Source organism: Allobosea sp. 05T439 (assembly GCF_056396005.1).
Genome location: NZ_JBFTKP010000033.1, coordinates 1 through 57,281 on the forward strand (window position 1 = coordinate 1; position 57,281 = coordinate 57,281).

Annotated in this window: 58 protein-coding genes (1 of these 58 running past the window's edge); 32 read left to right on the forward strand and 26 right to left on the reverse strand. The window is 63.8% G+C overall.

From position 1 onward, the window contains the following. Together AC1DIO_RS26935 and gfa are read right to left on the reverse strand one after the other, a co-directional pair. Positions 1 to 620: alcohol dehydrogenase catalytic domain-containing protein (locus AC1DIO_RS26935; protein WP_476854356.1), on the reverse strand; the 620-nt coding region annotated here is incomplete at its 3' end. 27 nt (positions 621 to 647) lie between these two features. Further along, positions 648 to 1,226 (reverse strand): S-(hydroxymethyl)glutathione synthase, encoded by a 579-nt coding sequence (gfa, locus tag AC1DIO_RS26940; protein WP_441493153.1) that lies wholly within the window; start codon positions 1,224 to 1,226, stop codon positions 648 to 650. Positions 1,227 to 1,488: 262 nt separating this feature from the next. On the opposite strand from gfa, the gene AC1DIO_RS26945 reads away from it, so the two are divergent. Further along, complete coding sequence (locus tag AC1DIO_RS26945; RefSeq protein WP_476770938.1) at positions 1,489 to 2,499, forward strand: AraC-like ligand-binding domain-containing protein; 1,011 nt, start codon at positions 1,489 to 1,491, stop codon at positions 2,497 to 2,499. Positions 2,500 to 2,687: 188 nt separating this feature from the next. Continuing rightward, positions 2,688 to 2,888, forward strand: coding sequence for a hypothetical protein (locus tag AC1DIO_RS26950; RefSeq protein WP_441493151.1), 201 nt, complete (start codon positions 2,688 to 2,690; stop codon positions 2,886 to 2,888). Positions 2,889 to 2,915: 27 nt separating this feature from the next. Here AC1DIO_RS26950 and pqqE read toward each other — a convergent pair whose 3' ends face one another. The 7 genes from pqqE to AC1DIO_RS26985 form a co-directional block, all read right to left on the reverse strand. Further along, positions 2,916 to 3,986, reverse strand: coding sequence for a pyrroloquinoline quinone biosynthesis protein PqqE (gene pqqE, locus AC1DIO_RS26955; protein ID WP_476854372.1), 1,071 nt, complete (start codon positions 3,984 to 3,986; stop codon positions 2,916 to 2,918). Positions 3,987 to 4,042: 56 nt separating this feature from the next. Then, on the reverse strand, positions 4,043 to 4,336 hold the full coding sequence (pqqD, locus tag AC1DIO_RS26960) for a pyrroloquinoline quinone biosynthesis peptide chaperone PqqD (RefSeq protein WP_441493150.1): 294 nt from the start codon (positions 4,334 to 4,336) through the stop codon (positions 4,043 to 4,045). Between the two features lie 370 nt (positions 4,337 to 4,706). Continuing rightward, positions 4,707 to 4,922 (reverse strand): pyrroloquinoline quinone precursor peptide PqqA, encoded by a 216-nt coding sequence (pqqA, locus tag AC1DIO_RS26965; protein ID WP_441508410.1) that lies wholly within the window; start codon positions 4,920 to 4,922, stop codon positions 4,707 to 4,709. After that, positions 4,909 to 5,643: a DUF1194 domain-containing protein gene (locus AC1DIO_RS26970; protein WP_441508411.1), complete on the reverse strand. Its 735-nt coding sequence runs from the start codon at positions 5,641 to 5,643 to the stop codon at positions 4,909 to 4,911. The genes pqqA and AC1DIO_RS26970 overlap by 14 nt, the downstream gene beginning before the upstream one ends. 61 nt (positions 5,644 to 5,704) lie before the next feature. Continuing rightward, a complete protein-coding gene (locus tag AC1DIO_RS26975; protein WP_441508412.1) occupies positions 5,705 to 6,448 on the reverse strand; it encodes a pentapeptide repeat-containing protein in 744 nt (247 codons plus the stop codon). A 77-nt stretch (positions 6,449 to 6,525) separates the two neighbouring features. After that, positions 6,526 to 7,344, reverse strand: coding sequence for a quinoprotein dehydrogenase-associated SoxYZ-like carrier (locus AC1DIO_RS26980; protein WP_441493147.1), 819 nt, complete (start codon positions 7,342 to 7,344; stop codon positions 6,526 to 6,528). 33 nt (positions 7,345 to 7,377) lie between these two features. Beyond that, positions 7,378 to 8,316, reverse strand: coding sequence for a quinoprotein relay system zinc metallohydrolase 2 (locus tag AC1DIO_RS26985; RefSeq protein WP_441508413.1), 939 nt, complete (start codon positions 8,314 to 8,316; stop codon positions 7,378 to 7,380). Between the two features lie 510 nt (positions 8,317 to 8,826). Between AC1DIO_RS26985 and AC1DIO_RS26990 the strand changes: the two genes are divergently transcribed. The 4 genes from AC1DIO_RS26990 (at position 8,827) to AC1DIO_RS27005 (ending at position 12,760) form a co-directional block, all read left to right on the forward strand. Next, on the forward strand, positions 8,827 to 10,647 hold the full coding sequence (locus AC1DIO_RS26990) for a methanol/ethanol family PQQ-dependent dehydrogenase (protein ID WP_441508414.1): 1,821 nt from the start codon (positions 8,827 to 8,829) through the stop codon (positions 10,645 to 10,647). A gap of 115 nt (positions 10,648 to 10,762) precedes the next feature. Further along, on the forward strand, positions 10,763 to 11,287 hold the full coding sequence (locus AC1DIO_RS26995) for a c-type cytochrome, methanol metabolism-related (protein WP_441493144.1): 525 nt from the start codon (positions 10,763 to 10,765) through the stop codon (positions 11,285 to 11,287). Beyond that, positions 11,262 to 12,209, forward strand: coding sequence for a substrate-binding domain-containing protein (locus AC1DIO_RS27000; RefSeq protein ID WP_476854357.1), 948 nt, complete (start codon positions 11,262 to 11,264; stop codon positions 12,207 to 12,209). The genes AC1DIO_RS26995 and AC1DIO_RS27000 overlap by 26 nt, the downstream gene beginning before the upstream one ends. 2 nt (positions 12,210 to 12,211) lie before the next feature. After that, the gene (locus AC1DIO_RS27005; protein WP_441508415.1) at positions 12,212 to 12,760 is read left to right on the forward strand and encodes a PQQ-dependent catabolism-associated CXXCW motif protein; all 549 of its coding nucleotides are present in this window, start codon (positions 12,212 to 12,214) and stop codon (positions 12,758 to 12,760) included. Between the two features lie 58 nt (positions 12,761 to 12,818). On the opposite strand, the gene AC1DIO_RS27010 is transcribed toward AC1DIO_RS27005, so the two are convergent. The 5 genes from AC1DIO_RS27010 to AC1DIO_RS27030 form a co-directional block, all read right to left on the reverse strand. Beyond that, the gene (locus AC1DIO_RS27010) at positions 12,819 to 13,484 is read right to left on the reverse strand and encodes a hypothetical protein (RefSeq protein WP_441508416.1); all 666 of its coding nucleotides are present in this window, start codon (positions 13,482 to 13,484) and stop codon (positions 12,819 to 12,821) included. Then, a complete protein-coding gene (locus tag AC1DIO_RS27015) occupies positions 13,481 to 14,353 on the reverse strand; it encodes an ABC transporter permease (RefSeq protein WP_441508417.1) in 873 nt (290 codons plus the stop codon). Before AC1DIO_RS27015 ends, AC1DIO_RS27010 begins: the two co-directional genes overlap by 4 nt. Then, positions 14,350 to 15,102, reverse strand: a complete 753-nt coding sequence (locus tag AC1DIO_RS27020; protein ID WP_476854373.1) for an ABC transporter ATP-binding protein — start codon at positions 15,100 to 15,102, stop codon at positions 14,350 to 14,352. The genes AC1DIO_RS27015 and AC1DIO_RS27020 overlap by 4 nt, the downstream gene beginning before the upstream one ends. 139 nt (positions 15,103 to 15,241) lie before the next feature. Next, positions 15,242 to 16,210, reverse strand: coding sequence for a YVTN family beta-propeller repeat protein (locus AC1DIO_RS27025; RefSeq protein WP_476854358.1), 969 nt, complete (start codon positions 16,208 to 16,210; stop codon positions 15,242 to 15,244). A gap of 69 nt (positions 16,211 to 16,279) precedes the next feature. Next, complete coding sequence (locus AC1DIO_RS27030; protein WP_441508418.1) at positions 16,280 to 17,542, reverse strand: ABC transporter substrate-binding protein; 1,263 nt, start codon at positions 17,540 to 17,542, stop codon at positions 16,280 to 16,282. Positions 17,543 to 18,167: 625 nt separating this feature from the next. Between AC1DIO_RS27030 and AC1DIO_RS27035 the strand changes: the two genes are divergently transcribed. Both AC1DIO_RS27035 and AC1DIO_RS27040 read left to right on the forward strand, forming a co-directional pair. Continuing rightward, positions 18,168 to 19,061 (forward strand): hypothetical protein, encoded by an 894-nt coding sequence (locus tag AC1DIO_RS27035; protein ID WP_441493137.1) that lies wholly within the window; start codon positions 18,168 to 18,170, stop codon positions 19,059 to 19,061. A 135-nt stretch (positions 19,062 to 19,196) separates the two neighbouring features. Beyond that, positions 19,197 to 19,853 carry a MarC family protein gene (locus AC1DIO_RS27040; protein WP_441493136.1) on the forward strand — a complete coding sequence of 219 codons (657 nt, stop codon included), beginning with the start codon at positions 19,197 to 19,199 and terminating at the stop codon, positions 19,851 to 19,853. Positions 19,854 to 20,100: 247 nt separating this feature from the next. Here AC1DIO_RS27040 and AC1DIO_RS27045 read toward each other — a convergent pair whose 3' ends face one another. The 3 genes from AC1DIO_RS27045 to AC1DIO_RS27055 all read right to left on the reverse strand — a co-directional run bounded on the left by AC1DIO_RS27045 (position 20,101) and on the right by AC1DIO_RS27055 (position 23,741). Continuing rightward, a complete protein-coding gene (locus tag AC1DIO_RS27045; RefSeq protein WP_476854359.1) occupies positions 20,101 to 20,976 on the reverse strand; it encodes an ABC transporter permease in 876 nt (291 codons plus the stop codon). 37 nt (positions 20,977 to 21,013) lie between these two features. Then, on the reverse strand, positions 21,014 to 21,967 hold the full coding sequence (locus AC1DIO_RS27050; RefSeq protein WP_441493134.1) for an ABC transporter permease: 954 nt from the start codon (positions 21,965 to 21,967) through the stop codon (positions 21,014 to 21,016). An 88-nt stretch (positions 21,968 to 22,055) separates the two neighbouring features. Continuing rightward, complete coding sequence (locus AC1DIO_RS27055; RefSeq protein WP_441508421.1) at positions 22,056 to 23,741, reverse strand: peptide ABC transporter substrate-binding protein; 1,686 nt, start codon at positions 23,739 to 23,741, stop codon at positions 22,056 to 22,058. 303 nt (positions 23,742 to 24,044) lie between these two features. Between AC1DIO_RS27055 and AC1DIO_RS27060 the strand changes: the two genes are divergently transcribed. The 3 genes from AC1DIO_RS27060 (at position 24,045) to AC1DIO_RS27070 (ending at position 26,599) form a co-directional block, all read left to right on the forward strand. Next, positions 24,045 to 24,665, forward strand: coding sequence for a helix-turn-helix domain-containing protein (locus AC1DIO_RS27060; RefSeq protein ID WP_441508422.1), 621 nt, complete (start codon positions 24,045 to 24,047; stop codon positions 24,663 to 24,665). Between the two features lie 67 nt (positions 24,666 to 24,732). Next, a complete protein-coding gene (locus AC1DIO_RS27065) occupies positions 24,733 to 25,077 on the forward strand; it encodes a RidA family protein (protein WP_069881941.1) in 345 nt (114 codons plus the stop codon). Between the two features lie 85 nt (positions 25,078 to 25,162). Then, complete coding sequence (locus AC1DIO_RS27070; protein WP_441508423.1) at positions 25,163 to 26,599, forward strand: NAD(P)/FAD-dependent oxidoreductase; 1,437 nt, start codon at positions 25,163 to 25,165, stop codon at positions 26,597 to 26,599. A gap of 120 nt (positions 26,600 to 26,719) precedes the next feature. On the opposite strand, the gene AC1DIO_RS27075 is transcribed toward AC1DIO_RS27070, so the two are convergent. From AC1DIO_RS27075 to AC1DIO_RS27085, 3 genes are all read right to left on the reverse strand, one after another. After that, on the reverse strand, positions 26,720 to 27,205 hold the full coding sequence (locus tag AC1DIO_RS27075) for a pyridoxamine 5'-phosphate oxidase family protein (protein WP_441508424.1): 486 nt from the start codon (positions 27,203 to 27,205) through the stop codon (positions 26,720 to 26,722). 123 nt (positions 27,206 to 27,328) lie between these two features. Next, complete coding sequence (locus AC1DIO_RS27080) at positions 27,329 to 27,865, reverse strand: hypothetical protein (RefSeq protein ID WP_441493129.1); 537 nt, start codon at positions 27,863 to 27,865, stop codon at positions 27,329 to 27,331. An 89-nt stretch (positions 27,866 to 27,954) separates the two neighbouring features. Further along, on the reverse strand, positions 27,955 to 28,254 hold the full coding sequence (locus AC1DIO_RS27085; RefSeq protein ID WP_441493128.1) for a PepSY domain-containing protein: 300 nt from the start codon (positions 28,252 to 28,254) through the stop codon (positions 27,955 to 27,957). 156 nt (positions 28,255 to 28,410) lie between these two features. Here AC1DIO_RS27085 and AC1DIO_RS27090 point away from each other — a divergent pair, with 156 nt between their 5' ends. From AC1DIO_RS27090 to AC1DIO_RS27155, 14 genes are all read left to right on the forward strand, one after another. Continuing rightward, positions 28,411 to 28,914 carry a YciE/YciF ferroxidase family protein gene (locus AC1DIO_RS27090; protein WP_441493127.1) on the forward strand — a complete coding sequence of 168 codons (504 nt, stop codon included), beginning with the start codon at positions 28,411 to 28,413 and terminating at the stop codon, positions 28,912 to 28,914. Between the two features lie 143 nt (positions 28,915 to 29,057). Then, positions 29,058 to 29,450 (forward strand): CopG family transcriptional regulator, encoded by a 393-nt coding sequence (locus AC1DIO_RS27095; RefSeq protein ID WP_476768654.1) that lies wholly within the window; start codon positions 29,058 to 29,060, stop codon positions 29,448 to 29,450. Between the two features lie 50 nt (positions 29,451 to 29,500). After that, positions 29,501 to 30,565: an extracellular catalytic domain type 1 short-chain-length polyhydroxyalkanoate depolymerase gene (locus AC1DIO_RS27100; RefSeq protein WP_441508426.1), complete on the forward strand. Its 1,065-nt coding sequence runs from the start codon at positions 29,501 to 29,503 to the stop codon at positions 30,563 to 30,565. Positions 30,566 to 30,790: 225 nt separating this feature from the next. Continuing rightward, positions 30,791 to 31,342, forward strand: a complete 552-nt coding sequence (locus AC1DIO_RS27105; protein WP_441508436.1) for a HupE/UreJ family protein — start codon at positions 30,791 to 30,793, stop codon at positions 31,340 to 31,342. A 62-nt stretch (positions 31,343 to 31,404) separates the two neighbouring features. Next, positions 31,405 to 33,165, forward strand: coding sequence for a di-heme-cytochrome C peroxidase (locus tag AC1DIO_RS27110; protein WP_476854360.1), 1,761 nt, complete (start codon positions 31,405 to 31,407; stop codon positions 33,163 to 33,165). A 79-nt stretch (positions 33,166 to 33,244) separates the two neighbouring features. Continuing rightward, positions 33,245 to 34,744, forward strand: a complete 1,500-nt coding sequence (locus AC1DIO_RS27115) for a DUF4331 family protein (RefSeq protein ID WP_476776630.1) — start codon at positions 33,245 to 33,247, stop codon at positions 34,742 to 34,744. A gap of 10 nt (positions 34,745 to 34,754) precedes the next feature. Next, positions 34,755 to 35,912 (forward strand): hypothetical protein, encoded by a 1,158-nt coding sequence (locus AC1DIO_RS27120; protein WP_476854361.1) that lies wholly within the window; start codon positions 34,755 to 34,757, stop codon positions 35,910 to 35,912. Next, positions 35,909 to 36,121, forward strand: a complete 213-nt coding sequence (locus tag AC1DIO_RS27125; protein ID WP_476768651.1) for a twin-arginine translocation signal domain-containing protein — start codon at positions 35,909 to 35,911, stop codon at positions 36,119 to 36,121. The genes AC1DIO_RS27120 and AC1DIO_RS27125 overlap by 4 nt, the downstream gene beginning before the upstream one ends. Positions 36,122 to 36,172: 51 nt before the next feature. Then, positions 36,173 to 36,643 carry a (2Fe-2S)-binding protein gene (locus AC1DIO_RS27130; protein WP_441493121.1) on the forward strand — a complete coding sequence of 157 codons (471 nt, stop codon included), beginning with the start codon at positions 36,173 to 36,175 and terminating at the stop codon, positions 36,641 to 36,643. After that, the gene (locus AC1DIO_RS27135) at positions 36,640 to 38,871 is read left to right on the forward strand and encodes a xanthine dehydrogenase family protein molybdopterin-binding subunit (RefSeq protein ID WP_476854362.1); all 2,232 of its coding nucleotides are present in this window, start codon (positions 36,640 to 36,642) and stop codon (positions 38,869 to 38,871) included. The genes AC1DIO_RS27130 and AC1DIO_RS27135 overlap by 4 nt, the downstream gene beginning before the upstream one ends. A gap of 13 nt (positions 38,872 to 38,884) precedes the next feature. Further along, positions 38,885 to 39,100, forward strand: coding sequence for a hypothetical protein (locus tag AC1DIO_RS27140; protein ID WP_476834406.1), 216 nt, complete (start codon positions 38,885 to 38,887; stop codon positions 39,098 to 39,100). Continuing rightward, entirely contained in the window at positions 39,093 to 39,629 is a 537-nt protein-coding gene (locus AC1DIO_RS27145; protein WP_476854363.1) for a cupredoxin domain-containing protein, read from the forward strand. The genes AC1DIO_RS27140 and AC1DIO_RS27145 overlap by 8 nt, the downstream gene beginning before the upstream one ends. Beyond that, complete coding sequence (locus tag AC1DIO_RS27150; protein ID WP_476768648.1) at positions 39,619 to 41,238, forward strand: cbb3-type cytochrome c oxidase subunit I; 1,620 nt, start codon at positions 39,619 to 39,621, stop codon at positions 41,236 to 41,238. The genes AC1DIO_RS27145 and AC1DIO_RS27150 overlap by 11 nt, the downstream gene beginning before the upstream one ends. Further along, positions 41,235 to 42,047 carry a c-type cytochrome gene (locus tag AC1DIO_RS27155; RefSeq protein WP_476825492.1) on the forward strand — a complete coding sequence of 271 codons (813 nt, stop codon included), beginning with the start codon at positions 41,235 to 41,237 and terminating at the stop codon, positions 42,045 to 42,047. The genes AC1DIO_RS27150 and AC1DIO_RS27155 overlap by 4 nt, the downstream gene beginning before the upstream one ends. Before the next feature lie 202 nt (positions 42,048 to 42,249). On the opposite strand, the gene AC1DIO_RS27160 is transcribed toward AC1DIO_RS27155, so the two are convergent. The 6 genes from AC1DIO_RS27160 to AC1DIO_RS27185 all read right to left on the reverse strand — a co-directional run bounded on the left by AC1DIO_RS27160 (position 42,250) and on the right by AC1DIO_RS27185 (position 49,713). Continuing rightward, on the reverse strand, positions 42,250 to 43,089 hold the full coding sequence (locus AC1DIO_RS27160) for a hypothetical protein (protein ID WP_476854364.1): 840 nt from the start codon (positions 43,087 to 43,089) through the stop codon (positions 42,250 to 42,252). A 428-nt stretch (positions 43,090 to 43,517) separates the two neighbouring features. Beyond that, on the reverse strand, positions 43,518 to 44,510 hold the full coding sequence (locus AC1DIO_RS27165) for a phospholipase D-like domain-containing protein (protein ID WP_476770403.1): 993 nt from the start codon (positions 44,508 to 44,510) through the stop codon (positions 43,518 to 43,520). A gap of 42 nt (positions 44,511 to 44,552) precedes the next feature. Further along, positions 44,553 to 46,331 carry an ABC transporter ATP-binding protein gene (locus AC1DIO_RS27170; RefSeq protein ID WP_476854365.1) on the reverse strand — a complete coding sequence of 593 codons (1,779 nt, stop codon included), beginning with the start codon at positions 46,329 to 46,331 and terminating at the stop codon, positions 44,553 to 44,555. A gap of 20 nt (positions 46,332 to 46,351) precedes the next feature. Then, a complete protein-coding gene (locus AC1DIO_RS27175) occupies positions 46,352 to 46,729 on the reverse strand; it encodes a response regulator transcription factor (RefSeq protein WP_476854366.1) in 378 nt (125 codons plus the stop codon). A gap of 100 nt (positions 46,730 to 46,829) precedes the next feature. Next, entirely contained in the window at positions 46,830 to 47,534 is a 705-nt protein-coding gene (locus tag AC1DIO_RS27180; RefSeq protein WP_476854367.1) for a response regulator transcription factor, read from the reverse strand. Beyond that, positions 47,443 to 49,713 (reverse strand): sensor histidine kinase, encoded by a 2,271-nt coding sequence (locus AC1DIO_RS27185; RefSeq protein WP_476854368.1) that lies wholly within the window; start codon positions 49,711 to 49,713, stop codon positions 47,443 to 47,445. Before AC1DIO_RS27185 ends, AC1DIO_RS27180 begins: the two co-directional genes overlap by 92 nt. A 373-nt stretch (positions 49,714 to 50,086) precedes the next feature. Here AC1DIO_RS27185 and AC1DIO_RS27190 point away from each other — a divergent pair, with 373 nt between their 5' ends. From AC1DIO_RS27190 to AC1DIO_RS27220, 7 genes are all read left to right on the forward strand, one after another. Then, entirely contained in the window at positions 50,087 to 51,010 is a 924-nt protein-coding gene (locus AC1DIO_RS27190; RefSeq protein ID WP_476854369.1) for a formylglycine-generating enzyme family protein, read from the forward strand. A gap of 157 nt (positions 51,011 to 51,167) precedes the next feature. After that, a complete protein-coding gene (locus AC1DIO_RS27195) occupies positions 51,168 to 52,847 on the forward strand; it encodes an arylsulfatase (protein WP_476854374.1) in 1,680 nt (559 codons plus the stop codon). 98 nt (positions 52,848 to 52,945) lie between these two features. After that, the gene (locus AC1DIO_RS27200; RefSeq protein ID WP_441493108.1) at positions 52,946 to 53,167 is read left to right on the forward strand and encodes a hypothetical protein; all 222 of its coding nucleotides are present in this window, start codon (positions 52,946 to 52,948) and stop codon (positions 53,165 to 53,167) included. 155 nt (positions 53,168 to 53,322) lie between these two features. Then, positions 53,323 to 53,718, forward strand: a complete 396-nt coding sequence (locus AC1DIO_RS27205; RefSeq protein WP_441493107.1) for a hypothetical protein — start codon at positions 53,323 to 53,325, stop codon at positions 53,716 to 53,718. Positions 53,719 to 53,792: 74 nt separating this feature from the next. Further along, entirely contained in the window at positions 53,793 to 54,791 is a 999-nt protein-coding gene (locus tag AC1DIO_RS27210) for an HAD family hydrolase (protein WP_476854375.1), read from the forward strand. Positions 54,792 to 54,993: 202 nt separating this feature from the next. Beyond that, positions 54,994 to 55,830 (forward strand): hypothetical protein, encoded by an 837-nt coding sequence (locus AC1DIO_RS27215; RefSeq protein WP_441493106.1) that lies wholly within the window; start codon positions 54,994 to 54,996, stop codon positions 55,828 to 55,830. 266 nt (positions 55,831 to 56,096) lie between these two features. Then, positions 56,097 to 57,281: the 5' portion of an alkyl/aryl-sulfatase gene (locus AC1DIO_RS27220; protein ID WP_476834590.1), read on the forward strand. Its footprint extends 879 nt past the window's final position; the window shows 1,185 of its 2,064 coding nt (coding positions 1–1,185); it begins with the start codon at positions 56,097 to 56,099; its stop codon lies beyond the right edge, outside the window.

Below are 57,281 nucleotides of genomic sequence, written 5' to 3' on the forward strand. Positions count from 1 at the left end.
CGGGCGCCCTGGATGACGTTGAGGCCGATACCGCCGAGCCCGAAGACCACGACATTGGCGCCGGGCCAGACCTTGGCGGTGTAGATCACCGCGCCGATCCCCGTCGTCACGCCGCAGCCGATATAGCAGATCTTGTCGAAGGGCKCGTCGTCGCGGACCTTAGCCACGGCGATCTCCGGCAACACCGTGAAATTCGCGAAGGTCGAGCAGCCCATATAGTGGAAGACCTCGCCGCCGTTGCAGGAGAAGCGCGAGGTGCCGTCCGGCATCACGCCMTGGCCTTGCGTCGCGCGGATCGCGGTGCAGAGATTGGTGCGGCGTGACAGGCAGCTTTTGCAATTCCGACATTCCGGCGTGTAGAGCGGAATGACGTGGTCGCCGACCTTGAGCGTGGTCACGCCGGCGCCGACCTCGCGGACGATGCCGGCGCCCTCATGGCCGAGGATCGCCGGGAACTTGCCCTCCGAATCCATGCCCGACAGCGTGTAGGCGTCGGTGTGGCAGATGCCGGTCGCCATCACCTCGACCAGGACCTCGCCCGCCTTCGGTCCGCCGATCTCGACCGTTTCGATGGTCAGCGGCTTCCGCGCCTCCCAGGCGACGGCTGCGCGTGTCTTCATGACCCGGGCCCTCCCAAGCAATCCCGATCAGGATTTCAGAACCCCCGACGCCTTTGCGATATGGGTGGAGATGAAATCCATCAGGGGCGGGGAGAGGCAATCATAGGGCTCGAGGCGAATTTCGCGCAGGCGTGCGCGTACCGCGCCCTGATTGGCCGGATCGGCCCCCGACTCGATGATCGAGGAAACGAAGGCGGCAAATTCCGGGGGCGACCAGCCGGTTTCCGGCGACAATTCGGTATGAACGAAATCAAGCCCGTAGAACGGATGGGCAGCCTTCTCGATGCGCCCGTACATATGGACGCCGCAGCCCTTGCAGGCGTGGCGCTGGATCGTGGCGGACTCATCGACGATCGCGAGCTTGTCGCCATTCTCGATCACGGTCACCTTGTTGCGCGGCGCCACCGCGACCATCGCAAACAACGCGCCCTTGGGCTTCCAGCATTTCGTGCAGCCGCAGGCGTGATTATGGGCCGATTGCGAGTCGACGCGGACCTTTACCGGGCGGTCCGTGCATTTGCAGACGAGCGTTCCGCCCTTGAAATCGGCGGAAGCCGGCGGGAGGCCGCGATCGATCGAGGGATGGATGGCAACGGTCTGGGTCATGATTTCGTCCTCCCTGTCGCCGGTATGATCACGCGTCTGGAACCACCTCGATCCCGCGCATGGAAATCCGGTGCTCGTCTACATGCGTCTGATGGCGCATGTCCGGCGTGCAATGTGGTATTTTTCTCTTCGCGACGCTTGCCCTAAAGGGAAGCATCCCTTGTCTGCCCGCGAAGACACGCCCCGGCCGGACGCGCCGAAGGCCATTCCTTGTGAGGGGGCGGCGATGTAGAGTGGCACGGTCGAAGCGGAATGCGCGACAATGACCCACGCGATCATATCCTTGAGCACCGCCACGACAGCGGCTCCGCTGCGGTCCGAGTACTGGGCTCAGGCGCTGGGCACGCTATGCGGGCCGCTTCGCGTCGATGCCTTCGGGGCCGGCACGATCGACGGGCATATCGATTATGCGACGATCCGGCGGCTGCGGCTCTGCCAGATCGAGGTCAGCCAACACCGGATCGCGCACCCCGCTTCATGCACTGAGCTGGGCGGTCGCCCGATAAAGGTGCTGTTTCAGACCGATGGCACCTCGCTGTTCGAGCAGGATGGCCGCCATTGCGTCATCACGCCCGGCGACTGTCTGATCTACGACGTGTCCAGGCCCCATGTGATCACGAGCGCGGCCCTGACGAAGCATCATGTCGTCATCATACCCCGGCAATTGCTGGAGCAACGTGGCGTGTCGCTCGATCCGCTCCTGGCGCAACAGGTTTCGGCTCGCGAAGGCGCGGGCCGCCTGGCCCATGATTTCGTCCTGTCCGCCTTTAACGAGGCCCCGGCACTGGCGGCGGGCTGCGAAGTCCAGGTCGCCGACACCTTGCTCGATCTCGTGCTGATGCCCTTCCTTTCGCAAACGTCCTTCAGGACCTCGGGGCGCGCGGCTCTTTCATCCCGGATCAAGGCCTTCATTCGCGAGAACCTGAGCGATCCGGACCTGGGCATCGAGCAGCTCTCGTCGGCCTTGGATTGCACGAAGCGCTATCTCCACATGTCCTTTGCCGATGAAGGCACGACGATCACCAGCTACATCTGGCAAGAGCGTCTGGAGAAATGCCTGGAAGAGCTCGAGTTCGGTTCGCGAACGGGCAAGACCCTGACCGATATCGCCTTTTCCTGGGGCTTCAGCAGCTCCTCGCATTTCACCCATCTGTTCAAGAAGCGCTACGGCATGCCGCCTTCGGCCATCCAAAGGCAGGCCGGTGATCCTGCGGGCTTCGGCCACGCCCCGCCAGTCGAACGGGGCAGCCTTGCGAGCGGTCCCCGAGGCTGATCACAAGCATGATCCGCTCTTGGCGGTTCAGGCAGATGCTCCAGCGCGGCAGCCTCCCCTATGCGCTGCCCGTTGGTCTTCGCATTTCCCGTCAAAGACCTGTAGGATGAGCCTCTCCGATGGCGGCTGGCGCGCGGTCTGCCTCGTCGTCGGACGGGCTGGGCCACGCAAAAGTGGGGGAGCAGTCGATGCTTGCGATCGTCATTTCGGTTTGCCTCGTCACGGACCCCTCGATTTGCCGGAATGAGCGGATTCCGCTGGCGATCACTGTCTCGCCGAACCAGTGCGCGAAGAGCGCGGCGCCCTATGTCGCGCAATGGAATGGCGAACATCCCGACTGGCGCGTCGTCCGCTGGCGCTGCGCCGGCGCGGATGAGAAGGACATTTGACGCGAGGGGCGCCTGGAGACGGTTGCGTCAAACGCCCTGATAGGTCCGGTAGATGAAATCGCTGCGCTCGGAGGCGGCTTCGGCTTCCGCCAGCGCAACGACCTCGCGATGCAGCGGCGACAATGAGCAGGCAGGGTCGGTCGCGGCCGCGTCGCCGGCCAGCGCCATGGCCTGGCAACGGCAGCCACCGAAATCCAGCTCCTTGCGCGCACAGCTGCGGCAGGGCTCCTGCATCCAGTCCGTGCCGCGGAAGGCATTGAACGCCCTGCCGCGATACCAGATCTCCGACAGGCTGGCGTCGCGGACATTGTMGAAGACCAGCCCCGCTATCGTCTCGGCCGCATGACAGGGCAGGGCGCGCCCTGTCGGCGTGATGTTCATCAACCGCGTGCCCCAGCCGCCCATGCAGGCTTTCGGGTAGCGGGCATAGTAATCGGGCAGCACGCAATCGATGACGAGGCGCCCGGCCGTGCGGCTTCTTGCCTCCTCGACATCCACCATCGCAGCTTCGACCTGCTTGCGCGTCGGCATCAACCTGGCGCGGTTGACCAGGCCCCAGCCGTAATACTGCACATGCGCGATCTCGATGCGCGCAGCACCCCATTCTTCCGCAAGCTCTACGAAGGCCGGAATCTGCTGCACGTTGTCCCGATGCACGACGGCATTGACGGTGAGCCGCAATCCGAGCCGGGCGATGGCGGCAGCGACTTCATGCTTGCGCTGCCACGCGCCCGTGTAACCGGCAACGCGATCGCAGGTTTCGGCATCGATCGCCTGAATGGAAAGCTGGATATGGTCGAGGCCCGCCTCAGTGACCGCGTCCAGCACGGCCGGCTGAAAGCCGACGCCGGAGGTGATCATGTTGGTATAGAGCCCGGCTTGATGCGCATATGCGACCAGTTCGGCGATGTCGCGCCGCAGCATCGGCTCGCCGCCCGAGAAATAGATATGCAGCACGCCGAGCGCGGCAGCCTCATCGATCAGCCGCTTCCACTCGGAGGTCGCGAGTTCGCCCGAGCGCCTGTCGAGCTCGAGCGGGTTGGAGCAATAGGGGCAACGCAGGGAACAGCGATGCGTCAACTCCGCCAGCAAACCCATCGGCGGCTGCAATTCGGGCCGAGCAGGCTGGGTCTGTGGAAGCGTCTCGACATCGCTCACAGGTCGACCATCCTTTGATCGGCAAGGCCGCGCAGGAACGTCATGACGTCGGCGGCGATCTCGTCCCGGTCCGCGTCGAAGGTCGTCGCCAGATCCTGGACGATGGTTTCGACGCAACTCACCCCATCGATGCGCTGCAGGATCTCGAGCGCCATCTCATCGGGCTCGAACACGCGCTCGGGACCGAGAAGGAACCATTGCCGGCGGCTATCATCAAAGCGCAGGCGCACGCCACGGGGCAGTACCGGGACGATGCTCGCGACGTCAGCGGTCGTAATGCCAGCAGTCATGGGCCAGCGCCTCGTTCAGGTTCGTCAAGCGTATCGGTGCCAGGGGCTCGATGGCGGGATCGACGCCAGACCTGCCGCGACCACGCCGCCACGGCTGGGGGGCACCTCAACCCGTCGCCTCCACTGTCGAGCGCGCGCCGGACCGCCCATCGTGTGACAGCAAGCGCAGGGCACAGCACGCGCGGTTATGAGCCCGCCATCCGCGATGCTCACAAATAGACGCCGCTTGCGACCGCACCCGACGGCTTCCCGCCTGACACGTGAACGGACACCAACAATCCCATCGTGGCAGCCATCCCCGACGGCGGAACCGGGCGCCAGCGCCCGCAACCGCTCCCGGGTCGACGGCCTGTTACTCAGAACGGACGCTTCAGAACTGTGCCGGAGCGTAAGACGTCACTTCGCAGCCGACTGTCACTTCGATGATTGCGGGTTTTTTCCACTTGCGCATGATCGGTTTCTCCAGATCGTCGCCAGCCTTCTCAAGAGTAGGCGCCGGGAGCCTACACCCGCCGGCAGCCTGTTGCAAACAGAGCCCGCCGTCTGTCCGGAAACTCACTGGCGAGGGCCGATCAGGGCTGTTCATGCGCGGCAAGGCGCGAGGGCGGGCGGCCCGGAGCGGCGGGCCATGCGCTGATCTCGGTGATGAATTTTTGCCGGAAGGCCCGCCCGAAATCCTCAAATCCCTGCGCCGGGAGCACGAAGGCGCCGGGGCCGCCGACGACGTTCTCGCCATACCAGCGCGCGAGCGTCTCAGCCTCGCTCCCTTCCAGGATCGGCAGCCCGTTGATGGTCAGGCCGATCGCGACCAGTTCATCGCGAACCTGCATCGGGGCGGCCTCGGGGTTGCAGTTTTCTTGTCCGTCCCCCGACACATCCAGGAGGACGCGCGTCGCCCGCATCGGGATTTGCGGCGTGATCTTGTCGGCGACGAAGCGCATCATCTGCGCCACGCAGGTGAATTCGCCGCCTTGCCGGGCGAGCCGGCGCAGTTTGCCTGCCAGCGCCCGCGCATCGGCGGCGCTGGCGACCCTGACCCACGGAATCGAGAAGCTAGGCTTGTCGGCCCAGAGGATGACGCTGATCGCGATCGCCTGGCGCGGCCCGCCGAGAATGGCCGCCTGCACGGAGGGGGCATCGAGCGCGTCCGCGATGCCGTCGATCTGCAGCCGATAGCGCCGCGCATCGACGGAATTCGACACGTCGATTGCCAGGATGAGGGCGGTATCGACGCTTCCCCGCGATTCAGCGCTGCCGTCCCGGGCGCCGGGCTGCATCACCAGCGCGGCCGCGAGGGCGATAAGCAAAGGGCGAACAGATCGATCGAGCAACAGCACCGGCATGTGCTCCGCAACGCGTTCGACTGAGCTACCTTACCGCCTTGTCGAGATTATGCGCCAGGGCGAGGCCCCGGGCGCTCTCCAGGCCCTTCACCCCGGTCAGGATCGCACCGTCGAAATCGACGCCGGTCAGATCGGCTTCGCTCAGATCCGCGGCGGTGAGGTCGGCCTTGGACAGATCGACATTGACCAGCATCGCCCCGGTCAGATCGGCATGCCGCAATTTGGCAAAGCGCAGCACGATGCCTGTCAGGTCGGTATGGCGCAGGATCGCGCCTGTCAGGTCGCAGCCGAAGAGCTCGGTGCGTAGCGTGGTCATCAGCGTTCCCCGCATATCCGCATAGTTGAAGACGGCTGCGGTCAGGTCGGCTCCGCGCATATCGGCGCCGCTCAGGTGGGCGACAATGACGGCGCGTGCAAGATTGGCGTTCCGGAAGCGAGGCGCTTCGCTTGCATCATAGGACAGGCTCGAAACGGCGCTGGGCAGCAGCAGGGTCGCGTCGGAGAGGTCGGCGCCGCTGAAATCGGTGCCGATGATCACCGCCCGGTCGAGCCGGGCACCGTGCAGATCGGTTCCAGAAAGATCGGCACGAACCAGATCGGCGCCAAAGAGATCGCTGCCGGCGAGCCGCGCCCGCCGGAAATCGAGGCCGCTCAGATCGAGGCCGCGCAAATCCTGTCCGCCGAGATCGGCACGCGCGCCGGGCGCGAGCTGGAACAATCGCTGCGTAACCTCGCGAACGGTCAGCTTGGCTTCGGCGACCGCCGGCATGGGCGTGCAGAACAGGCAGAGCGCGACAAGCGCGGCTGTCCTGCGGGCGCGTCTGGCTGGGTTATAGGGCTGCGTGATCAGCTTTCCTTTCCGCTCTTGACCGGCCAGCTGCCGTGCAGCACGCGGCCGTCCGTATCCTTCGCGACCGCGGTGAGCACATCATCAGGACCTGTCGACCGGAAGGTGAAGCGGATATTGGGGTCCGCGCTTAGCGAGATGCCGCCCTCCATGCGGAAGACGAGCGCATCGCCGCGCTTTACCTCGACATCCGTGATGAATTTCGCCGGGATGTAGTAGCCGGTCAGCTGGTTCATCTGCATCCCGGAATAATTCGGGTGCCGGATCATCAATTGCGCCTCGCGGGAGGTCGAGGCCGGGAGGCTTGCCTCGAATTGCCGCAGCTGCATCTTGCCGAGTTCGGCCTCGGCGAGCTCGGCATCCTTCGGTGCCGGCGCCGAGCAGCCGCCGGATGCCTTCACATATTTGGTGGTCATGTGCAGCGCCCCGGTGCTGGTTTCGACCACGGCGCGCACATTCGAATAGGCGTCGATCCGTACGCGCGTCGACAGCATGATCTCGCCCGAGCCCTCGCCAAAGAAGAAGGTGGCGGCAACCGGCGCCGGGTTCTTGTCGATCAGCAAGGTCAGTGTGAGCGGGGCCGATGCCTTGTCGCGGTCGATTTTCACGGTCAGCGGAACCAGGGCCGCGTCTTCGGCGCGCACGGGCGCTTCCAGCGTCACCAGCCCGTCCTCCTCGCTGATCGGCCGGTTCTGGAACACGTCCTGGTGGAGGCCGGGCCAGGGATCGTCCTCGGCCCGCGCCAGCGTAACCGGCAGGCCCGTGACCATGGCGCCGACAAGATAAAGGACGCTGCGGCGTGCGATGAGCTCAGTCATGGCATCCTCCGGTTCAGGCTGGCGGCGCTGCGATCACTCCCATTCAAGCTCGGCAAACGCGGCCGTKACATTGCGGGCGTTGAACTCGTCGAACAGGAGCCAGCTCTCCTTCTCGGAGAGCCCGGCGGTCGCGGCGGCCTCGGCAATCGATCGTCCCTCTTTTATCATGCGCCGCACATCCGCGGAAATTCTTTGCAGGTACTGCTTCTGCGGTTGCACGGCCTCGGGCCAGGCCGCCGCCGGTGGCCCATGGCCGGGCACGACACGCTTTGCCGCGACCTGTTCGAGGCGGCTGATCAGCGCCAGCCAGCCGCGGATCGATCCGTCGAGGGCCGGGACATGCCGCATGAAGAGCAGGTCGCCGAGAAAGAGTGTTCCCGAGGCCGTATCCCGAACGGTCAGGTCGTTGTCGGTATGCGCCGTCGGTTGCGCTTCGAGGATGAGCTCGCGTTCGCCGAGATCGATGACCGACTGGTCCTCGACGGCACGCGTCGGCGCGATCAGGCGGGTGCCGGCAAAGGCGTCCGGACCGAGCAGTTGCGCGTTGAGGGCAAGGTAGCGCTTGGCCCGCGCGGCCAAGGCACGCGCCAGTTTGTGATGGGCGATGAATTCCGGCCGGTCATCGGCAAAGGCGGCGTTCCCGAACAGATGGTCGGGATGCATATGCGTGTTGATCACGTAGCGAATGGGCTTGTCGGTCACCGTCCGGATCGCGGCGCGCAGCGCCTGCCCGATGGCCAGGCTGCCGCCGGTGTCGATCACGGCGACGGCATCGCGACCGATCACGAAGGACAGGTTGGCGATGTCGCCCCGATTTGACGGCGCAAAGAGCGCATAAGCGCCCTGATGCACGAAAACGCCAGGCGCGATCTCGGTGACGCTCAAGGGCAGGGCTGCCGGGGTTGTCTGGGCCGCCGCCGGGGAAACGGGTCCGCCTTCACGGCCAGGCAGTGCCAGTGCGAGACAGAGCATCGCTCCCAGCACAGCCCGGATGCGCCGGCCCCGTCTTGCACATGGCCGCCGATTGAGGGCGCGCAGCGAAGATCGCAGATCCGGGCGCGATGGCAGGGCAGCGGCGGCCATCCGCTCTCTTAGCATGCGGAAGAAGGCAGTGCCATTTCGCGCTTAGGTCGTGCCGTGTCTCAAGTTGATCTGTCTCCTCCCTGAATTGTGCGATGCAGCATTCATTGCGATTGCATTTGCGTAGGTCAGTAATCGTGACGTGTTGGCGCGTGTCCAGATCGTGTTTGGGCGTAATTTTGTAGGATTGGAGGGGATGGAATCTTGCTGCGATCTTGTCCGTCATCGAAAAAGGGCTTACACATGCACCGGTAGAAATCGGCTTCTATGACTGACGCCCGGTTGGCGTTGATGCAGTCGTAGCCTGAACGCATGCCGAAACGCCTGGACGCTTCGGGTGTTCAGCCGTGACCACGCTATGGAGCGCTATCGCAGCAGACAAAAAACGCCAGGAGGAACGTCATGCGCAAGCTTATACAATCGACAGCTTTGTTGACGACCGTGGCCTTTCCAGCGCTCGCGCTGGCTAATTCTGATGTGATCAAGCAGACATCTGATCCAAACCAATGGGCCATCCAGACTGGCGACTACGCGAATACGCGTTATTCCAAGCTCGACCAGATCAATCGAGACAACGTCAAGAATCTGAAGGTGGCGTGGACCTTCTCGACCGGCGTGCTGCGCGGCCATGAAGGCGCGCCCCTGGTCATCGGCAGCACGATGTATGTCCACACGCCGTTTCCAAACATCGTCTATGCGCTCGATCTGGATCAGGACGGCAAGATCCTCTGGAAATACGAGCCCAAGCAGGACCCGTCGGTCATTCCGGTGATGTGCTGCGATACGGTCTATCGCGGTGTCGCCTATGCGGACGGCATGATCTTCCTGCATCAGGCCGACACCACGGTGGTGGCGCTCGATGCCAAGACCGGCAAGGAAATCTGGAAGGTCGTCAACGGCGATCCGAAGAAGGGCGAGACCAATACGGCCACTGTCCTGCCGGTGAAGGACAAGGTCATCGTCGGCATTTCCGGAGCGGAATTCGGCGTGCGGGGACATGTCACCGCCTACGACATGAAGACAGGCAAGCAGCTCTGGCGGGCCTATTCGACCGGCCCCGACAGCGAGATGATGATCGATCCTGAGAAAACCACGTCGCTCGGCAAGCCGGTCGGCAAGGATTCCTCGCTGAAGACCTGGACGGGCGATCAGTGGAAGATCGGCGGCGGCTCGAGCTGGGGCTGGTATTCCTATGATCCGGAAACCAACCTGTTCTTCTACGGCACCGCCAATCCCTCGACCTGGAACCCGGTGCAGCGCGCCGGCGCCGACGGCAAGCCGATCGACCAGAAATGGACCATGTCGATCTTTGCCCGTGATGCCGACACCGGCGTCGCGAAATGGGCCTACCAGATGACGCCATTCGATGAGTGGGACTATGACGGCGTCAACGAGATGATCCTCGCCGATATCCCGGTTGGCGGCCAGCCCCGTAAGGCGCTCGTTCATTTCGACCGCAACGGGCTTGGCTACACGCTCGATCGTGTCACCGGTGAATTGCTCGTCGCCCAGAAATTCGACCCGAAGGTCAACTGGACGACCGGGGTCGTGATGGACAAGAACAGCCCGCAATATGGCCGTCCGCAGGTCGTGTCGGCCATGTCGACATTCCAGACCGGCCAGGACAAGAACACGAAGGGCGTCTGCCCGGCGGCGCTGGGCTCCAAGGACCAGCAACCGGCCGCCTATTCGCCGCGGACGGGTCTGTTCTACGTGCCGACGAACCATGTCTGCATGGATTACGAGCCGTTCCGCGTGTCCTATACGGCCGGCCAACCCTATGTCGGCGCAACCCTCTCGATGTATCCGGCACCCGGCAGCCATGGCGGCATGGGCAATTTCGTCGCCTGGGATGCAGGCCAGGGCAAGATCGTCTGGTCGGTTCCGGAGCAGTTCTCGGTCTGGTCGGGTGCGCTCGCGACCGCAGGCGGGGTGGTCTTCTACGGCACGCTGGAAGGTTACCTGAAGGCGGTTGACGAGAAGGACGGCAAGGAACTGTTCAAGTTCAAGACGCCGTCGGGCATCATCGGCAACGTCATGACCTATACCCACAAGGGCAAGCAGCAGGTCGCGGTCTTGTCCGGCATCGGTGGCTGGGCCGGGATCGGTCTCGCTGCCGGTTTGACCAATCCGACCGACGGTCTCGGCGCAGTCGGCGGCTATGCCGCGCTGCGCGACTACACCGCGCTCGGTGGTGTGTTAACGGTCTTCACGCTGCCATGATCGGCGCGTGACGGATGGCCGGCGCGGCTGAACAGGTTGCGCCGGCCTTTTTGATGCCCGCCCCGGCTGTCACGGCCGACAATCGACGATGCAGCGGCTACCGGAGAGGCTGAAAGTGAAACATTTCGGCATCGGCTTCGCACTTGCAGGTTTCGCTCTTTTGGCCGTGTTGTTGCCGGCGACCGGCGGGTCGTCGCAGGACAAGCCGGCAAAGACCGAACAGGATGGAAAATGGACGCTGGAGGACGGCACGCCGACCTACAACATCACGGCTGACGGCAAGGTCGACTGGTATACCTACTCCGGCTTCCGGCGGTACCATTCGGAATGCCATGTCTGTCACGGGCCGGAGGGGGAAGGGTCGAGCTATGCCCCGGCCCTGGTCGGGTCCCTGAAAACCATGAAATATACTGACTTCACGGAAGTGGTGGCTGGCGGGCGCACGATCACGCGCCCCGACAAGACGAGCGTCATGCCGGCGCTCGGCGATAACGCCAATGTCATGTGCTATCTCGACGACATCTACGTTTATCTCAAGGCGCGCGCCGATGGTGTGCTGCCGCGGGGCACGCGTCCGGAACGCGCCGTCGAAAAGCCGGAGACGGCCGTCCAAAATGAAAAGACCTGCATGGGCTCCTAGAGCGAGGCCCGGACGGCTGCGCAGCAGCTGCGTGTCCGGCCCTGCCACCACCCGGCCACCAGTGCGGGCATGGCGGCCCGCTGATGTCTTTCGCTGGCTGATCTGCTGCGCGATCCTCCTCTTCGCCGCGGGGGGCGCCAGCCACGCCGCCGAGACCGGCCGTGCCGATCTGGTCAATCACGAAGTCCTCCGCGTCTGCAGCGACCCGGCCAATTTGCCCTTCTCGAACGAGGCGGGGCAGGGCTTTGAGAACAAGATCGCCGAACTCGTCGCGGATGATTTGAAGCTTCCGCTCGAATACACTTGGTTTCCGCAGGCGACGGGATTTGTGCGCCAGACGCTGTTCGCAAAGCGCTGCGACCTGATCATCGGTTACGCGCAGGGCGACGATCTCGTCCTCAACAGCAACCATTATTACCGCTCGAGCTATGTCCTGGTTCATCGGCCGGGGCAGAGGCTCGACGGCGTCGTTACGCTTGCCGACGAGCGGTTGAAGGACAAGCGCATCGGCATCGTCGCCGGCACACCGCCCGGGAACATCATGGCGATGCTCGGCCTGATGCAGAAGGCAAGGCCCTATCCGCTGACGGTCGACCGGCGCTTCGACTCTCCCGCGGAGCGCATGATCGCCGATATCCGTTCCGGAGAGATCGATGCCGGAATCCTGTGGGGGCCGATCGGCGGCTATTTCGCCAGCCGCGGCGGCGAAAAGCTGACCGTGACGCCGCTGCTGAGGGAAACGATGGGGCCGCGCATGGCCTATCGGATCACCTTCGGCGTGCGTCATCAGGAGGATGACTGGAAACGCAAGTTGAACGAGATCATCGCCAGGAGGCAGGGCGATATCGATGCGATCCTGCTGGATTTCGGCGTGCCGCTGCTGGACGAGGACACGGTGCCGATCACAGCGCCGCGGCGCTGACCATGTGGCGCGGCACTGCCCTGTTGGCACTCTGGCTGGCGGCGGGGTCAGCGGCCGGCGGCCTGGCGTGGGCCGTCCCGGACGAACCCGCAGGCTATCGTACCGAGAATTATCGCGCGCCGGTTCCAGCGATGCTCCAGGGCGCCCGCGTCATCGACACACGGGCAGCAGAGCTGCTGTGGCGCGGGAAATCAGCCGTCTTCATCGATGTCCTGCCACGCCCCGTGAAACCCGACAACCTGCCGGCGAACATGGTCTGGCGCGAGGCGCCGCATCGCAGCATTCCGGGCGCGGTCTGGCTGGCCAATACCGGCTATGGCGTCATCCCCGAACCGTTGCTGCAGGCCTTCCAGGCGCAGCTCGCGACGCTCACCGGCGGCGACAAGGCGAAAACGCTGGTCTTCTTCTGCCTGAAGGATTGCTGGATGTCCTGGAACGCAGCCAAGCGCGCCGTCTCTTGGGGGTACAGCAATGTCATCTGGTTTCCCGACGGCAGCGATGGCTGGGGCGAGGCGCTGCTTCCGCTCGTCGAGATTGCGCCGGGGCTATGAGACCCGCGCCGGACCGAAGCGCCCGGCACCGAAGTGCCGTGGCCGCGGCGAGGCGGCGTCAATCCTTCATCAGCGCCCGGATTTCGCGGGCGAGATCGAAGGCGCGCTGCTCGATCTGCACGGGTATCTCGCAGGCGAGGGGCAGAGATTCCTGCCTCTCGGCGAAGAACCGCGTATCCCACTTGTACCTGTCCTCCGCCACGGTGAGCTCCGCCTTGGCCTTCTCGTCCAGCGCCGCCTTGGCGCGCAGCGCACCCAGCGCCGCTCCCTGCTCCTGGATCCGCTCGGCGAGCTGCCTTTGCCGATGCTGAAACCGGCCGATCCCTGCGAGCACGATGGCGCGGTCGTCATTGATGGTCTTCAACACGCCGGCGAACAGCATTTTCAGCTTCTCGTCCCGGCTTGAGTCCGGCTGGGCCTTGGCCCATTGCGCCAGGCTCTCGCTTGCTTGCTCCATCGGGTTGGCGCGGCTGACGAGTGCCTTGATCAGGCGCTCCATCTCCGCGTCGTCCTGCCAGCCGGTGAGCGCCTCGACATCGGGGCCATCCCACATCTGCGCCGCAGTGAGCGTCGCGACCCTGCGCTGCACGCAGGGCCATTCCGGTTCGTCCGGGCGCGCCGGCAAGGCTGCGAACATGCCCGCGAACAGGGCCGCGCCGCAGGCGATCCTGAGCCTCGTGCGGATCAGGCGTTGGCTCGGGACAAGACCTCTCGGGAACGTCATGCCGTGCCTCCGGGAGCACCACGCCGACCCAGCAAACCCTTCGATGGATTATAGGCGTAAATGGCGGCAGCGAGAAAGACGGCGGTAAAACCCAGCACCGCCGCAAGCGAGACAGGATCAATCTGCGCGTAGAGGGCGAAGCGGATCAGTTCKACCGCATGGGTGAAGGGATTGAAGCGGCAGATCTCATAGAGCAGCGGGCTCGATTCCCGGATGCGCCACAGCGGATAGAGCGCGGACGAGGCAAAGAACATCGGGAAGATCACGAAGTTCATGACCCCGGCGAAGTTCTCCAACTGCTTGATGATCGACGACATGAACAGGGCGAGCGCGCCCAGCATCAGGCTCGCCAGGAACAAGGCCGGCAGCACCGTGAGGTAGCCGAGCAAGGGCGGCTCGATTTCCCAGAAATAGGCGATCAGCAGAAAGACATAGACCTGCAGCAGCGCCACCGCGCCGCCGCCGATCAGCTTCGATGTCAGCAGGAACCAGCGCGGAAACGGGCTGACGAGCAAGGTTCGCATCGTGCCGGTTTCGCGGTCATAGACCATCGAGAGCGAGGACTGCATGGCATTGAAGAGCAGGATCATGCCGATCAGGCCCGGCGTCACGAAGACCTCGTAGAGGACATAGGTTTCATAGGGCGGGATGATCGAGACGCCGAGAACCTGGCGAAAGCCGGCGGCGAAGATGAAGAGCCAGACGAGCGGCCGCACCAACGCGGAGAGGAAGCGTTCGCGCTGATGGATGAAGCGCAGCATCTCGCGCCAGACGATGCCGTTGAAGCAGGCGAGATAACCAGAGAAGCCCGAGCGCTCCGGCGCGTCCGCCAGTGTCGGTGGCGCATGATCCAGCGGGATGGTCTTCATGCCGCCACCGTGCCGGCAGGATTGGCAGCCGCAGAGCCCGTCATCGTCGTGAATGCCTCGCGTATCGTTGCCGTGCCCGTCATGGCGAGCAGGTTGTCGTGATCGCCGGCAAACAGAACCCGGCCCTTGTGCAGGATGACGATGCGATCGCTCGGCGCGACCTCGTCGATCAGATGAGTCGCCCACAGGACGCCGAGCCCCTGGCTGGCGACGAGATCGCGCACCAGGGCGATGATGCCCTCGCGCGCTCCGATATCGAGGCCGACGGTGGCTTCATCGAGCAGAAGGCAACGCGGCTCGTGCAGCAGGGCACGCGCGATCTCGACCCTGCGCGCCTGGCCGCCCGACAGCGCACGCACCTTGTCGCGTGCCTTGTCGGAGAGCCCGATGATGTCGAGCAGTTCCATGGCGCGCGCCCGCGCCGCGGCGAGACCGAAACCATGCAGCGCCGCATGATAGGCGAGGTTTTGCAGCAGGCTCAGGTCGGCATCGAGCGAGCGGCTCTGGAACACCACGCCGATCTGCCGCAGCGCTGCCKACGGGGCGCKACGCACATCATTGCCGAAGACCCGGATCTCGCCGCTGACATTGTCATAGAGCCGCGTGATCAGCGCAAACAGCGTCGATTTACCCGCGCCGTTGAGGCCGAGCAGAACGGTGAACGAACCGGCCGGAACCTCCAGCGACACATCGACGAGGGCACGCCGCTCGCCGAAGGCATGGCTGACCCCGGCGACCGAGAGCGCCATGCCGACCCGCCGATCGTCGAATGCTGCGTTCACGTGACGATGATCCGCGCCGCGTTAGCCAAAGATGGAGCAACGATGCAAGCCTTCATGCTCTCCTCCGAACGACTCTTGGCCTTCTGCGTGCCGAGGCGCGCGCTGATCAAAATGGGGCGATGGCGACACCCCAGGGGTAGCGTCCTACCTTCACTGACTTGGTGACACGCAGTTTCTCGACATCGATGATCGAGACGTCGTTCGATGTGCCGTTCGTCGTGAAGAGCAGCTTCTCGTCGGGCGTGAAGGCGAGCTGCCAGACGCGCTGCCCGACCAGGAGATAGCGCTCCACTTTCAGGGTTGCGGTATCGACKACGGCGACGCGGTTGGCCGGCCCGAGCGCGACGAAGGCTGTTTTGCCATCCCTGGTGATCCGGATGCCGACGGGCTGGATGGCGTCGGCGTTGACGCCATTGATCTGGAACGACACCTTGCCGACGGGCTTGCGCGTCTTGACGTCGATGACGCTGACCGTGCCGCCGATCTCGGAGCTGACCCAGACCTGCGATCCGTCCGGCGTGAACTGCGCATAGCGCGGGCGGGCGTCGACCAGGACATGGTCGGTCGTCTTATTGCTTCCCGTGTCGATGAAATGCGCCATGTTCGTCGTTTCGGAGGTGTTGACGAGAATGGTCCCGTCAGGGCTGATGCCCATGCCCTCGGGCTCGACACCGACGGGGATTTCCGACAGGACCGAGCCCTTCTCGATATCGACGACGGTGACGATATTGTCGTCCTCGTTGGCGATATAGAGCGGGTTGCCTTTCGGATGCAGGGTGAAGAGCTCCKGGTCAGGACCCGAGGGCAGATTCTTGACGAATTCCAGGGTCTTGGTGTCGAAGACCTGCACGACATTGTCGTCGCTCGCGCAGATCAGCAGCCACTCGCCGTTCCGGGCCAGCACGACCCCGCGCGGACGTTGACCGACCTTGATGGTCTTGGTCACTTCCAGCGTCGTGCTGTCGATGACGCTGACGGTGTTGTCCTTTTCATTGGAGACGAACACCGTGTAGGCGTTGGCTGTGGATCCGAGCAGTAAAAGCGCGCCCGCCGAAAGAAATGATGTGAGCCGCATGGTGTTCCGTTTCCGATGATGATGTCGAAAAACCAGGACGCGATTGGCTTCAGGCTCTGACTTACTCTCCTACAATCTGCATTTCGTTTCCGGCCGGTCGAGCCCGAGCGTATCCAGCGTCGAGAACTGGTGCAGAAAGCCCGGCTGCGGCGAAACCGAGACCGGGAGCTTCGGCGTCGCGATCAGGATCGGTTCGCGCAACTGGCCGTTCCAGTCCCTGAATGTCAGTTTCTGGCCCTTGAAGCCTGCCACGTCGAACTCTGCGGAGCGCAGATAGGCCGCGATCTCGGCAAACGCGGTCGAGCGACGGCGCGCTGCCGCCTCGCCGATGCTGCGGATCGCGAGCCAGGCATCATAGTCGAGCGGGCGCATCGTCCGGTTCGCCGATCGCCTGAAGCGGTTCTGGAACTGGGTCGCTCCCCATTGTTCGAGCGCGGGATGCCAGCTTGTCGCCGTCAGCCCCTGTGTCCCCACCACCGGTCGCGCCTCCCAGGTCCGAAATGGGAAGTACTCGCCGAACAGCCCGGCCTCGTCGGCCACGACCACGACGTCATGGGCCGCCGCATTCTGCGTGAAGACCGGGATCTGCAGCTGAATCTGTTCGTGACCGCCATCGGCGCGCCGCGAGCCGCCTTCGTCGGAGAAAACCCGCTCCTCGACAATGCGGCCGCCGAAGCGCTTTGCCGCGCGTCGCACCGCCCCGGCGAAGGCCTCGTCCTCTGGCCGCGTTCCGAGAACCAGGAACCAGCGCCGCCACTGTTTCCAGACGAGATACTGCGCCAGCGCATCGGCGAGCATCGCGCGTGACGGGGCGGTATGCAGGACATTGGCGCGGCAATCCTCCTCGCGCAGGTTTTCGTCCGGCGCGCCGGCGTTGAACAGCAGCACATCCTTTCCCTTCAGCGCGTCGGCGAGCCTGAGAACGGTCTGGGCGCGCACGTCGAGCACCAGAAAATGTTGCCCCGCGGCGACGCGGCTTTCGGCTTCGACGAGCAGTTCATCGGCCTTGGCGCTCTCGATGATGTCCAGGCGAAACTCCTGGCCGAGAAAACGCCCCGTATTGGTGTTGTCTGCAATGGCGAGCCGCGCGCCGGCGATACCGTCGTCGGGCGGCGGAATGTCGAGCAGCGACAGCGGGAGAGGGCGCTCCTGGATCTCCCGGACGAGCAGGATGCCGATCGTCCTGGCCTCCGTCGGGGGCGCTGATTGCGCAAGCGCCTTGATCGGCCCACCGGCGAGCAGCATCACGCTGAAGACCAGAAAGATGGCCGCAAGGCGCAGCATCCCGGCCTTCAGGCGAAGGTCATGGCGATGGGCCTCGCAATCCTCCATGCGCGGCACTCCCCGATGGGCGAAGGCCAGCTACAGCCGTGCGCGTCGCCCACGCCCTCCAAAGCTGCGCCCAGCCGCAATCGACGTCAACCGGGGCACGGCTCGGCAAGCCGATGCCTGGCCGTTCCACAAGGGTGTGGAGTGCCGACCTGCGCCTGAGCCACTGCATGGGTTCGGAGCGCGCGCTGAGAGGACATTCGAAGGCGACTCCGTAAACGCTCACGGGATTCACGTAGTTTGCTTTTCGCTCCAAGCCGAAAAAGCGGGCCGTAAATCCGAGCCGACGTTGGCTGCGGGATACCTATCGCAAGGGTTGTCGCGAGGTTCCTCTGTGCCGGCGACAGTATTCGATTCGATCCTAGGGCGATCGTAATGAGGATTCTCTCAGGAAACGCGGCGCGAATCCGATAGGCCATTCTTGCCGCGGACCGTGAAGGCAGCAACGCCAGGTCCATGTCGTCAAGCTGGTGATTGTGAAGCCGAATTTGGGCGTGTGGGATAAGTAAATATGTCACACCCATCGCTGCTTTGCGGTGGGAAGCAAGTTGCGCATTGAGCGGGATCAGTCTTCGACGGATGCTGGGTGTGGAATTCGCAGCATGAATCGCAAGAAAAGGGGATTGCGATGACACTCAACCACGCGAGGGCCTGCGGCTTCACCTTGTCGATGGTGCTCGGGCTCGGCAGCGTCGTGGCGCAGGCCGCCGATCTGCCGCCCCCGACCACGCCCGTGCCGCCCGTGATGACTTCGGCATGGACCTACCGATTCACGCCCTATGGCTGGCTCATTTCGCTCAACGGAAACCAGACCGTGAAGGGGCGAACCGCGAAGGTTGATGCCAGTTTCATCGATATCGTCGATGCCACACTCGGAGATGGGGGCACGCTGTTTGCCCTGATGGCGGATATCGAGGCCCGCAACGGCCGGTTCTCCCTCCTCGGCAATTTCGCCGGGCTCAAGGTCAGCATCGATCGCGGTAACGTCAGGACGCGGAGCGTTACGCCGGATATCTCGGGCGCGATCGGCGCGTCCGGCGATGCCAAGACCTCGATGGCCATCCTTGAAGCTGGGGCCGCTTACGAGTTCGCGCGCTACGGATCAGTCGGCTTCGACGTCCTGGCGGGCGCGCGCTACTGGTATCAGCGCGCCGATATCTCCTTCGATGCGGGCGCGACCGTCGATGTCGGCGATCTCAGCTTCGGGCGCAATGTCGCGATCGCCCGTTCCGGCTCGGTGGATTGGGTTGACGGTTTTGCCGGCGCGCGCATGCGGATCGGCGTCGCGCCGGGCCACGAAATCTTCCTGCGTGGCGACCTTGGTGGTGGCGGCAGCAAATTCTCGTGGCAGGGCATTGCAGGTTACAGCTTCGATTTCGCGGAGAAGAACGGCATCACCTATTCGGGCATCCTCGGTTATCGGGCGCTCTACGCCGACTATGCCCAGGGAGAGGGACGTCGGCGTTATGCTTTCGATATGTTGATGCATGGCCCGGTCGTCGGGCTCAGCCTGCGGTTCTGAAGCAAGGCCAGGATACCGGTTCCTGGCGGCGGGCCGACGTTCTCGAGGTGACAACGCGCGGCAGGGACGCCGACCGGGAGCAATTTCCTGACAAGAGAGGCCTGCGCGCACACGCAATCGGAAGGGGAGATGCGGATGAGGACCGAGCTTTCTCTCTTCGTGGGCACCTTCACGACCTTGCTTGCCATCATCAATCCGTTCGAGGTCCTGCCGGTCTACCTCAAGCTGTTGTCCGGCAAGGATAACGCAACGCACCGCACGGTCGCCCTGAAAGCCTCGGTCTACGCGCTGCTGCTTTGCTTCTTCTTCTTCATTTTCGGAACGCTCCTGCTCCGGATTTTCGGCGTTCCGCTCAGCATGGTGCGGGTCGTCGGCGGCATCATCCTGATGAAGATCGGCTTCGAGCTGTTCATGCCGAAGAAATCTGGCGACGATCTGGGTCTCTCGGGCGCCGATACCGGCGAAGCGAACATCGCTTTCGTGCCGCTGGCGATGCCGATCATGTTCGGTCCCGGCGGCATCGCCACGATCATCGGGATGACCGCGACGATCAAGGATTCATCCAAGGAAATCCTCTCGTTCATCGCCATTTCTGCGGCAATCCTGGCAACGATGTTCACCACCTATATCTGCCTGATCTATGCCGAGAAGCTCACGCAAAGAATCGGCCCGATGGGGATCGACGCGATCACGCGCATTGTCGGGTTCTTTGTTTCCGCGATCGGGGGCGGCCTGATTTTCGACGGCGTGGTCGAAGCTCTGGAAATGCATGGCATGACCACTTTGCACTGAGCGACGTCTCCGTCCGGGAAGCGTGCCTGCGAAAAATGGAGGGGCAAAATCTGTTATTGGGCAGGGCGGCTTTTGCCCGCGCTGCGAGGGCAGGCTCGGAACAGGCCGCGGCCGGCTTMAAGCGGGCGCCAGCTTCGGCAGGCGGCGGCGGACATGGGCGGCGAGACCGGCGATGTCGGGCGCGGCGTTAAGCCGGCGCAGCCCTGGCTCGCGCTCCGCGCTTTCGAGCGGCCGTCTGATGGGCGTCTCAAGCCTGCCGCGCATCGAGTGCGTCGCGTAGTCCATCTCCGATGAAGTTGAAGGAGGTCACGGCGAGCGTGATCGCGGCGCCGGGGATGATTGCCAGCCAGGGTGCGCTGGTCAGGTAGCTCTGCGCGCTTTCGAGCATGTTGCCCCAGCTCGGCGTCGGCGGCTGGATGCCGAAGCCGAGGAACGAGATGTAGCTTTCGGCCAGGATCGCGTGCGCAACATTGAGCGTGGCCGCAACCACGATCGGCGCGACCGCATTGGGCAGCAGGACGCGGAACATGGTGCGCTTGCTGCTGGCCCCGAAGGAGACCGAGGCCTGTACGAATTCCCTCGTCTTGAGCGAGCGGATCTGCGCCTCGACGACGCGGGCGACCTCCATCCAGGAGGTCATCGCGATCAGCAGCACGATCGAGGGCACGGAGGGCTGGATCAGCGCCGAGACCGCCAGCAGCAGGAAGATCGAGGGGAAGCACAGCATCGCGTCGACAAAGCGCATCAGCGCGGCGCCCAGGGCCCCCTCGTAGAAGCCCGCGACCAGCCCGACCACGACGCCGATCGCCATCGCGATCGCCATGGCGGAAAAGCCGACGGCGAGGGAGATGCGGCCCGCCATCAGGAGCCGCGCGAGGATGTCGCGCCCGAGCGGGTCGGTGCCGAGCACATGCGGGCCCGAGAAGGGCGCCGCGAAGCGGGAGCGGATGTCGATGAAGGTGTCGGTATAGGGCAGCAGCCACGGCCCGACGATGCAGGCGAGCGTCAGCAGGGTGATGGTCGMAGCCCCGAAGACCGCAAGCCTGTGGCGCCGGAAGCGCCGCATGCCCGGGCTGTTCCAGAAGCCCGGGGCGGGCGCAAGCATCGGTTCGGCCATGCTCATGAAGGGCGCCTCTCGCTCATCGGTGACATCCGGCTCATCAGTGGCTTCCGGCGATGCGCGGATCGGCGACGCCGTAGAGCAGGTCGGCGATCAGGCTGCCGAGCAGCACCAGCATGGCGGAGAACATCAGGATGCCCATCACCACGGGATAGTCGCGGTAGCTGATCGAATCGAGGAAGAGCCGGCCCATGCCCGGCCAGGTGAAGACGGTCTCAGTGACGAGCGCGCCCGACAGCAGCGTCGGCACATGCAGTCCGGTGATGGTGATCATCGGCAGCAGCGCGTTGCGCAGCACATGCCGCAGCAGGATGGTCCGCTCCGGCACGCCCTTGGCGCGGGCGGTGCGCACGTAATCCTGGTTGATCACGTCGAGCATCGAGGAGCGCATGTAGCGGCTCCAGACTGCCGTCGAGACCAGCGCCAGCACGATGCAGGGGCCGATCAGGTGATGCAGCTGGTTCAGGAAGGAGCCGTCGCCCACCGTGTAGCGGTTGCCGGCGGGCAGCCAGCCGAGGCCGACCGAGAAGACATAGATGATGACGAGCCCGAACCAGAAGGTCGGGATCGAGAGCGCGATCATCGCGCCGATCGTCGCCAGCGAGTCGAAGATCGAATAGCGCTTGATCGCGCCGAGGATGCCGACCCAGGCGCCGAGCAGCATGGCGAGCAGCGTCGAGGTCAGCATCAGCTCCAGCGTCGCCCCGATATGGGAGGCGATGACGTGCAGCACCGGCTGCTGGTCGCGATAGGAGCGGCCCCAGTCGCCGCTCAGCATGCGCCAGAGCCATTCCGCATATTGCACGGGGAGGGGTCGGTTCAGGCCGAGCTGTTCCGCGATGCGGTCGAGATCGGCCTGGGTCATGTCGCCACCGGCGGCGAATTGCGAGAGCGGCCCGCCTGGCGCCAGGTGCAGGATGGCGAAGCCGATCACCGAGACGATKAGCAGCAACAGCAGCGACTGGCCGAGGCGGCGCAGGAGGAATCCGATCATGGCGCCGTTCTCCCGGCCGCTCCGCGCTTCATGTCACTTCGCCCGTTCAATCACTTCACCCGGTGCCAATCACTTCGCTCGGTGCCAATCACTTGGCCCAGTACCAGCTGCCCATGTTCCAGGCGTTCTGGCGCTGGTTGATATTGGGGCGATAGCCGATCAGGCCTTCCTTCACGCCCTCGATCGGCGCGTATTGGAAGATCGGCAGGATCGGCAGCTCCTCGCGGACGATCTCCTGCAGCCTGAAATAGATCGCCTTGCGCTTCTCCTGATCGAAGGTTTCCTGGCCTTCCTTCATCAGCGCATCGGCCTCGGCATTTTCCCACTGCATGTAGTTGCCGCCGCTGCCACCCTTCACCGGAATCGCATCGGAGGCGAAGCGCGAGGCCGGGTCGGGGTCGACGCCGGTGCGGAAGGTCGTACCGACCAGCAGCGACTCGAATTTGGAGCGCACGTAGAACTCGCCCCAGATCACCGCTGCCGGCATGTTGTTGATCGTCATCTTGGCGCCGACCTGCTGCCAATCCTGCTGGATCAGCTGCTGGCATTGCTCGCGCAGCTGGTTGCCGGTCGTCGTCGAGACCGCAAACTCGAGCGGCACGCCGTTCTTCATTCGCGTGCCCGAGCCGGAACGTTTCCAGCCGGCATCGTCGAGCAGCTTGTTGGCCCGGGCAAGATCGCGCTGCTGGACGGGGAGGGCGGGGTTGAACGCCCAGGATTCGCGCGGCGCGAAGGATTCCGTCGGCTTCGGCACGCCATAATAGATCGCGTCGATGATCGCCTGCTTGTCCATCGCCGCATAGAGCGCGTGCCGCACGGCCTTCTCGGCAAAGACCTTGTTGCCGAGATTCGGCATGATGATCTCGAGATTGCCGCTCGGCGCGACCGCGACCTTGCGGCCGGGAAGCTTGATCGCCTCCTGGTAGAAATTCGCGGGAATGCCCGAGATGATKACCAGGTCGACCTGGCCGGTGCGGAACTGGGCATAGAGCGCCGTCAGGTCCGGGATGTATTTGAGAACCGCCTTCTCGAGATAAGGGCCGTCGCCGTGATAGCTCTCATTGGCGACGAGCGTGATGTTGTCGCCGGGCTGTCGCGTGCCCCAGCGGAACGGGCCGGTGCCGACGGGAGCATTGTTGAACGGCGCCGTATTCGGGTCCGCCGCCTTGCCCAGGATGTGCTTGGGAACGATATGCGTGTTCGCCAGCATCGCGAGATAGGGGGCGTAGGCCTTCTCCATCCGCCACGAGATCTCGTGCGGGCCCTTGACCACGATATCCCTGACGAAGGCATGGCCGACGCGCGTGCGCGCCTTGAAGCCGGCGGTGTTGATCAGTTCCAGCGAGTATTTGACGTCCTCGGCGGTGAAGGCCGTGCCGTCATGCCATTTCACGTTGTCGCGGAGCTTCACGGTCCAGGCGAGGCCGCCTTCCGAGATGCCGCCATTCGCCTCGCTCGGCACCGCGAGAGCGAGATCCGGGCGCAGCGTGCCATCGGGCTCGGCGACCCAKAGCGAGTTGAAAACGCTGGTCCAGACGACTTCGTCGACCTCGACGCCCGGCATCAGCGGGTTGAAGGAAACCGGTTCCTGCGAGAGCCCGACCACGACGACGCCGGTCGGCTTGGCCGGCGGCGGGGCGGTGGGCTTAGTCGCCGTCTGAGCTCGTGCGGCAAAGCCGAAACTCGCGGCAAGCGCGCCGGCGCCGAGGCCGAAGAGATCGCGCCGGTTCAGGTTCCAGTTCGAAAACCGCCGTGGATCGTGACTGTCTCGCATCGTGCTTCCCCTCTCCCAAGGCAACCGCTTTCAGCGAATGCGCTGAAAGGCATCATCATAATAATGAACACAAGCGGCAACCCATTTTCATAATGGGCGTCATTCGGCTAAAAATCTTCATCATATGATATCGTGCGTCAAGGTCTGAGGGCGCTCCGGTCTGTGGAATTTGGCCGGTATTACAAGCAATGCGTTGTATTTAAAGGGTAATTTTATAAATCATCGGAATTTCATCAAAATAGTTGCGCGGGCATTTTCATCATCATATCGTTTGCGGGCCTTCAATCGCTTCCCTGGGACCCCATGCCGGATACAGTGCTGCCCGCCGAGAACGCCGACATCGACAGCGACGAGCAGCTCGAGGCCATGAGGATCGGGCAGCGGCTGCGAGCCCTGCGGGCCGAGCGTGGGCTGACGATCCTGGAGTTGGCGGCGAAGGCGGGCGTTTCCTCCGGCAGCATCAGCCAGATCGAACGCGGCGCCTCCAACCCGTCGGTCAGTACGCTGCAGAAGCTGCGCGCCGCGCTTGGCGTCACGCTCTGGTCGTTCCTGGAAAGCGACGCGGCCGAACCGGCCCGCGAGTCGCAATATGTCCGGCGCCAGGCCAATCGCCCGCGCATCGTCGTCGGCACCAATCAACTGACCAAGGAGTTGTTGTCGCCGCGCGACAACAACGAGCTGCGCTTCATGATCCTCACCGTACCGCCGGGCGCCGAGAGCGGCAGCTTCCTGAGCGGGCCCGGCGACAAGGGCGGCTATGTCCTCTCCGGTCGGGTCGAGCTCAGCATCGGCGACGAGGTCTTCGAAATCGGGGAGGGGGACAGCTTCCAGTTCCCCAGCACCATTCCGCATCAGGTCGTCAACCGCTCCGCGAGCGAGGCGAAGCTGATCTGGATCATCAATATCCGGGAATCGCACCTGTAGGGCGATCGTATCAGGCGGGGCCGGCAAGGCCGCCTTCGCCTGCCATTCCAGCAGACCCAGAGGAAACATGATCACGCGTCACGAAGTCACCGGCCGTCTCAGCAAGGTGCTGGTCGCCAATGGATTTGCCTTCCTGTCGGGCCTCACCGCCAAGGACCGCAGCGGCGGCGTCAAGGAGCAGACCGCCGATATCCTCGCCCAGATCGACGCCTATCTGGCGATGGCCGGCACGGACAAGACCCGCATCGTCGTCGGCAACATCTGGCTGAAGGACATCAGCACCTTCAGCGAGATGAACGCGGCCTGGGAAGCCTGGGTCGACCCGAAGCAGCCGCCGGCACGGGCGACCGTCGAGTCGCGCCTGGCTGCGGACGACATTCTCGTCGAGATCCAGGTCCAGGCCCTCGTCTGAGCCTCAACGTCCGCCGCGCGTGATCGCGGCGGACTTTTTTCGCGTGTCCCCAAATCCTCGCGTCCTCCAGCGCAAGCGGTCCGCCATGCCTCAGTCATCTGCCCTTCCGAGCGTCGTCCCCGGCGACCCGTCCTGGTGGTTCATCGAGGCCATGAGCGCTGAAGCAGGCCGGCCGGATTCAGCGCCGCTGTCGGGCAGCATCACGGTCGATGTGGCGATCGTCGGTGGGGGCTTCACCGGGCTGTGGACGGCGYTGGCCTTGAAGGAGCGGGCGCCACAGCTCTCGGTCGCGCTGATCGAGGCCTCGCGCTGCGGCTCGGGGGCAAGCGGCAAGAACGGCGGCAAGGTTTCGGGCTATTGGGGCTCGCTTGCCGGGATGGAAGTAAATATCGGCTCAGACGGCGCGCTGGCGGTCGCCCGTTCCGGAGCCCGCGCCCAGGACGCGATCCGCGCCTTCGCGACGGCGCCCGGTCGCGATGTCTGGTGGCGCGACGGCGCCAGCATCCGCGTCTCGGCCTCGCCGGCGCAGGATGCCAAGATCAAGGGGTATGTCGAGACCGCGCGGCGTCTTGGCGTGCCGGATATGGCCCATGAGCTCTCGCCCGACGAGGTGGCAGCCTATTGCCGCTCGCCGGTGTTCCGCGGCGGCGTCTACCTGGCCGAGGGCGCAACCGTTCAGCCTGCCAGATTGGCGCGCGAACTGCGGCGGGCCGTGATCGATGCCGGCGTTTCCGTCTTCGAGAACACCCCGATGGTCGCGCTCGATGCCGGCACGCCGAGCCGCGTGCGAACCCCGGATGGCGAGATCATCGCCCGGGAGGTCGTGCTCGCCACCAATACCGAGCTGGCGAAGCGCCCGGAGGTGAAGCCGCATGTCAGCGTGTTCTCCTCCTTTGCGCTGATGACCGATCCGGCGCCCGAGAAGCTCGCCGCAATGGGCTGGACCCGCGATGAAGGGCTCGCGGATCTCAGGATGTTCGTCCACTATTTCCGCAAGACGGTCGACGGGCGCATCCTGATGGGCTCGGGCTCCGGCCCGATCAGCTTCGGCGGCAATGCCCGCGATCCGCGCCTGACCACCGACCTCGCCTCGGCCGCTCGGGCCGAGAAGGGGCTGCGCAGGCTGCTGCCGGGCTTCGCCGATGTCGGCATCGCCAAGATCTGGGGCGGCGGCATCGACGTCTCGTCCGATCGGCTGCCCTTCTTCCGCACCGTGCCGGGCACGCGCGTCCATTATGGCTGCGGCTATTCCGGCCATGGCGTGAACCCGACCTATATCGGCGGGCAATGCCTGGCCTCGCTGGTCCTCAATGCCAGGGACGACTGGGCGAGCCTGCCGCTGTGCACCCGCAGCCTTCCCTCGCTTCCGCCCGAGCCGTTCCGCGCCGTCGGCGGCCGGCTGGTGCGATGGGGCATCATTGGATGCGAGGAGGCCGAGGAAAGGGGCGAGCGTGCTGGCTCCGCGATGAGCGCCGCAGCGGCGATCCCAAAACTCTTCGGCCTGCGCATCGGAACGCGCTGAGAGCCGCGCTCCGATGATCTAACCCTTTGTGTTTGCATCGGCTTTCCCGAAAACCGCAATCCACCCTTCGGGCCGATGCTTTAGGTTTTTGTGTCCGCATCGGCTTTTGGGGCCGATGCTTTAGCCCAGCCGGACCTTGGCGACCTTGTCCCGGTAGTCGTCCTTGGGGTCGACGCCGAGCAGCATCTTGATGCCGGCAACCAGGTTGTTGGCGTTCTCCCAGATCTCGGCGCTGCTCGGGTCGAAGCGCAGCAGGGCGAGATTGGGGTCATCCTTGCCGCCTTCGAACCAGGCCGCGATGAAGCTGTTCCAGAGCCGGTCGATGACCTGGCGGTCCATGTCGATCATGAGATCGCCCTCGACCGAGACGAACAGGTCATGGCCCTTCGAGACCAGGCTGAAGGCCGCGGGCTTGCTGCCCGACAGCGCCTTGACCAGCTCGGTGTCGCGGGAGGCGAAGAACCAGATGGGCCCATGATCGGCCTCGAGCTGCGCAGTCATCGGGCGGGTATGGCCCTGCTCGGAACCGGCCAGGCCGAGCATGACGGTCATGTCGGACTTCAGGGCCTTCCAGAATTTTGCTTCCAGTTCGCTTGGCGTCGGCATGGCATTCCTCCTGCTTCCCTTGCGTTGAACGGCCGCGTGATGGCCATGTTCGGGGTGGTCCCCGCTGGCGGCGGATGCGCGGAAAAACCCCGCGGCGAGGCCGCGGGGTTTCCGGTTCCGCCCTCAGACGACCGGCGGACGATAGGCGGTGCCGTTCTCGTCGAAGCGACTCCAGCCGGCGGCGCGGTATTCGGCCTCGCGGGTGGAGCGATCGATCGGCGTCGCTCCGTCCATGATCGCGACGACGGTGGCTTCGTGCTCGGGCTCGGCCCTGACCGCAATCACCGTGCCGCCGCGGCGCACCGTCTCGGCATGGTATTCGGCCTCGTCCTTGTCGACGCCGGCGCTGGTAAAGGACCCGACGATCCCGCCGGCCGCCGCGCCGGCGACCGCCCCGGCCGCGGTTGAGGCGAGCCAGCCGGCTGCCACCACCGGGCCAATGCCCGGGATGGCGAGCATGCCGAGGCCGGCGAGCAGACCGGCCGCGCCGCCGACGCCGGCGCCGATCCCGGCGCCCTCGGCTGCATTGCTCTCCTCGGGTTTGCTGTGTCGGCCGACGAGGCTGACATCGCGACTGGGAACGCCTGCGGCCTCGAGTTGCTCGACGACCGAGAGAGCGGTTTCATAGCTGTCATAGGAACGGGTGATGGTGCGGGTCATGTTCAACTCTCTTGCTTTGAGAAAGCGGGAGGCGCGATCTGGCGCCGGGCGAGCCGGCGGCGAGTGATCTGCGCTCAGTGATCTGGCGCTCAGTGGCGGACGATGTTGCCGCGATAGTCGACGGAGACGTCGACCTTGGCGCCGGCATTCATGGCCGTGCCCTTCCAGACGCCGTTTGCGTCCTTCTTCAGGCCTGTCACGTTCGAATAGCCATTGGCTTCAAGGCGGCTCTTGGCCTGGCCTTCGGTGAAGCTGTTTGCGCCCGGCAACGGGGCGTTCTTGTCCGCCTCTGCCTTTGGTGCCGGCATTGGCGACGTCGTCGAGGTCTGCGCAAGCGCTCCGAAAGCAGTCGTCGAGGCGATCAAAGAGGCGATGAGAAGCTTTTTCATGGTAATTCTCCGCAGGTTCGCGATTGTACGTCCTGATGTCGTATCAACCGGCACCCCCGGCAGAGAGTTCCGCAAATAAATACTTCTGATGGGTGGAACACATGGCTGCGTCGTCGGTTTCGCCAGCGCTATCCTGAAATCGCTGGAGGACACCCGATGGCCACAACACCGAAGCCACTCGATGAGCTGTTTCACGACATGCTCAAGGACGTCTATTACGCGGAAAAGCAGATCCTGAAGGCGTTGCCGAAGATGGCCAAGGTCGCCACTTCGCCCGAGCTCAAGAAGGCGTTCGAGACGCACAGGGCCGAGACGGAAGGCCAGGTTGAACGCCTGAGCGAGGTCTTCGATCTGATCGGCAAGGCGCCGCGCGCCAAGACCTGCGATGCCATCCTCGGCATTCTCGAGGAGGGCAAAGCCGTGATGGAGGACTATGCTGACAGCCCGGCTCTGGATGCGGGTCTCGTCGCCTCCGCGCAGGCAGTCGAGCATTACGAGATGGCGCGCTACGGCACTCTGAAGGCATGGGCGCAGCAGCTCGGCCACAAGGATGCCGTCAAGCTGCTCGACGCGACCCTTGCCGAGGAGACCAGGACCGACAAGGCCCTGACGCAGCTTGGCGGGCCCGCCAATTCCGCAGCGGTTGCCAAGGCGGCCTGAGCGAACGGCCGATCCGGCCCCGGCGGCCAAGGCTGCCGGGGCCGTTTCTTTGGCTCGATCTCGCACAGGGGGCGCCCGATGCCCTTGTGCTTCGGCCAATTCCATCCATATACCATCCCTATGGATGGTATATGGATGACCAGATGAAAATGCCCGATAGCGAAAAGCTCACGCTCAATCTCGGCTTCGTCGATCTCGGGCGCATCGACCTGCTCGTCCGGGACGGGTTCTATTCGAACCGCTCGGACTTCATTCGCACTGCGGTGCGAAACCAACTCGCGACCCATGCCGATGTCKCCGCGCAGGCGACGACGCGGCTCTCTCTCGAGCTGGGCCTGCGCGTCTTCACGAGGCGCGATCTCGAAGCGGCCAAGGCCGCCGGCGAACGCCTCGAGATCCGCGTCCTCGGCCTCGCCGTCATCGAAGCGGATGTCTCGCCGGACCTCGCGCGGGAGACGATTGCCTCACTGACCGTGCTCGGCGCGCTCCATGCCGCCCCCGAAATCAAGGCCGCCCTGGCCGACCGACTGGCATGAAAAGGCACAGCGACATGAACATCCGCATCCGCTCCGCTGTGGGCGAAGCCATGACACGTCTGAGAGGCGCCGATGTTGCAGGCGCGACTGCGGCCATTCAGCAGGCGCTCGCCGGGCGGCCTGTTCAGCCCCCGCAAGAACCCGGCGGCGACGAGACGGGGACGGCCGGGTCGATCGTCCCGCGCCGCCTCGGTGACGTCTTGCAATCGCTTCGGACTGTACAGGCGCGCGTCGCCGATCAGCCCGGCACGGCGCGTCGCCAGCCTGGCCCGGCAGAGGAGGACGGGCGCTTTCGTTCCTGCAGCTTTCGCAGCGCCGCCGGAGCTCTGGCCTACAAGCTCTACGTGCCGGCGGATCATGCCGGGCGCGAACTCGCGCTCGTCGTGATGCTGCATGGCTGCACGCAGGATCCCGATGATTTTGCGCGGGGAACCCGGATGAACCGGCTCGCCGACGAATTCGGCATCATCGTCGCCTATCCCCACCAACCGCGTTCGGCCAATGCCCAGGGCTGCTGGAACTGGTTCGATCCGCGTCATCAGCGGCGGGGGGCGGGAGAGCCCGCGGCTCTCGCGGGCCTGGCCCAGGAACTCGCTGCCGAGTTTGGCATCGATCGCGCGCGCGTCTTTGTCGCCGGCCTGTCTGCGGGCGGCGCGATGGCCGATGTGCTGTCCTCGACCTATCCCGATATCTTTGCCGCCGCCGGCATCCATTCCGGCCTTCCCCATGGCGCCGCAAGCGACGTCATGTCGGCCTTTGCGGCGATGAAGGGCAATGCGAAGCCGATATCCCGGGGGACGGGAAGCGGCGCCCGGCAGATCATCTTCCACGGTACGGCCGATGCCACCGTTCACCCCTCGAATGGCGAGACGCTGTTTGCTCGGGCTAGCGCCCGCAATGGCGCGCTGGGGGAGTTGACGACCGATGCCGTCGTCAACGGCCGGCATGTCACCCGCACGCTGGTCGGACCCACCCATGGTCCGGCCACCACGGAATACTGGCTGGTCCAGGGAGCCGGTCATGCGTGGTCGGGCGGGGATGGGGCGGGAAGCTTCACCGATGTGTCGGGCCCCGATGCCTCGCGCGAGATGATCCGGTTCTTCCTGGAGACCTGACGGGATCGTCTCTCCTCGCATGCTGGGGGGGGCGGGAAAAGGAGCCTGATGTCAAAGTCGCTGGGGTAACGATCGTGCTTGCTACTGGCCCAAGGGACAGGTCGACAATCCTCGGGACGCCCCCTTAGTTTGGCCGGGCTTAGCCAAGGCAAGTCCAAGCCTACCCTTCCGTCCGGTTGAGGAGCATGTGCTTTGCGCCGTCTTGTTTTGTCTTCGCTCATTTTTGTGATCGGCTTGGCCGTGCCAGCCTTGGCGCACACGGAGGCGAGCGCCTTCGCTGGATTTGCCGAGGGCTTTCATCACCCCCTGACCGGACTCGACCACGTCGCAACGATGCTCGCGGTTGGTCTTTGGGGCGCTTACCTCAGTGGTCGGGCCATCTGGGTCCTGCCGATCGTCTTTCCCCTCGTCATGGTTCTGGGGGGGGTGATCGCTGTCCTTGGCCTTCCTCTGCCTGGTTTCGAAAGCGGAATAGCAGCATCTGCGCTTGTGCTTGGCCTGATGGTCGCCTTCGCCGTGCGCGCGCCGCTCTGGATCGCCGCCGGTCTCGTCGGGGCGTTCGCCGTCTTCCATGGCTATGCGCATGGTCGTGAGGTGCCGGACGCCGCGGAGGCGGTAACGTTCTTCGTCGGCTTCGTTGTCGCGACAGGCCTGCTTCATCTCGCTGGCATCGGGATGGGCCTGCTGACGCGCTGGAACTGGGGCTCGGTCCCCGTCTGCGCCGCAGGCGCCGCCATCGCGTGCACCGGGATCGCCTTTCTGACCGGCACGGTGTGACGCTCATCGAGGCGCGGTGGCACCCAGCCGGATCACTCAAGCCAGTCCTCAGGAGCGCTCGCATGAAAAAGGCAAACTACGCGTCGCTGCTCGCCGTTGGATCATGTCTGGCAGTATCGGCAAGCGCACAGCAGGCTGCTCCGCCTGCGACGAGCCCGTCCGTCGTTTATCTCAACCAAGCTTGGTCGCAGGAAGATCGCGAGTGGTATTATAATTTCTCGCAGGGTTCCGCGATTATTACGTACGATCTTTATCTGAACCTGGAAGTCGCCAACAGCCAGGATTTGTTTCGATCCGACGCGAACAACAAGGCCCACGGACTTACCCCCCAATCCGCGAGCGCCAATAACAGGGATGGCTTGCCGATCGGCGTCACCAAGACCGCTGTTTCTGAAACCGTAAAGGGTTGGCCGGCTGGTGATTATGCTGGTCTGACCTGCGCCGCCTGCCATCAGGGGCAGCTGAACTACAAGGACAAGGCCATTCGCATTGATGGCGGCATCGCGACCGCGTTCGATATACAGAGGATGATTCAGAGCCTGAACGATGCGGTGCAGGCGACTTTGACCGATGCGGCGAAATTCGACCGTTTGGCGGGGCGGCTCGGAGCCACTGCCCCTGACGGGAAGGACAAGCTGCGCAAACGGGTTGAKAGCGAAGCGGAGCGGGTGAATCAGTATGCCACCCGAACGTCCCGCACTTCGCACCCATGGGGTCCCGGCCGCATGGACGCGCTCTCGCTGATCATCAATCGCACGACCGCGACACTACCGGGAATCCCCGAGAACTGGGCGATGGCAATTGCACCGGTCAAACCGCCGTTCCTATGGAACGCTCCGCAGGGATTATGGACACAGTGGGGCGCGTTCGCCCAGAATCCGATCGGTCGCAATTTTGGAGAAACGCTGGGCGTCTACCTGCCGGTTGACCTGAGCTCCAAATCTCCCGCCGAAGGACTGTTTCAGTCCAACGCAGCCATCCTCGATCTTGGGCGGGTCGAGAAGCAACTGGAACGACTGGCGCCGCCAAGTTGGCCGGAAGAGGTGTTCGGCAGGATCGACCGTGACAAAGCGAAGGTGGGCAAGGGCTTKTTCGTGGAGCTTTGCGCGAGCTGCCATAATGCCTGGCCTTATCGCTGGACCGAACCGAACAAACACGGGAAGCAATTCGTCCTCGTTGGACTGACTCCACAGACATATGTAGGCACCGACAGGGCCCAGATCGAGGCGCCGAAGCCACTGGCGTTTACCGGCGAATTGAGCAAATTCCTGCCCCCCGAATTCCGCGGCCAACCGTTCTTGCCGCCGATGCTGTTGAACGCACTGATTGGTGACGAGGTGCGCGGCCTGGCGATTGCAAAGCTCAAGCTCACCGAAGCCCAGCTATTGGACCTGCGCGGTTATCGCGAGCTTCCTACGCCACGCCCGGCGGAACATGTCTACAAGGCTGCTCCGCGGGACGGGGTCTGGGCTACACCGCCATTCCTGCACAACGGGTCGGTGCCCAACCTCTACGAGATGCTGATACCGGCGGCAGAACGCACCAAGAAATTCTACCTCGGCGGCGACTTCGATCCCGTCAAGGTGGGCCTCGATACCACCGCGACGTCCGGGACCTTCCTCGTGGATACGTCACTGTTGGGGAATTCGAACGCTGGTCACTCGTTCCAGAACGGGCCGCGCGGAAACGGCATCATCGGCCCCTTGCTGGCGGAACAGGAGCGCTGGGCGCTTGTCGAGTACCTGAAATCCATTCCGGAGGAGCCCGGCCGCGTGACGCCGTTCGGAGGCCCAGCGCAAGCCAGCCTTCCCCCGAGGCCGTGACCTTCGGGGCGCGTGGGGAATCGTCCGGCATCAGGCCGGGCGGTCGCGAGGTTTTGACAGCGTAAACGGGAGCCGGGCGATGTCCGATCATATCGATGGGCCGAGGCAGATCGGCGACCCCTCGGCCGATCTCACTGACCTGTTCGCGTTCACGAGCCCCGAAAACCCGGCTCGTACGGTGCTGGCCGCCAATGCCTTTCCGACCTGTGGTGCGGACGCGATCTTCTCCAATGCTGTCGGCTTCGCAATCGTGGTTCGTCGCGCGAAGGTAGCCGGGGTTGGCGAGGCAACGAAATTCGAGACGAGCGACCCGGAAATCCGGTTCTCCTGTCGGTTCGACGCGCTGGAACATGGCGCGGCCGGACAGCCTCCGATCCAGCGTGGCACCTGCACCCTGCCTGATGGTCAGACGCTTCGTTTCGTCGTCAACGACGAGCGCGGTGCGTCCACGCCCGATGGCGTCTTCAGGGTCTATGCGGGGGTGCGGTCTGATCCATTCATCCTCGCGTGGCTGCTCGGGGGCGATGGCATGAGGAAGTTCGAGAACCTCCTGTACAACGACAACGTGCTCTGCATCGCTATCGAATTTGATACGCAACGTGTGCTCGATCCCGACAGGGGGTCTCTTTTTGGAGTGATCGCCGAGACGGTGCCGTTGCCGCATGCCGGCGCTCTTGTTGGGCACGAACCGCCACGCCTCGATTGGGTCGGCCGTCCCGAACAGACCAATGTCCGGCTCAACAATGGTGGGCTGGCCGGCGTGGACGATCTGCGCGATCTCTGGAACCAGCAGACACCGTTTGCGATCGACGAAACGCTCAAGCCCCTGTTCCTTCAGCGCCTGAAGGACAGCCTGGCCAACTGGGATATGCGCGACGGCAGGCAGGATTGGACCCCGGCCGCGCTGGCATCCAACGCCAGCATGTTTCTCGACGACTTCATGCTGTTCGACGTGGCGAAGCCGATCACCGATACGAGCCATTTCGAAATCGAAAGAAGCACGCTGAACGGAAAACCCTATCAGACCGGCGGCGGACGCACCGTCGATGCCGATGTCATCGATGTGCTTCTGACCTGGCTGGTGAATCGCGACCGCACCCACCTCCAGGGCGGTACGACCAAGGCAACGAAGCCCGGCACCAGGAATTTCCCCTACTTCGCCACACCCAACACCGACTTGCAGACCATCATGGAAACCGTCGAGCTCAGTGCTCCACCCGACCGGATCTGGGACTTGATCGGACCATTCGGCGGCACCTGGCACCCGCTGGTCGCCCAGATCGTGCTGACGGGCACGGGTGTTGGCCAATTGCGCACGATCCAGACGACGGAAGGCAAGCAGATCATCGAACGTCTCGACGCAAGCGACAGCACGGCCAGATTCTACCGCTATACAAATATCGCAGGGCTGCCGGTGGCGAATTACACGGGAATGCTCTCGGTCAAGCCGAGTGGCTCAGGCAGCACCGTCGAGTGGCGCGCACAATTCGTTCCGAACGGCCAAGGCACGATTATCGTCAAGACGATCGTGTCGACGCTGTTCAAGACCGGGCTCGATAGCCTCAAGTCGCGCTTTTGAGGACAGGGGTATGATTGCGCAAGCAGAGTCCGACAACGTGGTCTTTCAGACCACCGACGGCGAGATCGCCGCGATTAATCTCAATAGCGCGCGCCTGCGTTCCTGGACGCGTTTCGATCAGGATCCGCAACGAACGGGCGTCTCCGAAACCGTACTCKAACATGAGCAACTGAYGGCGCAACTCCTGGGCGACTTGTCCGCATTCGACCGCATGGAAACGCTGGCCGATCTGCTGGCGCGGCTCGACCCCTCGTCGCCACGGACCGCATTGATCCGGGCCCAGGTCGCGTCAGCCCTGCACCGTTTTGCCGAGGCGCGGGGACATGTGGCGCAAGCGAGCCTCGGCGAGGCTTCAGCGGCGGAAAATCTACTGCTGACGATCGATCAGGCCTGCGGCACCGCGCTGGACGCGGTGCTGGAGAAGCGGCGCCGTATCGCGGAGCAATCCGGGCTCTTGCCGGATCAGGTGGCGCTCGGCGCCCTGCTGGCCGATCTCGGGGACTTTGCCGGCGCCGACCAAATCTACCGGCAGGCGCTCCGCGACTACCGCGAGGTGTCGCCATTCCCCGTGGCCTGGGCCTGCTTCCAGCTCGGCGTGCTCTGGGGCGAACTCGTGCCGGGACCCGATTTGGCCCGCGCCGAGCGCTGGTACCGAAAGGCCGTCGCCTGCTTGCCCTGCTATGTGAAGGCCCGCGTGCATCTGGCCGAAATCCAGGCCGGTGACGGCCGGACGAGGGAAGCTGAAGCCACTCTTGTTCCCGCCATTGCAAGCGGCGACCCCGAAGTGCTCTGGCGCCTAGCCGATACGCTGGCCGTCTCCGACGAGAGGCGCAGCGAGGCCGACGCGTATCTGGACGCCGCACGCTCAGGCTTCKAAGCGCTCCTCGCCAGGCATCTGCTGGCCTTTGCCGATCATGGCGCCGAGTTCTACGCCGGCAGCGGTGGCGATGCTCGGAGAGCCTTCGAACTGTCGCGGATCAATCTCGAGAACCGACCGACGCTACGCGCCTTCGAGCAGGCTCATGAGACCGCCATTGGCGCTGGCGAAACCGAGGCCGCCGCCGCGATCGCCGCGTCGGCGCGTCGACGCTGGGCCCCCACGGCCGCGTTCCGACTGTCGTCGCTGGCACGACACGGTGCTGCCGAAACCGATGGAGCCGTCGCATGATGATCGACCGTCGCAGGTTCGTAGCGGGCGCAGGCCTGGCTGCCGTCACACCCGCCATCGCCTTGTCCTTGCCGCAACCTTCTCCGGCGCCGGCGACCGCAATCGCGCCTGTCCTGATGATCGCCGGCTGGAGCAATCCGGACGACGGCGACACGGCGGAGCAGGTGTGGCTGCGCGTCGGTCATGGATGGCGAACGGCCTGGCGATGATGAGACGAGGGCTCTGACGACGACACGGAAAGCTATGTGCGGAGAATCACCTTGGCCGACACGATCAAGCTATCCGTCAATGGCGAGGCACGTGTCCTAAGTATTGACGATCCCAATATGCCGTTGCTCTACGCGTTGCGCGAGCAGCTTGGCCTGCATGGCTTGCACTACGGCTGCGGGCTCGGTCAGTGCGGAGCTTGCACCGTGCACTATTACGGGGAAGCGTTGCGTAGCTGCCTCATGCCGGTCTCGGCGGTCGCCGGGGCCGAGATCGTGACCCTGGAAGGCCTGGGGACGGCGGAAAAGCCGCATCCGGTGCAGCAGGCCTTCATCGACGAACAGGCTGCCCAATGTGGCTACTGCATCAACGGCATGATCATGCAGGCGGCCGCGTTTCTTTCGACCACGAAGCGGCCGACGGAGGAACAGGCCCGACTGGCACTGGCGAGTAACCTCTGCAAATGCGGCACACATGTCCGGATACTGCGCGCCGTGATGCGCGCCGCCGAGCAGATGTCATGAGGGCGGGGGGGCAGATCTCCGGGGCGCCACTCTCTCGTCGTGCAGTCTTGACCTATGGCGGAGCGCTCGTCGTAACGTTCGAAGCCCTGCGATCACCGTCATGGGCGCAAGCCCCACCCGCGGCGAACGGCGGCGCGGCAGACGAAGTCGGCGGGTTCATCGCGATCGGTGCCGACGGGCTCGTCACGATCAAATCCGGGAAGGTCGAGCTCGGCACCGGTGCGCTTACCGCCATCGCCCAGATTGCGGCCGAGGAGCTGTCCATCCCGATGGGCCGGGTAACGATGATCCAGGGTGATACCGAACTCACGCCCAACCAGGGGCCCACCTATGCCAGCCTGACCATTCAGGACGGTGGCATGCAGATTCGCCGTGCTGCGGCCACCGCACGCGCCGCATTGCTCGATCAGGCTGCAATTCGCCTCAAGGTCGCCAAGGACATGCTCGAGGTGCGCGACGGCGTGATCACGCCCCGGCAAGGCGGCCAGGGCCTGTCATATGCCCAACTGGTCGGCGAACGTCGGCTGACGATCAAGGTCGATCCCGCCGCGGCGCTGAAGGACCCGAAAGATTACACGATCGTCGGCACGCCCGTGCCTCGCCTTGATATTCCCGCGAAAGTCCTTGGCAGGTTCACCTTCATCCAGGATTTCACGTTGCCTGGCATGCTGCACGCGCGGATGGTTCATCCAGCGGCGCTCGGCGCCAAGCTCGAAGCCTGGAACGACGCCGCCTGCCGCAAGATCACGGGCTATGTGCGGACGGTCCGCAAGGGCGACTTTCTGGCCGTAGTCGCCGGCAATGAATGGGCGGCCATCCGGGCATCGACCGCGATCGTCGCGACCTGGTCGGCCTGGGCAGGCCTGCCCGACGAGGCCAGGCTGTTCGAATATGTTCGCAGCTCGAAAGTCGTCCGCAATGAGGTCCTACAGAACACCGGCGATACGACCGGCGACGAGAGGGCGAGCGGCAGAATAATCGAAGCGACCTACGACCTGGCCCTCAATACGCATGGCTCGATCGGCCCGTCCTGCGCGGTGGCCGATTTCAAGGATGGTGTTCTCACTGTCTGGACACCGTCACAGGCGAGCCACCTGCTGCGGTCGCAACTCGCCACCATGCTGGGACTGTCGCAGGAGCGCGTGCGCTGCATCTTTGTCGAAGGCGCAGGATGCTATGGCCGCAACGGAGCCGATGATTGCTCGTCCGAAGCCGCGTTGCTTGCAAAGCTGCTCGGCCGGCCGGTCCGGTTGCAATGGATGCGAAGCGACGAACATGGCTGGGATCCGAAGGGGCCGCCGGTCCTGCTCGATTACCGCGCCAGTCTTGATKATCAGGGCCGAATTGCCAGCTGGCAATCCGACATCTTCCTCAGCGAACGACCGATGCAGCGCTCGGGTGCGACGCTCCTGGCGGCCACTCTCGCGAAACTGCCGAAATTCGGGTCGGGAGCCGGGGTGTATAATCCGGGCCTCGGCATCCCCTATGCCTTGGCCAACAGCAAGCTGACCGCGCATTGGCTCGCCGACACGCCGCTCCCGGCGGCATGGATTCGCGCGCCTGCACGCCTGCAGAACACGTTTGGCAATGAGAGCTTTCTCGACGAGATTGCGGCCGCAACGGCTGTCGATCCGTTCGATATCCGCACCCGGAATCTCAAGGACCCGCGCGGGCTCGAGCTGCTCGAGAGCCTGCGGAACCTCGCGCAGTGGGAGCCGCGCGGCTCGCGGCCGCGCGATGGCGGCATGCTGGTGCGGGGGCGGGGCGTGTCCTACGCCAAATACGAGCTGGTCCGGACCTATGTCGGGATCGTCGCCGATGTGACGGTCGATTGGTCGGACGGCCGGATCAAGGTCGATCGCGTCTTCGTCGTTCACGACTGCGGCCAGATCATCAACCCTGACGGGCTGCGCAATCAGATCGAAGGCAACGTCGTCCAGACGATCAGCCGGACGCTGGTCGAGCAACTCACCTTCAGCCGCAGTGCGGTCACGAGCCTCAACTGGGGTAGCTACCCCATCCTGACCTTTCCGAACGTCCCTCAGGTCATGATCGACCTGATCGACCGGCCAAACGAAGCGCCATGGGGAGCGGGCGAGCCGACTACTTCCGTCGTGCCCTCGGCCATAGCGAATGCGGTCTTCGACGCGACCGGCGTGCGCTTGCGATCGGTGCCGTTCAGAGCGGCCAAAGTTCTGGCGGCTATGCGCCTGGCGAAAGCGAGATAGCGGGATGAGCACCGTGGAAGCACAGGATCACGAAGGAGAGGACTACGTCTCCTCCGCTTTTCGGCGTGAAAACGTCGCCATCGTGGGCAGCCCCGACGAAATCCGAAGGGTCGCCGCAGAAGGCGTGAGCGGCGCCATGGCCGTTGCCGGCCTGGCGGTGGCCGCCATCCTCGTCATCTGGTTCGCCTTCCTCCTGTTCATCTATCTCCCGCGAGGCGCTGTTGACTGATCTGACAGGCGAATCCGAACGAAGATGGGCCTGGGTCGTCACCGGGGTCATGGTCCTCGTGCTTGCGGTGATCACGTTCAACGGCGTGCACTGGGCCGTGCAACCCCCGTCGAATGTCGAAACGATCGATGCGGATCGCCTCCATCTCGCCGGGGAGTTTGTCGAGACCAATCTGGGCACCGAGGTCGTGGCGGATCAATCGGTGGTCGTGCGCGTCGTCGCCKAGCAATATTCGTTCGTGCCGGCCTGCATCGTCGTTCCCACCGAGACCAGGGTGGTTTTCCGCGTCACCAGCCCCGACGTGGTGCATGGCTTCCTGATCGCCGGCACGAATGTGAACAGCATGGTGGTGCCCGGGTTTGTCTCCKAGGCGCGTACGCGCTTCGAGCGGCCCGGCGAACACCTGATGCCTTGCCAGGAATATTGCAGCGTTGGGCACCAGGGCATGTGGGCGCGGGTGAAGGTCGTCGATCGCCTCGAATTCGCCCGATCCTATGGCGGCAGATTGCGAGCGTCCTGTGCAGGGTAGCAACCGCCTCGTGCTCGCCCATTTCTGGACCGCCTTCGCGGTCTTCGCCGTCATGATTCCGCTCGGCGCCTGGCAGATGCTGGTGCGTAGCCCGCTGCATCGGTGGATAGACCCGGAACTCTACTACCGGGCGGTCACGGCGCACGGCACCTCGCTCGCCTATGTCTTCCCGACGCTCGTTGCGATGGGCTTTGGCTATGCGGTCTGCGCGGTGTCGCTCGGCCGGCCGATGCACGGGGCGCGGCTTGCCTGGGCGTCTCTCGGACTGGTGATCGCCGGGGGCGTGCTGGCGATCGCGACCGTGGCGGCCGGCAAGGCGACTGTTCTCTACACCTTCTATCCACCGCTGCTGGGCAGCCCGTATTACTACCTGGGCATCCTGATTGCGGTGATCGGTTCATGGATCTGGGTCGGCCTGATGATCTCGCATTTCAGGCGCTGGAAGCGTGATTATCCGGATCTCCCGGTTCCGCTGGCGATGTTTGCCACCACGGCCGGCGCATTGCTCTGGGCCTGGACGTCATTGGGAGTCGGGGCGGAGATCGTCTTTCTGATCCTGCCCAATGCCTTCGGCTGGACGGACACGATCGACCCCGCCCTTGCGCGTCTGCTGTTCTCCTGGACCTTGCATGCCATCGTCTACTTCTGGCTGATCCCCACCTATATCGCCTTCTACGTGCTGCTGCCGCAGGCCGCCGGCGGCCGGCTCTACAGCGACAAGATGGGCCGGATCGCCTTCCTGCAACTGCTGATCTTCGCGATGCCGATCGGCCTTCATCATCTCTTCGCCGATCCGCAGATCGGTGCCGGCTTCAAGTTTCTCCATGCGGTCTTCACGGGAATGGTGGCGGTCCCCACGCTGCTCACGATTTTCACCATTTGCGCGTCTCTCGAAATCGCGGGCCGCCTGCGGGGCGGGCGCGGTCTTTTCGGCTGGATCGCCGTTCTGCCATGGGACCGCCCACTGGTGCTGGCTTCGGTGCTTTCGCTGGTCATGCTGGGCATGGGTGGGGCCAGCGGCCTGATCAACATGAGCTATGCGCTCAACCTGACGATCCACAACACCCAATGGGTCACCGGGCATTTCCACCTGATCTACGGGGGGGCGATCGTGATCATGTATTTCGCGATTGCCTATGAACTCTGGCCGCGCCTGACCGGTCGCCCGCTMGCATCGCCGCATCTCGTCCGGCTGCAGCTCTGGACCTGGTTCGTCGGCATGATGGTCGTCACGCTACCCTGGCATCTGGTCGGTGTCATGGGACAGCCGCGGCGCATGGCCTATTTCGACTTCACCAATTCTGCACTCGCGCCTCAGGCGATCTGGGTGAGCGTGTCGACGGTCGGCGGCTTCATTCTTGTGGTCTCGGCGATGCTGCTCGTGGGCGTGCTGGTCGCATCTCATCGTGCGCCGAAAGCCGCGATCCCGCCGCTGAGATTTTCCCTTGCGGTCAATCCTCCTCTCCGATTGCCCAAATCCCTGAACAGTTTCGGGGTCTGGACGCTGCTGGTCGTGGCCCTGACCGCCGCAAATTATGGCTATCCACTGGCCCAGTTTCTTTTCCTGAACAGGACGAGCGTTCCTGCCTATTCGAGCCAGGTACGATGAGCAGCGGGGGGCGCCAAGCATCGCGCGATTCCCGGTTCGCCGTATGGATCAGCGCCACCGTCGCGCTGTTCATCGTCGCGGTGCTGATCGGCTTCATATGGTTGCCATCCGTCCAGAGGGGCGCCGAAGGTCTCGATCTCTGGAGCGTGATTTGCCGTGCAGTCGGCCTGCCCAACGCAAGTGCGCGGGCTCCCGTCGCGATAGCCGCACAGCCCGCTTCGACGGTTGCCTGGACCGCCTCGACGCGACAGCAGCTTGCGCAAGGTAACGCGGCGCGCGGTGCAGCGCTTGCGGTCAACTGCAACAACTGCCACGGCCTGAACGGCATCAGCACTGACGCGGCCTTCCCAAATCTCGTCGGTCAGAGCGCGGACGCGATCTACAAGCAGCTCGCGGATTACCGGAGCGGCAAGCGCAACCCGGTGGTAATGGGAGTATTCGTCTCATCCCTGTCGGAGCAGGATGTTTTCGATCTCGCGAAGCACTTTGCGTCGCTCCCGCTCCCCGTTGCCGGGCCTCCGGAAAAGAGCGATCCAGCGACCTCCAACGTCCGAACCCTGATCGAAGTCGGCGATCCCCGGCGAGGCATGGCGCCCTGTGCGGCATGTCACGGACCGCTCGGCTTGACGATTGGCGCTCCGAGCCTGCGAGGCCAGCAGCGTGCCTATCTCGAACAGGAACTGCAGGCCTTTGCCACGGAGAGCCGCCGCAATGACATCAGGGAGCAAATGCGCTCCATCGCTCGCCAGCTGACGAGCGCAGAGATCGCGATGATTGCTGCCTATTATTCCGGCCTTGGCCAGCAATAACCGCGGGGAAGCGTTGCCTGATCAAAAAGGATTGCCGGCGCGCGGCCTGCTGATTGCAAGCGGGTATCGGTTCCTGCTGGGCTAGCCTCGCGAAACCATGCGAGGGGGAGTGAGGAATGGGCCGAACCAGTCGCGGCTGCCATGGTGCAGCCCTAACCAGAACGGTACTGGGTTGAACGTTCGATGCGGCGTGTTCGCCGGGCTATTTCGGAAACAGGAACTGCACCTGGGCCCGGAGTTGCCAGTCGGCGCCGCCGCTGGGCTTTGCGACATTGTAATAGGCTGCAAGCTGCGCGTTGATGGCCTGATGGCCGATCTTGAACACGCGCCCGAAACCGCCTCCAATCGGCACCGTCCAGCGGTCGCCGTGGCCGGCTTCCCAGTCGGCGGTGATGATGGGAGACGAGGTCAGATACCAGCCGCCGTGGAAATTGTAGTTCACGAAGGGCTGGAGCGTCATCGCATTGACCGCGCTGCGGTTGCTCTTGCCCGCGAAGGACCAGACATTGTTGGCGAGGACGCCGACGACCCAGGGCCCTTCGATCGCCAGGGCAACGAAGGCGGGGCCGGCCGAGTACTTGCCGCTGGTGAGGGTCTTGTCGGTGCCGGTCGGGAATACGAAGGTCGGCCCGATGCCCCAGATGATGCCGTGCGTCGGCTGCTTCGGCGAGAAGAAGAAGCTCGGGTTGATGTCGCCGAGGCCGAACTCGCGGTCACCATTCACCGTTAGGGCCGGTTGCGAGATCACCGGCGTGATCCAGCGCGTGATCAGGTTCCAGTCCTTGTTCAGCGTGATCGGGATCACGGGCTGGATGTTGAGGACATTCTGCAGCTGCTTATGCGGGCCGACATTGAAGTTGGAATTGTTCTGGAACGGCAGGCTGATCATGTCGGCAACGGGGTTTTGCGCCGCCTTGGCAAGATCGTCGGTGCTCTTTTCGGGGCCCTCCTGGGCGATGGCGAAAGAGCTCGCCAAGCCGATTGAGATGGCGAGCGCGACMCTCAGTCCGAATCGTCCGCAGCCTGTGCGTCGTCCAGTCATGATGTGCTCCGTCTGTCATCCAGACCATCTTTGATCATTGGAACAGAGTTCGCTGCTGAGTGCCAGATTAGGTATTGCTTGCAATGCGCAATCATCACCGTGTGTTGCTTGTGTGATACATGTCGACAATGTTGTGGCGGAGGCTCCGCTGTGTCTACGACAGTATTCGATGCATTGGGAATGCAATACGGTTCGACGGGAGAAGCTCACTCAAAGAATCGGGCCGATGGGGATCGACGCGATCACGTGTATTGTCGGGTTCTTCGTCTCCGCGATCGGGGGCGGCCTGATTTTCGACGGCGTGGTCGAAGCCTTGCAAATGCACGGTGTGACCACTTTGCACTGAGCGCCGCCTGCGCCTGAGCAGCGCACCCTGCGCATCGGGCGGGATCGCTGGACCTGAGAAATCTGGTTCTCGCCCATCCCAGCTACGAACCTTTGTTCGCGATCGCGAGTTTGCCGGCGCCATCGACGCCATGCTTCTGCAGATCGGCCAGCAACCCTTCGTCCGACAGGTCCAGCCGGTGCGAATGCTTCCAGTCGTGATGCGAGACTTCGACCAGGCGCTCGACAAGGTGGCGGGCGTCGGTTTCGATGGCGAGCTCGCGCCGTGCATCGAAGCTGCCGGGGGTCAGGTTGATCGAGCCGACGATCGCGCGTTTCTCGTCGGCCAGGAGCATCTTGCCGTGCAGCTTCAGATTCTTCAGCCGATGGATCTTGGCTCCCACATCTTCCATGATCCGCAGGCCGCCGACGCCTTCCACCAGCTTGTCGCTCTTCAGCTTGTGCGGCTGCCGCGCCATGATGTGGACCTCAACACCGCGGTTCAGCGCCCGGACGAGGCGCTCGATGATCACCGTGTCCTGGTAACGCTCATTCTGCAGCCATAAGGTTTGCTTGGCGTCGTCAATGAAGGCCGCGATCCGTTCTCGGCCGTTATTGGGGCACCAGATCAGCTTCGACGCAGGATCGGGCGCGAACTCCGTCTGTACCCAGTCCGCTTCGAAGCAGCGCACCATCTCCGCGACTTCCAGCTTGTCGGTGGTGGTGACGGCATAATCACGCGTCTCGGTGAGATCCCGCGTCTCCCAGTTCAGCGACTCGACGAAGCCGATCGTATCGTCGATCACCATCGACTTCTGGTGGGTGAGAGCAAAGGCCGGGCTGCTGTCGCGCACCTCGATGCCGGCAGCGTCGAGCACCTGGCGCGTCTCCTCGTTCTCGCTCGCGCCGTCGCGGCGCGCCGGGTTGAGCATGACGCGCACCTGGACGCCGCGTTGCTTCGCTGCGAGCACAGCGCCAAGCAGGGTCGGGTCCGTGAACAGGAACATCCTGATATTGAGCACCCGCGTGGCGGCGTTGATCGGTGCGAGGATGGCATCGGGGGTGTCGTCGGGAAGGACAATCAGCTTGTGCGACATGGCCGGCACTCCTTGATTTGCGCAGGAAGGGACGGGGCGACCTCACTTGGCCGCGGTCGTTTCGAATTGGGCGCGGTTGAGTTCGGCATAGATCCCGCCGCGGGCAATCAGCTCGTCATTCGGGCCCTCTTCCGCAACGATCCCGTCTTTCAGCACGATGATCTTGTCGGCATTTCGAATCGTGCTGAGGCGATTGGCGATCATGATGACGGTGCGGCCCGCCATCAGCCGCCGCAGCCCCTCGATCACCAGGTGCTCGGACTCGGTATCGAGCGCCGCTGTCGGCTCGTCGAGGATCATGATCGGGCTGTCACGAACGACGGCCCGGGCGATGCCGATGCGCTGGCGCTGGCCGCCCGACAGCGTATCGCCGCGCTCCCCGACCATGGAATCATAGCCATGCGGCATGCGGGCGATGAACTCGTCGGCATTGGCGATCCTGGCGGCCGCCACGATCTCCTTGTCTGTCGCACCTGGCCGCCCATAGGCGATGTTCTCCCGGATCGTCCCGCGAAACAGCACCGTCTCCTGCAGCACGAAACCGATCTGGGCGCGCAGGGCGGCGAGTTTGAACGTGCTGACATCCGTGCCGTCGATCAGGACGCGCCCGCTCTTCACGTCATAGAAGCGTGGCAGCAGGCTGAGCACGGTGGATTTGCCTGAGCCCGTGGGCCCGACGATGCCAACGACCTGCCCAGGCGCGATCGAGAAGGAAACATCGCGCAGCACGAGCACATCGGCCTCGTAGCCGAACGCGAGATGCTCGAAGGTGATCGCGCCCTTGACGCGCCCCGGATCAACCGCATCGGCGCGTTCGAAGACGATCTCGTCGGCTGCGAGGATCGTCTGGATGCGTTCCAGCGCTACGGTCGTCTGCGCGATTGCCGTCGTGGCGCTGGCAAGATCCTGAACGGGTTTGAAGAATTTTGAGAGATAGGCGAGATAGACCGTCAGTGACCCGGCCGTCATGGTGCCTGCGATGATCAGCGCCGTTCCCTTCCAGAGAACGATGGCGGTGCAGAACGCGACCACGATGCTGACCACCGGCGAGAGCAGGGACTTGACCCGCCGTGCCTTCAGCGCCGCATCGACTGTCGCCTGGCTGACATCCTGCAGATGCGCGAGTTCGAGATCCTGCCGCCCGAACGCCTTGACCGMCCGGACCGAGCCCAGGCCCTGTTCGACGACCGCCAGAACTTCACTCTGCCTGACGCGCACCACGCGCGTCGCCTCTTTCACCGCCCGCTTGAAGCGCATGATGAAGACCAGGAGGAAGGGAATGACGGCGATTGCGATCAAGGTGAAGTCCCAGTCGAGCCAGAACATCAGCCCGACCATGAAGACGATCGTGAGAAGGTCGACGACGATACTCAACGTCGACGACGAGGCGAAGCTCTGCAGGGTCGAGACATCGGAGGTGATGGTGGAGATCAGGGTGCCGATCTTGGCATTCTGATAGTATCGCAGCGACAGACGGTGCAGGTGCTCATAGATGCGGATGCGTAGATCATTGGCAATCCACTGGCCAATGCTCGTGGTGTAGTAATTGTCCAGGTAGGTCGCTATCCCGCCGATGATGGCGATGAGCAGAGTGGCAACGCCCGCAAAGAGCGCGACACCGGTCGTGTTGCGGCTGAAACCGTACTGATGCAGCCATGCTAGCCATTCAGGCAAGTGATGGTTGCCGAGCGCATCGTCCAGGACCAGCTTCAGCGGCCAGGGCGCGGCGAGGCTGGCGGCAATTTCGACCAGCATTGCGCCAAAGGCGATGAGCAGCCAGCCACGATAGGGGCGGAGCAGGTCTAGAACCAGGCGTGTCATTCGCCAACTCCTGCACGGGGTCAGTCTCGGCTCGGCACACTCACAGCATCATTTTTTCCAGTTGATCCGAGTGCAATCACGAGCGCGTCGAATAGGTTCGCATTCCGCAACGGCTTCGAAAGAACGGCGACGATGTCCGAGGGGTGAGACGGCTCGCGCATCCCGTCACCATGGGCCGTAATGATGATGGTCGGAATATGGACGCCAGCCTTGACCAATTGATGGTGCAGCTCGAGGCCGGTCATCCCAGGCATTTGCAAGTCAAGGATCAGGCAGGCAGGCGTCCCCGTGGGCAAGACCTCCAGAAATTMGCGGGCCGAGCTGAAGATCTTCGTCTCATAGGCGCGAACCCTCAGCGTCCGACTCAGGGACTTCAGCACGGACGGATCGTCGTCCACGATAGCGATCCAGGAAGAATCCTGCCCCATGGGGCGGAACGTGAGGCGGTTTTTTCCCGTTGTCGACCTGACCGTTGGGCCAGTACGCATCGCGGGGCGACTACGCGGAAATGCCGGCCTTCTCTGTCAGGCGCACCAGATCGGCGACCATACGAACGCCGAGCTTCTTCATGATCGACCCACGGTGGAATTTGATCGTCTTTTCGACGGTGCCGAGCTGGTATGCGATCTGCTTGTTCAGCTTTCCAGCAACCACATGTGTCAGAACCTCACGCTCGCGGGGCGTCAAGGTTGCAATTCTGCTCTCGACCGAGTTCAGCTCGGCTTGCGCTTGCCGGGCGCGAGAATCTGCTTCCCTCGCGCGTTCTATGGCGGCCACCAGATCCTGGGCGCTGACCGGCTTGGTCAGGAAATCGACGGCGCCCGCCTTCATGGCACGCACTGTGGTCGGAATGTCGCCCTTGCCGGTGAGAAAGATGACCGGCCGACTCATCGCCGTGGCTGTCAGTGCCTGCTGAAGTTCAAGGCCATCGAGGCCCGGCATGCAGACGTCAACGACGGCGCAGCCTGGAATGGAAGCGTCATGTTCCGCGAGAAACTCCTGCGAGGATGTGAAAGCCGCAATCGTGTATCGCCTTACGCCAAGGAGGCKGGACAAGGCCTTGATCACTGATGTGTCGTCATCAACGAGGAAGACTGTAAACATCGGGCGCTCACTCGGCTGAGATCGGCGATTTGGCTGGCAGCAAGAGGCTCGCGACCGCTCCGCCGGCCTCGTCGTTCGCAAGTTCGACCTCGCCACCATAGGCCTCGACGACGGTCGAGCAAATCGCCAGTCCAAGGCCAAGTCCGTTTGGCTTGGTCGTGTAAAAGGGCTCGAACACGTGGCTCGCGGCTTCCGGCTGAATCCCGGGTCCGCAATCCTTGACGCGGACTTCGATCATCCTCGTCGGCGTACACAAAGTCGAAACGGCGATGTTTCGTTCGGGCGTGGGGGTGGAAGCCATCGCGTCCATGGCGTTGACCAGGAGGTTGAGCAGGACCTGCTGTAGCTGGACGGGGTCCGCGACCGTCCCGGGCAATCCACCCGCCAGTTCGAGGTTTACGCTGATCCTGCGACTGACGAGTTCATTATGGAGCAGCGCCAGCGTCGACGTGACGAGCTCATTCACATCGACGGGGACAGCCGTGGTCTCCCCCTTCTTGAGCAGGTTACGCAAGCGCTGGATGACATTGCTGGCCCGGCGATTATCGTCGACGATATCCTGCAACACATCGCGGAGCTCAGCCAGGTCTGGCGAAGCGGCGGCAAGCAAATCGAGCCCCGTTTCCGCATTGGACTGGATTGCGGTGAGCGGCTGATTGATCTCATGGGCGATCGCGCCCGACAGTTCGCCCAGTACCGAAACCCGCATCAGGTGCGCCACCTCCTGGCGCTGCAAGGCCGTTTCGATCTCGGCCATCTTCTGGTCGGTGACGTCGATGAAGATTCCGCTGAGCTGCTTCGGATCGACCCCGGGGGCGGGATGAAACCGCGCGCGAATCCGTATCCAGCGCGGCTCGCCATCCCGCATGACGCGAACGTCTGCGACGGCCGACTGGTCGCTGTTGGCCGCCTTCGTGAGCGAGTTCATCGCTCCTGCGCGATCTTCGGGATTGATTGCGGCAAGGAGCGCATCGCGGGAGAGGGGAGTATCCTCCCCAAGACCGAACAGGGCCCGCGCGTGCTCTGTCGCCCAGAGCGCGTTGGTCTCGCGGTTGAATTGCCAGAGGGCCAGGTTCACGGATGCCGCTGTGAAGGTCATCCGCTCTTCGCTCTCCTTGAGCAGAGATTCGGCACGCTGCCTTCTGCGCATCTGAAGCAGCAGCGCGCCGGCAACGGCCATCTGCAGGGCAGAGGTGCCGAGGGCCGCAAGCACCAGATTGTGATGCTGGTCCCAGATCGTCGGCTGTTTGAACAGGACCACGGCATCGGCCGGAAGATTGCCTTCCCGCAGATTCCAACGCTGCATCGCCCTGGCATCGACGCGGTAGCTCTGTCCGGGATTTGTTCGTGGCGGGAGCGCGGCCGGGTCAGCGCCTGCAATGATTTCAAGTGCGAGGTCGGCTGCGGCTATGCCGACAGACTCGAACGTCTCGATGAAGCCGCCAACCGTGCCATTGCCCAGATAGGTATCGTAAGGTGAATAGACGGGAGCGGGGGAAAGCGCGACCAGCGCACTCGCGACTTCGGCCGGAACAAAACTCTTGCCCGTGCCGTCCGCGAACACCGTCAGGACGATAACGATTGCGTCTGCGGGAACACGTCCCAACTCTGCAACGAGAGTGTCATAAGGCAGGCCGAAAAGGTACGTGGCTTCTAACTCGGCGTGAACCTGCATCGTCGCCTGCGCTTGGGTTTGCCAACGGCGATCCACTTCGGCGCTCCCGGCAATCATCACGACGCGCCCTGAATTGGGCTGCAGCGCCTTCGCCAATGCGAGCGTCTTTTCCAGATTGAACTCCGTGATGATCCCGGTGACGTCGGGAGGCGGTCGTGAGATGGCATAGGTTGCCGACGAGATGCTCGTAAACACGACGGGTACGGTGGGGGCGATCGTGGCGCGATGCTTGATGATGAAGGGCAGTGCCAGGCTCCCCAGGGTGACGATGACGTCCGGGGGGGAGCGCGCGTACTTGTCACGCAGGAACGACGCCATCCGATCCTCATGCGCGGGGTCGGAGCTGCGCGCGAGGTCAAGGAACTCGGCATCGATCTCGATCTTGTGAGGAGCGCGTTCCGAGAACCGAATTCGCGCGGCCTCGCTGATGGCCGCCGTGGCCGGAAATGTATAGTTGAACGCATGCAGAAAGAGGATGCGCGCTGGTTTCCGCTGGGACCGCGCAGCCGGAGCCAGCCAAGGGAAGGCGAGCACCAGAAGGAGCAGGCCCAACGCTCCAACACCTCGGGTGGTCTTTGCTGCAAGTTGTAATCGAACTTCCATCTTTACTACCGCAGCGGCACGTGGAAGGTCTCGAAGTTCTGGGAGGCCGCATTATTCAGCGTCACCTCTACCCTGTCGAGATGCATTTTTGCCGGGGCCGAAGCTCTTGGGCGCCCAGTCTTTTTCGGCATAGGCATGGTGTCAGCGGTTGAACCTTGACCGCGGGGCCTCGGGAAATCCCGGAGGCCGGAGAGCCTCGATACTGGGCCATGGTCCAGTAGAGCGACCCCCGATTTATCGGTACAGCCTACCTGAGAGCCGAGCACTCAGAGAGTGTTTCATGCGAAGTCTTGAAATCACGGAACGACCGTCCGCTGCCCCCAGCGATCCACTGAAACGAGCGTTGAGTGCGGCAACTGCGCCTCCGCGAGATATGCTCGTCATACTCGGCGGCACGTTCCGCATGGGGGCGGATCGCCATTACCCTGAAGAGGCTCCGGTTCACCAGGTTACCGTTGACGCCTTCTGGATGGACCGTACGCCCATCACGAACCGCCAGTTCMGTGACTTCGTTCGCGCCACCGGACACGTCACGTTCGCGGAGCGGTGTCCGGATCCAAAGGACTACCCGGCGGCCCGGCCAGAGATGCTCTATGCTGGTTCTCTCGTCTTCTCGCCCCCCGACCATCCCGCTGACCTGCGCTTCTGGGGCGAGTGGTGGACTTACTTGAAGGGCGCTGACTGGCGGCATCCCTACGGCCCGAGGAGCAGCATTCACGGGCTCGACAACCATCCCGTGGTGCACGTGGCATTCTCCGATGCGCTGGCCTATGCGCACTGGGCCGGGATCGACCTGCCGACCGAGGCTGAATGGGAATTCGCGGCCCGCGGCGGCCTCGACGGCGCGGAGTTCGCCTGGGGCGCCGAGTTCACGCCCGGCGGCCAGCACATGGCCAATACCTGGCAGGGCGACTTCCCGCGACAGAACCTCGCGCAGGACGGGTTTACGCGCACCTCGCCGGTTACCGCCTTCCCCCCCAATGGCTACGGCCTCTACGACATGATCGGCAATGTCTGGGAATGGACGAGCGATTTCTACGTGGCGAGGCACGCCGCCGATGCGCCAAAAGCCTGCTGCATCCCGGAAAACCCGCGCGGCGGGCGCGAGGATCAGAGCTACGACCCATGCCATCCGGAACTCAGGATCCCGCGCAGGGTCCTGAAGGGTGGCTCACACCTGTGTGCGCCCAATTACTGCCGCCGCTACCGGCCGGCGGCACGCCACCCCCAACTCGTCGACACCTCGGCAAGCCATATCGGCTTCCGCTGCGTCCGGCGCGGAGTCTCGAAGATCTAAAAGAGGAGGATATGCCGTGAAGCATGACATTCTCGCCGGAACTACGAGCACTGCCCCCGCTGACAGCCGAACGAGGCTCAGCCGTATTCTTGCCAGCGCCTGCGACACCACGCGAACGGCTCTCCTGGGAGCTACCGCGCTCATCTGTGCAAGCGCCTTGACGCCGGCCGTCGCACAGGCCCCGGCACAGGCGCCGGCCCCTGCTCAGGCGCAATCCCGACCGAACATCCTGTTCATCATGGGCGACGACATCGGCATCATGCAGCCGAGCATCTACCACCGCGGCCTGATGGTTGGGGAGACGCCCCATATCGACCGGATCGGACAGGAAGGCGCGCTCTTCACGCACTACTACGCCGAGCAGAGCTGCACGGCTGGCCGCAATGCCTTCTTCACAGGCATGCATCCGCTGCGCACCGGCATGATCCCGCCCCAGTTGCCGGGCAGCCCGTCCTATCTGCGGCCGGGTACCCCGGCGCTGGCGAAATTCCTGATCGATCTCGGCTACAACACCGGCGAGTTCGGCAAGAACCATCTCGGCGATMACACCGACGCGCTGCCGACCGCGCATGGCTTCCAGGAATTCTGGGGCTATCTCTATCACCTCGATGCGATGCAGGGTGTGAGCTTCCCCGACATCAACAGGACCCCGACACAGCAGACGGTCGCTCCGCCATGCCTGAACACGCCGATCCCGGGCCTTCCCGCGGTTCCCGGCGCGGTGGATCCAAGAACAACCGTTTGCCTGACGCCGCCACGTCCCGTGATTTCCTGCACATCCTCCAATGGCACCGCGGCCAATCAGACCTGCCGGGACGAAGGTCCGCTGACCCTGGAACGCTCGAAGACCGTGGACGAGGAAATCTCCGCCAAGGTCGTCGACTTCCTCGAGCGCAATGACCCAAGGCGGACCAACAAGCCGTTCTTCGCCTGGTACAACCCGGCCCGCATGCACATCACGACCATGCTGTCGCCGAAATACGAGGCCATGATCGGCGAGCCCGGCGGCAAGGACTGGGGCCTCAACGAGGCCGGCATGAAGCAGCTGGATGACAATATCGGCGTCGTGCTCAAGAAATTGCAAGACATGGGCCAGCTCGACAACACGATCGTCGTTTTCACCACCGACAACGGCGCCGAGACGATCACCTTCCCGGACGGCGGCACCACGCCCTTCAAGGGCGGCAAGCTGAGCACCTGGGAAGGCGGCATGCGCGCGCCTGCGCTCGTGCGCTGGCCAGCCGGCGGCATCCGGCCGGGCACAATCAAGAATGATATCTTCGCGTCACTCGACTGGCTGCCGACCCTCGTCAACCTCGCGGGCGGAGACAAGGGCGACGCGCTGAACCAGCGCATCATGGCCGGCAGCTATCCCGGCATCGTCAAGACCAAGCTCGATGGCGTCGACCAGGTCGAATACCTGCTCGGACGGTCGGAAAAGTCGGCACGCGATACGTTCTTCTACTATTCCGGAAAGGACCCCTCGGCGGTACGCTACAAGAACTGGAAGATCTATTTCGCGATGGTCTCAGATTCGCCGGCCGGCTTCATCTCCGGGGTATTGCCCTTCCACTGGGCCCAGGTCGTCAATATCAAGCGTGATCCCTTCGAGACCGCGATCGGCTCGCAATACAAGACGCTCCTGGGTATGGGCGGTTCGATCGGCTCCCCTTCCACCGCCTATATCTACGATTGGAACATGCTGCCGATCGGCCAGGCACTGTGGATGAAGGAGCTTCTCTCCTACAAGGACTTCCCGCCGATGCAGGACCCGGCGAGCTACAACCTCGATCAGGTCATGGACCAGATCAAGAACTCGAAAGGCCGGTCCGACTGAGCGCTGGCGAAAGCAACCAGGCAGGCGTCCTGCTCGGGGGCGCCTGCTCCCTTCCATCAGGCTGGCGAGCACCAGAACCTCTTTCAAGGGAGGACGTCATGAAGACCTATGTCATGACCGGCATCGCGTTATCKATCGGATTGATTTTGTCAGGCTGCCAGAGCTCGCAATCACGAGCGCAGCAACTCGCCGCGATCTGCGCCGATCCCAACAACCGGGCGCCCAAGTCCGGCTATTGGCGTGAATGCCAGACGCTCTATCCGTCAAGCACGCGGCAATTGCAGAAGGATTATCTGCTCGGCGCTGCGGCCGGAAACTGAGGCTCGTCCTGGGCCGGATCTTCCGATCCGGCCCAAGCCTTTCCGGCTGAACCTTCCCTCGTCACACCTGGGTCCCGGTGCGAGTCCGCGAAGCCCCGTTGAAAGGGCCTCGAGTCCATTCGACCCCGCATTCCCCAAACTATCCGGAGGACGTCATGCCATCCTACGCCTTCACTGCCCTTGCGCTMTCCGCCGGGCTCGCCCTGGCCGGTTGCCAGTCCACCTCCCAGACCGTGCAGCACAAGGAGGATCTGCTCTCGGCCGCCGGCTTCACCCCGCAGCCCGCAAACACGGCGGAGCGCGTCGCGGCGATGAAGAAGCTGCCGCCCAACAAATTCGTCCAGCAGGTCAAGAATTCGCAGATCATCTACGTCTACGCCGATCCGATCGTCTGCCAATGCGTCTATTTCGGCAACCAGGCGGCTTACGCCCAGTTCCGCCAGATGGTCTTCGCGCAGAAATTGGCCAACGAGCAGCAGATGACGGCAGTGATGAACCAGAACGCCTTCGATTTCGGCCCCTGGGGTGGACCGGGACCATTCATGTACTAAGTTCTGTTTCTCGCCGGCATTGAAGGGAGGCAAGGATGAAGCTGATCGGTTCTTCCGCCGACATCGACCGACGCATGTTGCTCAACGGCCTGGCGGCTCTGCCGGCTCTCACCATTCCCTTAAGTTTCACAGTCAGTTCGGCCTCCGCCCAAACGGACCCGTTGCCGTCCTGGAACCAGGGCCCGACCAAGGCATCGATCACCGATTTCGTCTCGCGGGTCACGGCGCAGGGCGGTCCCGACTTCGTCGCACCCGCCGAGCGTATCGCGGTGTTCGACAATGACGGCACGTTGTGGGTGGAGCAGCCGATGTATGTCCAGCTCGCCTTCGTGCTCGACCGGGTCAAGGCGCTGGCGCCGCAGAACCCCGGCTGGAAGGCGAAACAGCCGTTCAAGGCGGTCCTCGGTGGCGACATGCGGGCATTGTTGGCATCCGGCGAACAGGGGCTGATGCAGCTCATCGGCGCCACCCATGCCGGCATGACCTCGGAGGCGTTTGCGAAGATCACCACGGACTGGCTGGCGACGGCGCGCCACCCGCGCTTCAAGCGCCCCTATACCGAGCTGGTCTACCAGCCGATGCTGGAATTGCTCGCCCATCTCCGCGCCAATGGCTTCAAGACCTATATCGTGTCGGGAGGCGGTGTGGAGTTCATGCGTCCGTGGACAGACAGGGTCTACGGCATTCCCCCCGAGCAGGTCATCGGCTCCTCGATCAAGACTCGCTTCGAGATGCGCGATGGCAGCCCGGAGATCTTTCGCCTGCCGCAGATCAACTTCATCGACGACACGGTCGGCAAGCCCGTGGGTATCAACCAGCATATCGGCCGCCGGCCAATTGCGGCGTTCGGGAACTCCGACGGGGATCTCGAAATGCTGCAATGGACCACGCTGTCGGGCGGGCCGCGCTTCGGCCTGATCGTCCACCACACCGATGCGGAGCGCGAATACGCCTATGACCGCAATTCCCATTTCGGCAAACTCGACAAGGCGCTTGACGCCGCGGCCGTGAACAAATGGACGGTGGTCGACATGAAGCGGGACTGGAAGAAGATCTTTCCGTTCGCGGAGTGAGGACGGCATTCGGCGGCCGCGCAGGGCAGGGAGCATGTCCCGAGGCGCCAAACGGGTGCAGGGTTTCCGTCTGGCTGCGCGCAATGTGAAAGGGGACATCTCATTCATTCTGACACGCCGTGAAAGCGCATTGCGCCGAGCGATCTGGGCTTTTTGCACGCGCGCCGGCGGAAGGCGTGCACACCCACAAGGGAGGCTCCAAATGCTCACGAAACACTTCACTTGCGTCATTTTTCTGCTTGCTGGGCTTGGATCGGTGCGGGGTGAGGCTCAGACGCAAGGCACCGAGCCTCGGCCGAACATCCCCCTGCAAAAGACGATCGGTGTAGCCACACCCACGGGGCCAGTTCCCTCGCTCGCCGTCATCAACTCGACAGGCGCAAAGCTGGAGGGAAACACCCTGACTTTGACGGGTGTTTCGGCGAATTCGATCGTTTTCGCTGATCGCCCCGTGCGCGCCGCCGGCCATGTCGCCACCAGGCAGTTCATCATGCAGTGGGACGAAGGAAAGGACAATTTCGCCAAGGATCCTCCGAACGCCACCATATCGGTCCTGGGCGGGGATGGTTCGAAGGTCAGTGACGCTGTGGTGACGTTGCGATCGCCGAAACTCGATGCGGGCAACCTGACCTTTGAGGTCTCAATCCTCGAGGGGAGCCTCACCGGGGCGAGCGGGCCGGCGGCGTTGTTCATCGACCGCTTCGGAGGCTTCGGCGGCGGCGGGTTCGGCGGCCGCCTCGGAGGCGGCGATTTTGGCGGGCGCGACTTGGGTGGCTTCGGCGGAGGCGATCGGTTTGGCGGCGATGCGCGACTGGGCGATGCGCGATTGGGTGACGATCGCGTCGGCTATGACCGCTGGGGCGCCTATGATCGAGCCCGGGTTGGCGGCGCCTACTGGCATGCGCCGGTCTACAATGGCGCCTGGTATGCCAGCGGGGCGGCCTTGGGCGCAGCCGCCGGAATCGCCGCGACGCGGCCCTATGGCTATGGCTACGGCTATGGTCAGTGCGGGTACTATCCCTATCCAGCCTGCTACTAGATCCCCCGTGATGCGCCGGGCCGGTGGGACAACCGCAAACTGCTCGGGGTCGTTCCCTTCGCGTCGAGGCGGTCCTCTGCGTGGATCGACCCGGGATGTCCTTGGATGCCGGCAAGGCAGGTGCGGGTCGCATCCAGCAGCCACGCTGCGTAGCAAGCTCTCACTTTGCCGCACGTGGACAGGAGAGACACGCTGGAGAGGCCCGCTCCGTCGAAGTCTCGTCTCCGCGTCTGATGTTTCATTCGGCCAATACAGAGGGCTAGAAAATGAGCGGCTCATTGAGAATTCTGGCGCTTGTGCTTGGCGCAGTCGTCGCTGGAGCATTTGGTGATGCCTCGGTCGCGCAGGAGCAGCATTTCCATCCCAAGGGGAACATGCCTTCGCGATTCACGATCGAAGCGCAGGAACAGCAGCGGCGGATATTGCCCCTTGCCGACAAGCAGGACTTCCAGGAAGCGAAGCGCGGCTTCATCGCCTCGCCGCCCTATCGCAAGATTATGAATGACAAGGGCGACGTGGCCTGGAACATTGATAACTGGAACTTCCTCCTGAACGGGAAGGACTTTGACAGCATCCATCCGTCACTGCAGCGCCAGGCCTTGCTCAACATGGAGTATGGCCTGTTTGAAGTTGTGCCTGGCATCTATCAGGTCCGTGGCTTCGACCTCGCCAACGTCTCCTTCATCCGAGGGAATACGGGCTGGATCGTGATCGACCCCCTGACGGTCAAGGAAACGTCACGGGCCGCGCTGAAATTCATCAACGAGAGGCTCGGCGAACGCCCTGTCGTGGCGGTGATCATCTCCCATTCCCACGGTGACCATTTCGGCGGGATCCGCGGTGTCGTGGACGATGCCGCTCTGGCCGCAGGGAAGGTCCAGATCCTTGCGCCCAAGGGCTTCATCAACGAGGCCATCTCCGAGAATCTCTACGCCGGCAACGCGATGACCCGCCGCAAGAGCTATACCTACGGCGACGTCCTGTCCCAGAGCCCCTACGGCCATGTGGATTCATCGATCGGCAAGGGTGTCGCCAGCGGGGATGTTGGCATCCTGCCCCCGACCCGGAGCATTGAGTTGCCCATCGAGGAACTGACCATCGACGGCGTGCGGATGGTCTTTCAGAACACACCCGGCACGGAAGCGCCGGCGGAGATGAACACCTGGTTTCCGGACCTCAAGGCATTCTGGGCCGCCGAGAACATCGTCGCCGGACAGCACAATGTCCTCACCTTGCGGGGCGCGCCGGTGCGCGATGCGCTCGCGTGGTCGCAATATATCAACGACGCGCTGTACCGGTTTGGCGATCAGGCGGAGGTGATGTTCGCATCGCATAGCTGGCCGCGATGGGGAAAGGCGCGGATTGGCGAGGTGATGCGCGGGCAACGCGACATGTATGCAAACCTGAACAACCAGGTCCTGCATCTGGCGAATTCCGGGGTGACGATCAAC

Bases quoted from the DNA above. Each gene is read 5' to 3' on its own strand.
- gfa (WP_441493153.1), bottom strand. From the start codon at position 1,226: ATGACCCAGACCGTTGCCATCCATCCCTCGATCGATCGCGGCCTCCCG.
- AC1DIO_RS26945 (WP_476770938.1), top strand. From the start codon at position 1,489: ATGACCCACGCGATCATATCCTTGAGCACCGCCACGACAGCGGCTCCG.
- AC1DIO_RS26950 (WP_441493151.1), top strand. From the start codon at position 2,688: ATGCTTGCGATCGTCATTTCGGTTTGCCTCGTCACGGACCCCTCGATT.
- pqqD (WP_441493150.1), bottom strand. From the start codon at position 4,336: ATGACTGCTGGCATTACGACCGCTGACGTCGCGAGCATCGTCCCGGTA.
- pqqA (WP_441508410.1), bottom strand. From the start codon at position 4,922: ATGAACAGCCCTGATCGGCCCTCGCCAGTGAGTTTCCGGACAGACGGC.
- AC1DIO_RS26975 (WP_441508412.1), bottom strand. From the start codon at position 6,448: ATGCCGGCGGTCGCCGAAGCCAAGCTGACCGTTCGCGAGGTTACGCAG.
- AC1DIO_RS26980 (WP_441493147.1), bottom strand. From the start codon at position 7,344: ATGACTGAGCTCATCGCACGCCGCAGCGTCCTTTATCTTGTCGGCGCC.
- AC1DIO_RS26990 (WP_441508414.1), top strand. From the start codon at position 8,827: ATGCGCAAGCTTATACAATCGACAGCTTTGTTGACGACCGTGGCCTTT.
- AC1DIO_RS27000 (WP_476854357.1), top strand. From the start codon at position 11,262: ATGAAAAGACCTGCATGGGCTCCTAGAGCGAGGCCCGGACGGCTGCGC.
- AC1DIO_RS27005 (WP_441508415.1), top strand. From the start codon at position 12,212: ATGTGGCGCGGCACTGCCCTGTTGGCACTCTGGCTGGCGGCGGGGTCA.
- AC1DIO_RS27010 (WP_441508416.1), bottom strand. From the start codon at position 13,484: ATGACGTTCCCGAGAGGTCTTGTCCCGAGCCAACGCCTGATCCGCACG.
- AC1DIO_RS27030 (WP_441508418.1), bottom strand. From the start codon at position 17,542: ATGGAGGATTGCGAGGCCCATCGCCATGACCTTCGCCTGAAGGCCGGG.
- AC1DIO_RS27035 (WP_441493137.1), top strand. From the start codon at position 18,168: ATGACACTCAACCACGCGAGGGCCTGCGGCTTCACCTTGTCGATGGTG.
- AC1DIO_RS27040 (WP_441493136.1), top strand. From the start codon at position 19,197: ATGAGGACCGAGCTTTCTCTCTTCGTGGGCACCTTCACGACCTTGCTT.
- AC1DIO_RS27060 (WP_441508422.1), top strand. From the start codon at position 24,045: ATGCCGGATACAGTGCTGCCCGCCGAGAACGCCGACATCGACAGCGAC.
- AC1DIO_RS27065 (WP_069881941.1), top strand. From the start codon at position 24,733: ATGATCACGCGTCACGAAGTCACCGGCCGTCTCAGCAAGGTGCTGGTC.
- AC1DIO_RS27075 (WP_441508424.1), bottom strand. From the start codon at position 27,205: ATGCCGACGCCAAGCGAACTGGAAGCAAAATTCTGGAAGGCCCTGAAG.
- AC1DIO_RS27080 (WP_441493129.1), bottom strand. From the start codon at position 27,865: ATGACCCGCACCATCACCCGTTCCTATGACAGCTATGAAACCGCTCTC.
- AC1DIO_RS27085 (WP_441493128.1), bottom strand. From the start codon at position 28,254: ATGAAAAAGCTTCTCATCGCCTCTTTGATCGCCTCGACGACTGCTTTC.
- AC1DIO_RS27090 (WP_441493127.1), top strand. From the start codon at position 28,411: ATGGCCACAACACCGAAGCCACTCGATGAGCTGTTTCACGACATGCTC.
- AC1DIO_RS27100 (WP_441508426.1), top strand. From the start codon at position 29,501: ATGACACGTCTGAGAGGCGCCGATGTTGCAGGCGCGACTGCGGCCATT.
- AC1DIO_RS27115 (WP_476776630.1), top strand. From the start codon at position 33,245: ATGTCCGATCATATCGATGGGCCGAGGCAGATCGGCGACCCCTCGGCC.
- AC1DIO_RS27125 (WP_476768651.1), top strand. From the start codon at position 35,909: ATGATGATCGACCGTCGCAGGTTCGTAGCGGGCGCAGGCCTGGCTGCC.
- AC1DIO_RS27155 (WP_476825492.1), top strand. From the start codon at position 41,235: ATGAGCAGCGGGGGGCGCCAAGCATCGCGCGATTCCCGGTTCGCCGTA.
- AC1DIO_RS27165 (WP_476770403.1), bottom strand. From the start codon at position 44,510: ATGTCGCACAAGCTGATTGTCCTTCCCGACGACACCCCCGATGCCATC.
- AC1DIO_RS27185 (WP_476854368.1), bottom strand. From the start codon at position 49,713: ATGGAAGTTCGATTACAACTTGCAGCAAAGACCACCCGAGGTGTTGGA.
- AC1DIO_RS27210 (WP_476854375.1), top strand. From the start codon at position 53,793: ATGTTGCTCAACGGCCTGGCGGCTCTGCCGGCTCTCACCATTCCCTTA.
- AC1DIO_RS27215 (WP_441493106.1), top strand. From the start codon at position 54,994: ATGCTCACGAAACACTTCACTTGCGTCATTTTTCTGCTTGCTGGGCTT.